This window comes from Verrucomicrobiia bacterium, from assembly GCA_019634625.1.
GTDB lineage: Bacteria > Verrucomicrobiota > Verrucomicrobiia > Limisphaerales > CAIMTB01 > CAIMTB01.
The window spans coordinates 57,672-110,409 of sequence record JAHCBA010000021.1 but is presented as its reverse complement, the minus strand read 5'-3'; the positions used below and the strand labels follow the sequence as shown (position 1 = coordinate 110,409).

At 67.0% G+C, this 52,738-nt stretch carries 35 protein-coding genes (1 of these 35 running past the window's edge); 14 read left to right on the top strand and 21 right to left on the bottom strand.

Going from position 1 to position 52,738, the window contains the following annotated elements:
- Positions 1–94: 94 nt before the first annotated feature.
- Positions 95–892 carry a bifunctional hydroxymethylpyrimidine kinase/phosphomethylpyrimidine kinase gene (gene thiD, locus KF833_13845; GenBank protein ID MBX3746384.1) on the bottom strand — a complete coding sequence of 266 codons (798 nt, stop codon included), beginning with the start codon at positions 890–892 and terminating at the stop codon, positions 95–97.
- 137 nt (positions 893–1,029) lie between these two features.
- Here thiD and KF833_13840 point away from each other — a divergent pair, with 137 nt between their 5' ends.
- Positions 1,030–2,259: a PQQ-binding-like beta-propeller repeat protein gene (locus KF833_13840; GenBank protein ID MBX3746383.1), complete on the top strand. Its 1,230-nt coding sequence runs from the start codon at positions 1,030–1,032 to the stop codon at positions 2,257–2,259.
- Here the strand turns inward: KF833_13840 and KF833_13835 are convergent.
- Both KF833_13835 and KF833_13830 read right to left on the bottom strand, forming a co-directional pair.
- Positions 2,177–3,655, bottom strand: a complete 1,479-nt coding sequence (locus KF833_13835; protein ID MBX3746382.1) for a sodium:solute symporter — start codon at positions 3,653–3,655, stop codon at positions 2,177–2,179. The genes KF833_13840 and KF833_13835 overlap by 83 nt on opposite strands.
- 16 nt (positions 3,656–3,671) lie before the next feature.
- Positions 3,672–4,601 (bottom strand): sugar phosphate isomerase/epimerase, encoded by a 930-nt coding sequence (locus KF833_13830; GenBank protein MBX3746381.1) that lies wholly within the window; start codon positions 4,599–4,601, stop codon positions 3,672–3,674.
- Positions 4,602–4,732: 131 nt separating this feature from the next.
- On the opposite strand from KF833_13830, the gene KF833_13825 reads away from it, so the two are divergent.
- The 3 genes from KF833_13825 to KF833_13815 all read left to right on the top strand — a co-directional run bounded on the left by KF833_13825 (position 4,733) and on the right by KF833_13815 (position 9,161).
- A complete protein-coding gene (locus KF833_13825; GenBank protein MBX3746380.1) occupies positions 4,733–5,032 on the top strand; it encodes an antibiotic biosynthesis monooxygenase in 300 nt (99 codons plus the stop codon).
- 10 nt (positions 5,033–5,042) lie between these two features.
- A complete protein-coding gene (locus KF833_13820) occupies positions 5,043–6,116 on the top strand; it encodes a Gfo/Idh/MocA family oxidoreductase (protein MBX3746379.1) in 1,074 nt (357 codons plus the stop codon).
- A gap of 117 nt (positions 6,117–6,233) precedes the next feature.
- Positions 6,234–9,161 carry a PAS domain S-box protein gene (locus KF833_13815; GenBank protein ID MBX3746378.1) on the top strand — a complete coding sequence of 976 codons (2,928 nt, stop codon included), beginning with the start codon at positions 6,234–6,236 and terminating at the stop codon, positions 9,159–9,161.
- Between the two features lie 225 nt (positions 9,162–9,386).
- Here KF833_13815 and KF833_13810 read toward each other — a convergent pair whose 3' ends face one another.
- From KF833_13810 to KF833_13800, 3 genes are all read right to left on the bottom strand, one after another.
- Positions 9,387–9,677 carry a hypothetical protein gene (locus KF833_13810; protein ID MBX3746377.1) on the bottom strand — a complete coding sequence of 97 codons (291 nt, stop codon included), beginning with the start codon at positions 9,675–9,677 and terminating at the stop codon, positions 9,387–9,389.
- Positions 9,678–9,776: 99 nt separating this feature from the next.
- Positions 9,777–10,631 (bottom strand): hypothetical protein, encoded by an 855-nt coding sequence (locus tag KF833_13805; GenBank protein ID MBX3746376.1) that lies wholly within the window; start codon positions 10,629–10,631, stop codon positions 9,777–9,779.
- Positions 10,628–11,551: a DUF4338 domain-containing protein gene (locus KF833_13800; protein ID MBX3746375.1), complete on the bottom strand. Its 924-nt coding sequence runs from the start codon at positions 11,549–11,551 to the stop codon at positions 10,628–10,630. Before KF833_13800 ends, KF833_13805 begins: the two co-directional genes overlap by 4 nt.
- A gap of 334 nt (positions 11,552–11,885) precedes the next feature.
- On the opposite strand from KF833_13800, the gene KF833_13795 reads away from it, so the two are divergent.
- The gene (locus KF833_13795) at positions 11,886–12,296 is read left to right on the top strand and encodes a hypothetical protein (GenBank protein MBX3746374.1); all 411 of its coding nucleotides are present in this window, start codon (positions 11,886–11,888) and stop codon (positions 12,294–12,296) included.
- Entirely contained in the window at positions 12,293–14,890 is a 2,598-nt protein-coding gene (locus KF833_13790; protein MBX3746373.1) for an AAA family ATPase, read from the top strand. The genes KF833_13795 and KF833_13790 overlap by 4 nt, the downstream gene beginning before the upstream one ends.
- Positions 14,891–15,021: 131 nt before the next feature.
- Here KF833_13790 and KF833_13785 read toward each other — a convergent pair whose 3' ends face one another.
- From KF833_13785 to KF833_13775, 3 genes are read right to left on the bottom strand one after another with little or no spacing between them, the layout of a single operon-like run.
- Positions 15,022–15,849, bottom strand: coding sequence for a hypothetical protein (locus tag KF833_13785; protein ID MBX3746372.1), 828 nt, complete (start codon positions 15,847–15,849; stop codon positions 15,022–15,024).
- A 2-nt stretch (positions 15,850–15,851) separates the two neighbouring features.
- Positions 15,852–27,815 (bottom strand): hypothetical protein, encoded by an 11,964-nt coding sequence (locus tag KF833_13780; protein MBX3746371.1) that lies wholly within the window; start codon positions 27,813–27,815, stop codon positions 15,852–15,854.
- A 6-nt stretch (positions 27,816–27,821) separates the two neighbouring features.
- A complete protein-coding gene (locus KF833_13775) occupies positions 27,822–29,555 on the bottom strand; it encodes a hypothetical protein (protein MBX3746370.1) in 1,734 nt (577 codons plus the stop codon).
- A gap of 648 nt (positions 29,556–30,203) precedes the next feature.
- Between KF833_13775 and KF833_13770 the strand changes: the two genes are divergently transcribed.
- The 5 genes from KF833_13770 to KF833_13750 all read left to right on the top strand — a co-directional run bounded on the left by KF833_13770 (position 30,204) and on the right by KF833_13750 (position 34,197).
- Complete coding sequence (locus KF833_13770; GenBank protein MBX3746369.1) at positions 30,204–30,425, top strand: hypothetical protein; 222 nt, start codon at positions 30,204–30,206, stop codon at positions 30,423–30,425.
- A 621-nt stretch (positions 30,426–31,046) separates the two neighbouring features.
- Complete coding sequence (locus tag KF833_13765) at positions 31,047–32,774, top strand: AAA family ATPase (GenBank protein MBX3746368.1); 1,728 nt, start codon at positions 31,047–31,049, stop codon at positions 32,772–32,774.
- A gap of 318 nt (positions 32,775–33,092) precedes the next feature.
- Positions 33,093–33,596: a tetratricopeptide repeat protein gene (locus KF833_13760; protein ID MBX3746367.1), complete on the top strand. Its 504-nt coding sequence runs from the start codon at positions 33,093–33,095 to the stop codon at positions 33,594–33,596.
- Positions 33,593–33,916 (top strand): Rieske (2Fe-2S) protein, encoded by a 324-nt coding sequence (locus KF833_13755; protein MBX3746366.1) that lies wholly within the window; start codon positions 33,593–33,595, stop codon positions 33,914–33,916. Before KF833_13760 ends, KF833_13755 begins: the two co-directional genes overlap by 4 nt.
- Positions 33,913–34,197 carry a hypothetical protein gene (locus KF833_13750; protein MBX3746365.1) on the top strand — a complete coding sequence of 95 codons (285 nt, stop codon included), beginning with the start codon at positions 33,913–33,915 and terminating at the stop codon, positions 34,195–34,197. The genes KF833_13755 and KF833_13750 overlap by 4 nt, the downstream gene beginning before the upstream one ends.
- 43 nt (positions 34,198–34,240) lie before the next feature.
- Here the strand turns inward: KF833_13750 and KF833_13745 are convergent, their stop codons facing one another.
- The 4 genes from KF833_13745 to KF833_13730 form a co-directional block, all read right to left on the bottom strand.
- Complete coding sequence (locus KF833_13745) at positions 34,241–34,795, bottom strand: NUDIX hydrolase (protein ID MBX3746364.1); 555 nt, start codon at positions 34,793–34,795, stop codon at positions 34,241–34,243.
- A gap of 8 nt (positions 34,796–34,803) precedes the next feature.
- Positions 34,804–35,523 (bottom strand): DUF554 family protein, encoded by a 720-nt coding sequence (locus KF833_13740; protein MBX3746363.1) that lies wholly within the window; start codon positions 35,521–35,523, stop codon positions 34,804–34,806.
- A gap of 136 nt (positions 35,524–35,659) precedes the next feature.
- Entirely contained in the window at positions 35,660–36,895 is a 1,236-nt protein-coding gene (locus KF833_13735; protein ID MBX3746362.1) for a PQQ-like beta-propeller repeat protein, read from the bottom strand.
- Between the two features lie 46 nt (positions 36,896–36,941).
- Complete coding sequence (locus KF833_13730; protein MBX3746361.1) at positions 36,942–38,165, bottom strand: DUF1015 domain-containing protein; 1,224 nt, start codon at positions 38,163–38,165, stop codon at positions 36,942–36,944.
- A gap of 367 nt (positions 38,166–38,532) precedes the next feature.
- Here KF833_13730 and KF833_13725 point away from each other — a divergent pair, with 367 nt between their 5' ends.
- Complete coding sequence (locus tag KF833_13725; GenBank protein ID MBX3746360.1) at positions 38,533–41,451, top strand: TonB-dependent receptor plug domain-containing protein; 2,919 nt, start codon at positions 38,533–38,535, stop codon at positions 41,449–41,451.
- Between the two features lie 145 nt (positions 41,452–41,596).
- Here the strand turns inward: KF833_13725 and KF833_13720 are convergent, their stop codons facing one another.
- Complete coding sequence (locus tag KF833_13720; protein ID MBX3746359.1) at positions 41,597–42,577, bottom strand: transposase; 981 nt, start codon at positions 42,575–42,577, stop codon at positions 41,597–41,599.
- A 354-nt stretch (positions 42,578–42,931) separates the two neighbouring features.
- On the opposite strand from KF833_13720, the gene KF833_13715 reads away from it, so the two are divergent.
- Both KF833_13715 and KF833_13710 read left to right on the top strand, forming a co-directional pair.
- Entirely contained in the window at positions 42,932–43,174 is a 243-nt protein-coding gene (locus tag KF833_13715; protein ID MBX3746358.1) for a hypothetical protein, read from the top strand.
- Between the two features lie 37 nt (positions 43,175–43,211).
- The gene (locus KF833_13710) at positions 43,212–44,543 is read left to right on the top strand and encodes an asparagine synthetase B family protein (GenBank protein ID MBX3746357.1); all 1,332 of its coding nucleotides are present in this window, start codon (positions 43,212–43,214) and stop codon (positions 44,541–44,543) included.
- Between the two features lie 84 nt (positions 44,544–44,627).
- Here KF833_13710 and KF833_13705 read toward each other — a convergent pair whose 3' ends face one another.
- From KF833_13705 to KF833_13675, 7 genes are all read right to left on the bottom strand, one after another.
- Positions 44,628–46,082, bottom strand: a complete 1,455-nt coding sequence (locus KF833_13705; protein MBX3746356.1) for a DUF1501 domain-containing protein — start codon at positions 46,080–46,082, stop codon at positions 44,628–44,630.
- 490 nt (positions 46,083–46,572) lie between these two features.
- Positions 46,573–47,724, bottom strand: coding sequence for a DUF1080 domain-containing protein (locus KF833_13700; protein MBX3746355.1), 1,152 nt, complete (start codon positions 47,722–47,724; stop codon positions 46,573–46,575).
- 375 nt (positions 47,725–48,099) lie between these two features.
- Positions 48,100–49,206, bottom strand: coding sequence for an efflux RND transporter periplasmic adaptor subunit (locus KF833_13695; GenBank protein MBX3746354.1), 1,107 nt, complete (start codon positions 49,204–49,206; stop codon positions 48,100–48,102).
- The gene (locus tag KF833_13690) at positions 49,203–50,366 is read right to left on the bottom strand and encodes an ABC transporter permease (protein MBX3746353.1); all 1,164 of its coding nucleotides are present in this window, start codon (positions 50,364–50,366) and stop codon (positions 49,203–49,205) included. The genes KF833_13695 and KF833_13690 overlap by 4 nt, the downstream gene beginning before the upstream one ends.
- A gap of 32 nt (positions 50,367–50,398) precedes the next feature.
- Positions 50,399–51,544 carry an ABC transporter permease gene (locus KF833_13685; protein MBX3746352.1) on the bottom strand — a complete coding sequence of 382 codons (1,146 nt, stop codon included), beginning with the start codon at positions 51,542–51,544 and terminating at the stop codon, positions 50,399–50,401.
- Positions 51,545–51,581: 37 nt separating this feature from the next.
- On the bottom strand, positions 51,582–52,310 hold the full coding sequence (locus KF833_13680; protein MBX3746351.1) for an ABC transporter ATP-binding protein: 729 nt from the start codon (positions 52,308–52,310) through the stop codon (positions 51,582–51,584).
- Between the two features lie 90 nt (positions 52,311–52,400).
- Positions 52,401–52,738 carry the 3' end of a sodium:solute symporter gene (locus KF833_13675; protein MBX3746350.1) on the bottom strand. The gene runs 1,495 nt beyond the window's last position, so only the last 338 of its 1,833 coding nucleotides appear in the window; its start codon lies beyond the right edge, outside the window; the stop codon is at positions 52,401–52,403.

Sequence of the window (52,738 nt, the reverse complement as noted above, 5' to 3'; positions counted from 1 at the left end):
CTCAAATGTGCCTCATGAAGGCCTGAATTGGAGGTGGTTAGGTGGGAGCGGAAGGCCACGGTACCCGGGTCGCAGGCGGGGACGCGGGTTCGGATCAGAGGGTCCAGAAATGCTGGAGGAGAGGGTGGGCGGCAGTGCGAACAGACTGATGCAGGGCCTGGGTGACGTACTCCTTGGCCATGGCGACGGCGTGGTCGAGGGAGCAGCCGAGAGCGAGGTATCCGGTGATGGCGGCAGAGTAGGTGCAGCCGGTTCCGTGACTGGACACATGCTGAACCCGGGGCGCTGAGAGGAGCCATTCCTCGCGGCCATCCCAGAGAACATCCACGGCCTCGGGACCGGGGAGGTGACCGCCCTTGATGAGGGCCGCACAGCCGTAACGTTCATGGATGATCCGGGCGGCGCGCCGCAAGTCTTCAGGCTCATGGACGGTGAGGCCGGCGAGGATCGGGACTTCGTCGAGATTGGGGGTGACGACCGTGGCGAGGGGGAGCAGGCGCTTGCGGAGGGCGGCGATGGCGGCCGGTCGGAGGAGGCGGGCACCGCTGGTGGCAACCATGACGGGATCAACGACGAGGGAGGGGGGGGTGCGGCCGGTGAAGAACCCGGCGACCGCCTCGACGAGCGCCCGGGAGTAGAGCATGCCGGTCTTGATGGCGGCGGGGGGCAGTTCCTCGAAGACAGCCTCGAGCTGGCGGCGGAGCAGTTCGGGGGTGGCGGCCTGAATGGCCAGGACGCGGCGGGGGTTCTGGGCGGTGAGGCAGGTGATGGCCGAGGTGCCGTGAACACCGAGGGAGGCGAAGGTCTTGAGGTCGGCCTGGATGCCGGCTCCGCCGCCACTGTCGGAGCCGGCGATCGTGAGGGCGCAGGGAACGGCGGAGGAACGTCGCACGCGGCCGAGGCTGCCATCTCGGCCTGGCGCAGGAAATGGCCTTTGTCCGGGGGGCAGCCTGTCCTAGCGTGCGGATCGTGTGTCTGTGGTGTCACCCTTGGCGAAGCCGGGCTGTCGCGGCGGCGGTCTGGATGGGGATGATCGGTGCGGGATGGGGCGACTGGCCGGCGTGGCGGGGACCTTCGGGGGACGGGCGGAGTCTGGAGACGGAGGCGCCGCTGCGCTGGAGCCGGACCGAGAACGTGCGCTGGCGCGTGGCGCTGCCGGGTCCGGGAAACTCCACGCCGGCGGTTTGGGGGGACACAGTCTTTCTGACGCAGGGCGCCGGGACGACGCGGGTGGTGACGGCGCTGGACCGGCGCAACGGGCGGGTTCGATGGAATCTGGGGGTGCCCGGGGTGGCCCGGGAGCGGACGCAGCGGAGCAATCCGGCGGGGTCGTCGTCGCCGGTCACCGACGGGGAACGGGTGGTGGCGTGGTTTGGGAGTGCGGGATTGGTGGCGGTGGACATGGAGGGGCGGGGTCTGTGGCGCCTGGACCTGGGGCGGCAGGAGCATCGTTTCGGGTACGGATCGTCGCCGGTGATGGACGATCGGCGGGTGTATTTGAATTTCGGGCCGGGGAGCCGGGAGTTCGTGGTGGCGGTGGACAAGCGGACGGGGCGGGAGGTGTGGCGCGTGGAGGGGCCGGTGCCCGGGGCGGACGACACGTACGGGACATGGAGCACGCCGTTGCTGGCGGAGGTGGAGGGGCGCTGGCAGTTGCTGGTGGCGCTGCGGGACCATGTGGCCGGGCTGAATCCGGACAGCGGGCACACGATCTGGCAGGCGCGGGGCCTGGGGCTGCAGGCGAAGGCCTCGCCGGTCGCGGGCGGAGGTGTCGTGGTGGTGGCGGGGGATTTGCGCGGGGCGGAACTGGCGATCCGGCTGGGGGGGCGTGGGGACGTGACGGATACGCACCGGGTGTGGCGGGAATCGCCGGCCCGCAGCCGGATCGGCACCGGGGTGATCCATGAGGGGCATCTGTACGGGGCCCGGGCGAACGGGATCCTCGACTGTCTGGACCTCGAGACAGGCGAGCCGGTGTGGTCGGAGCGGATGCCCGGGGCGGGGGCGAACGGGGCGATCTGGTCGTCGCCGATGCTGGTCGGGGACCGGATCTACGTGGTGAACCAGGGCGGGGACACGGTGGTGATTCGGGCGTCTCCGCGGTTCGAGGTGCTGGCGGTCAACGCCCTGGACGAGGTGGTCAATGCGTCCCCCGCTGTATCACGGGGGGAGTTGTTCATCCGGACGTGGCAGGCGTTGTGGTGTCTTGGGGGGACGGACGGGCCCACCACAGGCCCAGGAACGTCAGGGTCCCGTTGAGGAGGAGAAGTTCGTTGCCGAGGCGGTAGCCGGTCCAGACGGGGAGCTGGGCGTCCAGGAGGGCGCAGAGGGCGGGGGCGGCGATGGCGATGGGGGGGATCCAGGCGGCCCGGACCGGGTGACGGGTGAGGAGGGCGAAGGCGAACAGGCCGAGGAGGGGGCCGTAGGTGTAGCCGGCGAGTTTGAGGACGAGGGCGATGACGGCGGTGCTGGCGCGGGCTTCGAAGGCCATGATGGCGAGCCAGAGAAGGATCGCGAAGACCCAGTGGTACCGATGGCGCCAGCGGGTGCGGGTTTCCTCGGAGAGATCCGGGCGCCGTTCCATGCCGAGGACATCGATGCAGAACGAGGTGGTGAGGGTGGTGAGGACGGAATCGGCGCTGGAGAAGGTGGCGGCGGTGAGGCCGAGGAGGAAGACGATGGCGGCGAAGCCGCCGAGGTGTTCGATGGCGAGGGTGGGGAAGAGGAGGTCGGTGCGACCGGGGATGGCGAGGCCGCGGACTTCGGCAAAGCGGTAGAGGAGGACGCCGAGGGTGAGGAAGAGGACGGTGACGAGGACGACGATGACGGCGAACCAGTGGAGATTGCGCTGGGCCTCGGGGAGGGACCGGCAACTGAGGTTCTTCTGCATCATGTTCTGGTCGAGGCCGGTCATGCAGACGGCGATGAAGGCGCCGCCGACGAACTCCTTCCAGAAGTTGGTGGCCGGGGCCCATTCCCAGAAGAAGACGCGGCTGTGGGGGCTTTCGCGGACGGCGTGAAAGAGGTCGAGGGGGCCGAGGCCGAGTTCGCGGGCGATGGCATAGACCGAACCGACGAGGCCGAGGAGGAGGAAGGCGGACTGGAAGGTATCGGTCCAGACGAGGGTTTTGATGCCGCCGCGGTAGGTGTAGAGGAGGATGAGGGCGATGATGCCGGTGACGGTGAGCCAGAACGGGACGCCCCATCCGCCGAAGACGAAGCGCTGGGCGACGCCGGCGGCGAGGTAGAGGCGGGCGGCGGCGCCGAGGAGGCGGGAGAGGAGAAAGAAGGCCGAGCCGGTGCGCTGGGCGGTGATGCCGAGGCGATGTTCGAGGAAGGTGTAGATCGAGGTGAGCTGGAGCCGGTAGTACACGGGGAGCAGGACATGGGCGATGACCACGTAGCCCAGCGCGTACCCGAGGACCACCTGGAGATAGGAGAAGGCCGTTTCGCCCACGCGGCCGGGGACGGAGATGAAGGTGACGCCGGAGAGGGAATCGCCGAGGAGTCCGAAGGCCACCACGTACCAGGGGGAGGCGCGGTTGCCGAGGAAGTAGGCGGCGTTTCCGGCATGCCGGGAAGTGACCCAGGCGATGGCCAGCAGGGCGAGGAAGTAGGCGCCGATGCAGGCGACGATCAGCGTGGGGGAGAGCATCGGCCGGGGCGGAGCGCTATTCGAGGCGGAGCAGGTGGCGGAGGGTGTCCAAATGGCGGGGCACGGCGACGAAGGGATCTTCGGCGGACTCGTATTCGAGGGCGACCCAGCCCTGGTAGCCGGCGTCGGCGAGAATGCGGGCCACACGGGGGCCATCCACCGGTTCGGGTCGGGCTCCGCGGCGTCGGATCTCGACCTTCCACTGGACGTTCACGGCGTAGGGGGCGCAGCGGGCGAGGTCGGCGTAGGGGTCGGGCGTGTGGAAGTTGCCGGTATCGAGGTTGATGCCGACCCAGGGGCTGCGGACGGCCCGGACAATGTCGAGGAGATCGCCGGCTTCGGCGACGATGCCGCCGTGGTTCTCGATGCCAAGGAAGACACCGGCCCGGGCGGCGGATTCGGCGCAGTCCTCGAGTGCCTCGATGCAGCGGCGTCTGGCTTCGGCCGGTTCGGATCCCCCGGCATTGCCGGCGAAGACGCGGAGGTGGGGGGCGCCGAGGACGCGGGCGTGTTCGATCCACTGTTTCACGTGGGCGATTTCGCGGTCGCGACGGGGTCCAGGCGGCGGGGTGAAGGTGTTGCCGACGGCGGTGCCGCTGAGGCTCACGCCGCGGAGGAAGGCGTGGCGTCGGAGTTCGAGGAGGAAGGATTCGCGGACCTCGCGGGGGAAATAGTACGCGGTCAGCTCCGCGCCGTCGCAGTGGTGGGCGGCGCAGAAATCGAGGAAATCGGTCAGGCTGAGGAGGCGGGTTCCCGGGGCGGGGGCGGGGGCGCCTTCGGGGCGGTCCTGGAAGAAGTCGCGAAACGAGTAGGCTGCCAGGGCGAGGCGGAGGCGGGGCGGGCCGTGGCGGACGAACGGTTGGGCGGCCCGGACGGCCGGGGCGAGGGCGAGCGCCGAGGCGAGGCTCAGGAACGAACGGCGGGAAAAGGTCGTCGTGGAGGCCACGCGCGCATCCTGACGGAGGGGCTCCGGGTTGCCACGCCGAAAGCGGTTGGGAAGCGGTTGGGAAGCGGCTTGCGCGGCGGGGGCGGGGGCGGGCTTACTGGGCGGGTCCGTTTCCATTGCGAACCCGACCCATGAGTTTCGTTCCTGTCACTGTTGTTGCCCGCATCCAGGCCCAGGCCGGGCGGGAATCCGAACTGCGCGAAATCCTGTCCGCGCTGCTGGCTCCGACCCGGGGGGAGGAGGGATGTCTGAACTACGATCTTCACCAGGCGGCGGAGGATCCGACGGTCTTCCTGTTCCATGAGAACTGGCGGAGCCGGGAGGATCTGGACCGGCACCTGGGCAGCGCGCACGTGACGGAGGCGCTGGGACGGGCCGCGCCGCTGGTGGCGGGGGCGCCGGAGATCGGGTTGTACAGCCGGGTTGGTTGAGGGGGTGGCCATGGGCGCCTTGAACGTGGCGGTGGTGGGGTGCGGCGGGATCACGCTGCAGAATCATCTTCCCGGTCTGGCGTTGTGTCCGGAGGTGCGCGTGCGGGCGGTGTGCGATGCGGACCCGGCGACGCGGGAGCGGGCGCGGAGTGCGACGGGGGCGGGGGTGGCGACGGGCGACTACCGGGAGGTGGTGACCCGGGACGACATTCATGCGGTGATCATCGCCACGCCGAACGTGACGCATCATCCGATCGCGATGGCGGCGATCGAACACGGGAAACATGTCCTGTGTGAGAAGCCGCTGGCGATGAACCGGGCGGATGCCGAGGCGCTGGCGGCGGCGGCGGACCGGGCGGGGGTGAGGCATCTGACGGCCTTCACCTACCGGTTTGTGCCGGCGATGCGGTATCTGCATCACCTCGTGCGATCGGGGGATCTGGGGGAGCCGCGGCACTATCGTTCATGCCGGTTGCAGGATTGGGGCACGCGCGACCTGGGGTGGCGGCAGCGGAAGGCGCTGGCGGGGACGGGGGAGCTGGGGGACATGTTGAGCCACCGCATTGATTTTGCGCATCACCTGGTGGGACCGATGCGGCGTCTGGTGGCGGATCTGCGGAACCTGACCCCGGTACGGGACGGGCAGCCCAACGACACGGACGACTGGGTGGCGATTCTCGCGGCGTTTGCGGGCGGGGCGACCGGGGTGCTGGAGAGTTCGAAGCTGGCGAGCGGACGCAACGAGAGCTGGCGGAGTCTGGACTACGTCGAGATCAACGGCAGCGAGGCGACCTTCGAATTCACCACGGGTCGATGGAACGAGCTTCTGCATGGGCGTCGGGGCGGCCCCGGGCTGGAACCGCTGGCGGTCCCGAGGGAGTTCTGGACCTGGCCTGGTTCGCCACGGGATCCGGGTGTGGGCGATCCGCTGGTGACCTTCCGGTACGACCAGGCGGTCGAGTTCATCCAGGCGATCCGCGAGGAGCGGTCGTGCGCGGTGACCTTTCACGACGGGGCCCGGGCGCAGGCGGTGATGGACGCGGCGCTGGCGTCGGCGCGGGACGGGGCCTGGGTGACGTTGTAGGCGGGTGCGGGGCGGCGTGCGGTGGTGCGCGGGTTTGATCCGGGGCGGGAGGGCTGACAGGCTCGGGGCGTTGGCAGCCCGGAAGCGGTGAGGCATTCCTGGCGTCCTGATCACGAGATGAAACGATCCCTTCGTCGGGAGGCAGGCGCGGGCGACACCGGGCCGGAGGGGACGACTGCGGCGGCGGGTTCGGGCGGGGTGGCGGGGGGGGATGCGGTTTTCCGGGATTTTGTGGCCGGCAGTCCGGAGGCGATTTTCGTGATGGATGCGGGGGCGGGGCGGTTTGTGGAGGCGAACGGCGCGGCGGCGAGGCTGATGGGCTGCGCATCACGGGAGCGGCTGGTGGGGAGTCATCCTGTGGACTGGTCCCCTGAGCGGCAACCGGACGGACGGGACTCGGGGGAGGCGGTGGCGGGCTGGTTGGGGACGGCGGTGGGCGGCGGCGGGTCGCGATTCGAGTGGCTGGCGAGGCGGGCGACGGGGGAGTTGCTGCCTCTGGAGGTGACGGTGACGCCGGTGGGGATGGGGGGGAGGGCGGTGCTGGTGCTGGTGGCGCGGGACATCAGCGAACGGAAGCGGGCTGAGCACGCGTTGCGGGACAGCCAGTCGGTGCTGGCGTCGATCGCCGACAACATTTCGGAGGCGATGTACCGGAGCGACGCGGAGCATCGGTTGATCATCGTCAACCGGGCGTTTCTGGAACTGTTCGGGTACGACGCGATGGATGCGCTGGGGGGGCAGCCCATCGCGGCGTTGCATGCGGAGGAGGCGGTGTGGAGGGAGTTGATCGAGCAACTGGAGCGGGAGGGGGCGTACGGTCAGAAGGAGGTGGAGTTTGTGCGGAAGGGCGGGGGGCATTTCTGGGGGCTGGCGAGTGCGCGGGTGGTGCGGGAACCGCGGACGGGGGCGGTGGCGTACCATGTCGGAGCGATCACGGACATCACCGAGCGGCGACGGGCGGCGGCGGAGATCCGGCGGTTGTATGCGACGCTGGAGCGGCGGATTGCGGAGCGGACGGCGGAGCTGAGTACAAGCGAGGCGAGTTTGCGGGCCCTGGTGGATCATGCGCCGGAGGCGATCGTGGTGTACGACGCCGAGCTGGGACATTTCGTGCATGGGAACGAGAACGCATTGCGACTGTACGGGGTGACGCGGGAGGTATTCGCGACGCTGGGCCCGCTGGATGTGAGCCCGGCGCACCAGCCGGACGGGAGTCTGTCCGAGGAGGCGGCGCGGGAGCGGATGGAAGAGACGCTGGCCGGTGGGGCGCCGGTGTTCGAGTGGACGCACCGGCACACGAGCGGGCGGCTGATTCCGTGCGAGGTGCGTTTGATCCGGCTGCCGGCGGAGGGGCGGCGGTTGTTAAGGGCGAGCATCACCGACAACAGCGAGCGGCATCGGCGGGAGCGGATCCAGCAGGCGACCTACCGGATTTCGGAGGCGGTTCACACGGCGGACGACCTGGAGAGCCTGTACGAGCGGATCCACGAAATTGTCGGGGGCCTGATGCCGGCGCGGAACTTCTATCTGGCGTTGGTGGAGCCGGAGCACGAGCGGATCTGGTTTCCGTATTACCGGGACGAATTCAACCAGGAGACGCCGGCGCCGCGTCCGCTGGACACGGGTCTGACCGGAGCGGTGGTGCGGAGCGGCCGGCCGGTGCGACTGGGGGCGGAGGCGCAGGCGCGGCAGGTGCGGGAGGGGGACCGGTTGGTGCTGGGGGACCCTTCCGGGGTGAGATATGTCGAGTCGGGGCGGAGGGCGGCCATCTGGCTGGGGGTGCCGTTGAAGTTCCAGGGCCGGATCCTGGGGGTGATGGCGGTGCAGGATTATCACCATCCGGAGGCGTACGGGGAGGAGGAGGAGCGGATACTGACGTTTGTGGCGGGGCAGACGGCGCTGGCCATCGAGCGCAAGCGTTCGGAGCGGGAATTGCGGGAGAGCGAGCAGAAGTTCCGGGCGCTGTTTGAAGCCTCGAGCCAGGGGGTGATGTTGCACGACACGGAGAAGTATCTCGAGGTGAACCCGGCGACGCTCCGGATCATGGGGTATCCGGATGCGGCCGACCTGATCGGACGTCACCCGGCCGAAACGTCGCCACCGACCCAGCCGGATGGGCGGGATTCGGCGGTGGTGGCGCGGGAATACATTGCGCGGTGCATGGAGACGGGGCATGCGCGGTTCGACTGGGTGGCCCGGTCGGGGAGGGGGGTGGACGTGCCGCTCGAGGTGATTCTGACGAGGGTGACGATGGGGGGACGGCAGATCATCCAGGCGGTGATCAACGACATCAGCGAACGGAAGCGGGCGGAGGCGGAGTTGCGGCGGGCCTTGCAGCACGAGAAGGAGATGGGGGCGTTGAAGAGCAATTTCGTGTCGATGGTGTCGCACGAATTCCGCACGCCGCTCGGGATCATCATGTCGTCGGCCGGCATTCTGGAGAAGTACTTCGACCGCCTCGACCCCGGGGAGCGCCGGGAGCAACTGGAGTCGATCCAGCGCAGCACCCGGCGGATGGGGGATCTGATGGAGCAGGTGCTGCTGCTGTCACGGCTGGATGCGGCGCGGATGGGATTTGCTCCGACTCCGCTCGATCTGGCGGGGTTTTTCCGGGTGCTGACCGACGAGGTGCATTCGGTCACCTCGCGGCGGTGCCCGATCGAACTGCGGGTGGACGCATTGCCGGCGCGGGCGCGGGCGGACGAGGGGTTGCTGCGGCACATCTTCACGAATCTGCTGACCAACGCGGTGAAGTATTCGGAGGCGGGACAGTCGGTGGAGTTCAGTGTCGTGCGGGAAGGTGCGGAGGCGGTGTGCACCGTGCGGGACCACGGGATCGGAATTCCGGAAGCGGATCGGGAGTGGCTGTTCCGGGCGTTTCACCGCGGGCGGAATGTGGGGCAGCGATCGGGCACCGGGCTGGGCCTGGTCATTGTGCAGCGTTGTCTGGAGATCCATGGCGGCCGCCTGGAGTTGGAAAGCGCGGTGGGGGCCGGGACGGCCATGACGGTGCGGCTTCCGGTGTTTTCGGAGCGGGAGGAGTAGGGGACCAGGGATCCAGGAGGAATTGCGGGATGGGGGTGCGGCACAAGCGCCAGTGATAAGTCAGGCTCTCCAACTCCCGGTCCCTCCGGGACGGCTTGGAGGGCCGGGTTCCCCGGGACGGAAGCACGGCGAACCCGCAAGGATTCGTCCTGCGGGTCCCTTCGAGGTCACTCCCTGGTGAGGCGCAGGGGCCCGATCAGTGCATCCCGGAGTTGTCGGCGAAGATCAGTTCCAGAGGAGGGATTCGTCTCGATTATTGAAGACGACGCAGAGCTTGAGGAGGTGGGTTAAACCGGGACGTCCCCAGGTCTGGCCACAGCCGCGCAGTCGGCCCTGAAGTTGCTTTCCCAGGGATTCGACGGCTCCGCTGCCCCTGGGCGCGCCGGCTTTCTCCATCTCCTGGTAGTGGAGATGATCGCGATGGGTTTGAAAGTAGTTCACTTCCCGAGCGACGATTTCCTGAACCTGCGGTGTACGGGCCGCCGAGGGTTGGAGGAGTTGTTCGAGGCGGCTCACGACCCGGGCTTCACCGCCCTTGCGCAAGGAGCGCGGCAGCGGTTTGACCCAGGTTTGTGCTTCCTTCGTCCTTTCGCCATGAAGCGCCTGGCTCAGCGCTCAGAGGTGATCGCGAGCATGATGGAAGTCGAGGGTCTTGAGGGCTTGGGCAAACCGCTTTTCGGCCAGATCCCAGAGCCAGACCGCCCCGTCCATGACGAGATAGACGGCTCGGGCTCGGCCGAGACCGCGGCGAAGGGCCTCGGTCTGCACGGCGGCTCCGAAGTCCATGGGCGAGGTCTGCGGCGGGGTTGCCACGATATGTTTCTCCACCAGAAGGCCCCGGCCACCGGCGCTTTCTGCACGAGCTTCAAGCCGGTAGATGACGGCAGACTTGATCTCGTGCCAGGCGATCCGCTGAGGATCCTTCCTCCGTGCGTCGGCCCCCCAGTCCCGACCGCGCTCGCGGGCCATCCAGCCGTCGAGCATGATCACCAGGCTGAAGGGCGTTTCGGGCACCGGGACAGCCGGTGCGGGCAGTTCGAGGGTCGCGGCGCTCCGGCCAAGGCGCTGGGCCTGCTCGTGGATGCGCCCGTCGCTGGCGGGACTGCCCCAGGTTACGGCGATCCGGACGGCTCGTTCGTAGGAGCCGACCTCGGTGGCGGTGTAAGCCAGACGAGCCTGGAACTCGGGGCTCAGGCGCTGGTAGGCCTCCATCCCCCAATGCACGCGCGCCGGACATACCCGGCAGTCCAGCGCCGGGGAGTATCCGTGACGGACGCGCAGGGTTACCACGCCGACGACGGTGTCGAGTCGGAGATTGCGCCAGCGGGTATCCAGCAGTCGCTCGCCGGTTTGTGGACAAATCGGGGCCAAGGCCGTGGCTTCCTGCTGAAGGCGTCCTTCCAGACGACGGCGAGTCCACTCGCGTTCCTCGGCCAGCACGGCTTGTTCGAGTCGTCGCAGGGTGTTCATCGCGAACGCCGGCGCAGGCGATAGAGATAGATATCCTTTCGCGGCACTGCGCAGGTATGGTGGCGGTCCTGCCGGCTGCGGCCCTGGGTCCGGCCAACGCACTGCCAGTTGGCCGCGCGGTAACAGGTGCCGGCGAAGCGGTCCTGTTCGACAAAGGTCTCCAGACCGTCCAGGCCATGGCCGTACTTTGCGTGCCAATCCGCACCAATGCGCCGAGCCACCACCCCGAGAACATGGCCGGCCAGATGGGGCACCCGAACCCACGGCAGGATGAGGAAGCGGGTATTGTTGGCCAGGGTGTGAAGTCCGCTTCGGCGTTCAGCGTCGCTCCAGCCCAGAGCGCGCTCACGCGGGGCACAACGCCAGGCCGGGGCGCTAAAAGGCAGGCAGGCGAGGTCCCGGCCCAAGGCGTCACGCACTAGGTAACCGAGGTTTTCGCCGACCTCGCGCAGCCCCAGGTAGTGATAGGTGTGAAGATAGAAGGCCCACCGACGCGCCAAAGCCCCGCCGGGTTCGATCACCTCCACGCTCACCGGTTGCACCTTCCTCAAGGGTGCGCTCCACGGCGCCGGAGCCTGCCACCCCGGCAGGTCAGGGGGCCTCCGCGGGGGGCGGCGCTGGTAAATTCGCAAGGCAGGAAGATCGAGTACGCCCTGCGCCTCCAGCTTCAGCAGGAAGCTGCGGGCCGCAAAATCCTTCAGTCGACCCCGGGCGTCGCGCCACTCCCAATGGGCACATAGCTCGCGGGCCACGCGCTTACGACTCCAGTCCGGATGCTCTCCAATCCAGTTCTGAAGTTCGAGAATCTCCTCCGCCCGTATCCACCTGCCTTGAATCTGTTGTTCGGCGATCACCACCCCCAGATTGTCGCCGTACCTACCCGGTAGTGCAGCCCCATCACCGACAACTTGGGGATGCACCGCCTGGCCGGGGGCGCATCTGCGAGTTGTGGGTGCGGAGGCAGCGAATCGGAGGGACGAGCTCTGCGAGTCCTCAACCCAGTGCTCCACACCGTTGCGGCCTCGTGGAACCCGGCCCTCCGAAGCGACGCTTGGCGGAGTTCGCACCTCGTCGTATCCCTCGACCGATCGAACCTCCGACAACATGGAGATGCGCCCCCCGATAGGGGCAGCGCTGGTTGTTTGGGTGACAGATCGATCCGATCCGCTTAGCCTGTCGTAGGCGGTTCGGTGAAGTCTGCGATCCTGCCCAGACCGAATGCCCAGCACTTACAATCGCTCAGCCTTCCAGGCCGTGGCAACCGGCGCCACGATTCCGGCTCTCGCGAGAGCCTATGCCGGATTGGTCGTAGTCGAATTGGCGCTCAAGGAGGCGCTCAAGCACGGTCATCGCGTCCAGAATCTTCGTCACGATGTACCGGAGATGCTCCAGCGACTGGGCAAACTCCATCCCAACTGTCGCGCCGCGCTCAACCAACATCGTTCGGACCTTGCCAATAAGCTTTCGGCACTGCACGCCCAGGAGGTAACCAATACCCCCGGATTTGTGCGTCACACCGCCTATCCGGACCTGCGCTATCTTCGTCACTCACAGGACTGGAAAACAAGTGCCTCCACCGACAGGGAACTCGATACGTTGCGAGCCTGTGTCGACAGGATCCGCCACTTTCTGCGCAACAACGTTCGATTGCCTGAGCCGATATGATCACACTTTCGTCCATCGTGAAAAGAGCCCACGAGGCTTACGGTTCGCAACTCGAACTTCGCTATCTCCACCCCACGCTGTACCTGATCTGCAAGGATCCCGCCTTCGAAAGTCTCGAGGACGAGGAGAGGAAACGACGTTTCGTGGAAAAGACGGGGCTGTCTGGCAACGGCGCCAACCAATCCTACCTGGCCTCCATTCTCAGTCTCGTCCTGGTGACGCCGGAAGAACGCGAACGCGACTACGACTTTCTCGATGTATCCGCGACCGGCAGGCATTGGCTGCCGCTCCTGGCCGGGCGTCAAGCGACCGGGTTCGCTCCCGTCGAAAGTGCCGTCCCGCGTGCAATTCATTTCTACGGATATAAGGGAGGCCAGGCGCGTTCCACAGTTCTTGCGATGCTCGCTCAACAACTCGCGGAAGATGGGTACCTGGTGCTCGCAGTGGATGCGGACATCGAGGCCCCTTCCCTGGATGCCGTCTTCGACTCAGCGGCAAGCAGCCCATCCCAAACGCTGCTTGGCCTCGCAATGTCAACCCAGCCCATCGAAACCCGTTCCGCCTACACCGCGAGGGGAGGCGTCGGGCGTGTGGACCTGATCGCCTGCCGACCGGTCTCCGCCGAGTACGACATGGACTTCGCGGCGTTCGCGCTTCGGTCCGCTCTCGACGTGGAGGTTCTGGAGGAAGGTCTCAATAGGCTTCGTCGACACATCGAACAAATGCCCAAGGATCGCTACGACTTTGTCCTTTTGGATCACCGATCCGGGTTGGCCACCTCGGTGCTGCCAGTGATCGGGGCGTATCCGGGACCGACGGTCATTTGTCTCCGTATCGATGAACAATCCAGCGGAGCAGGCGCTCTTTTCGACATTCTCCTCGGACAGGTCAAGGATACCCCCGGCGCGTACGTCAGTTTCTCGCTCGATCCCGAGGACACGCGGGAGAAGATGTTGGGTAGGCATGGAGCGCGGATCAGTGAATTTCTGGACAGATTGGGAGAAGCGGTCGAACGCGGTTCCAGCGACTACGCCGGGCCGGACAACGACCTTCCCCCAGAGGACTTCCAGCGATACTGGGTTTCCTGGTTTCACGATCGCGCCTTCGTGACCGATCGCTTTCCCGCCTTGTCGGAAATCTCGGAGGGCAATCGTCAATCGTTGCTTCAACTGCGGGAGGTTCTCGGTCTTTCCGGCAGAAAGGAACCGGTCGTCCGCGAGCGACGTCGCGAACGCCGTTCCACCCGACTCTCCCCCAGCGGGGCGGGTGATGAAGGGGTCTTCATCCAGACCCAGGAGATCGCGCGCCTCTTCCAACCGAACACTCCCATTACCTACATCTTTGGCCGCAAAGGCACAGGTAAGACCCGACTTCTTCGGGAACTCAAGAATCGGGGTTTGGGCGAACCGCTGATCGTCGCAGCGGACGAAAAATCGGGGGGAGTTTCTTCCAGTGACGCTGTGTTCTCGGATCTGGCCAACCATTTTTCGAACGATCCGGTGATGCTCTGGTGGACAATTCTTGCCGCAGCCCTCGAATCCGACAGTACATCTGGGCCGGCGTTCCTTAAGAGTCTGAAGTCGAAGGAACATCAGGCCCGTCGCAAGCCCAAACCCCTTCGTATCTCCGATATCGCCGAACTGGCTGCACGGTTGCCGACTCGCCGGGTCTTTCTCATCGACGGCATCGAAACGGCATTCCGGGCGGCTCAACTCATCGAGTTCGTTGAGGCCCTATTTAAGTTTTTGCTCACAATCCAGTCGGACGCCAAGTTTTCGGAAAGAGTCGTCGTCCGTCTTTTTCTGCGTACGGACCTCGCCCGGCGCGCTTTTCAAAACGTCGAACAGCAAACCGCCGGGCGCAAACTCGATCTCACCTGGAACACCCAGTCGATCTTCAATTTCGTTCTCTCCCGAATCGGCCAACTCGGGTGGTTTCAAGAGAGCTTTCCAGATGCCTGCAAAGCCATCGACAGGGAAGATGTGCGCATTCGTGCAGGCCAGCTTCCGTCCGCGGAGTACGAACCGCTTCTCCTGGAGATTTTTCCGCGCCGCCTCCGCAGAAATAACCTTCAAACCCTGACGTTTCTCAAGACCTACTTTTCGGATGCAGCCGGCGACGATGAAACTCGCGCTGCATTCTACCCGCGACTATTCGATGCGTTTCTGCGGTTCATCGCTCATCCGGAGGAATTGCCTCAAGGCAGTACTCGGGCGAATCCTTTGGAGGACGGGAGAGTCGACCAATCCCTCATCCTGGCCGCCCACGAAAGTGCGTCCGTCAGGTTCCTCGACGAGGTAAAACAGGAACTGAGTGTATTGCTCAGCCTGGCCGAGCGGCCCGCCGAAAACGACCAACGTGTCACCGAGCTCTTGTCTGCATTCGATGGGCTTAAAACACCGTTCGAATTCGAAAGGCGCCTGGAAGAACTGCAAAAACTCGGCGGCGGCAAAGTCGAGGCCGCGGACCTCCGAGACGCGCTCCAGCGCATGAAGGATATCGGAATGTTCGAGGACCGCCCGGGCCATGCCGGATGGTGGCGGGCGGGACGTTTGTTCAAGTCGGCGTTGAGGATGAAATACGTGCGCAAGTAGTACCGAGGCCGGAATCGGCCGTACCGCCGGGCGGAAGACCTTTTCGAAGCGGTGAGCGCTTCGAAAACGACGCTGTCTTCCGTTCCCTGCGGCTCGAAGCGGATTCCAACCAACGCCTTCCGAGTCGCGGGCTATCGGAGCCCGATGCGCAGCCGGAAGAATCGGGGGTTCGACGGACCCTCCGACGTGTGGGTCACGACTTGGCCCGCTCCGACGACTTCGGTGAGGCCCGGGACCGGGGCCCAGGCGGCACCCACAGCATCCACGGTCTCGAGGGTATAGACCCTCGTTCGTCCTTCGTATCCGGGTCCCTCCGCTCGATGGGCCATAAAGGCCAGGATCGCTCCCCCCGCGGTGCCCTCCACACCGAGCAGCGGCCCGGTGTCCGGCTGCGTCGGATCCGTGCCCGCCACGAACTCCTCCCACAGCGTGCGACCGTCGCCGTCGGGATCGGCATTCGGATCCAGTCCTGTCACCCCGAAGTATCGGATCTGCCAGGCCTCGGGCAGGACGGGGGCCGGCGTCTCGCCCAGGACGAAGTCCCTGCGTGCAAACCCGCCTCTCTCGACGACGGTCTCGATGGCCTCGTCGAGGAGCTGCACGGCACTCGTCAGTTGGATGCGCACGGCGGTTCCGATGGAGGCGGCCCACGGATTCAGCGGTGCCTCGGGCGTTTGGGTGGGGATGCGAAGGACATAGCGATTGCCGGCGGCGGGATCGCTGCCCATTCGGTAGGCGGCGATGACGGGTCCGGCCGCGCCGAGGCGGGCCTGAACGACGAGGTCGGTTCGGGCGGCGGTGACCGGCTGGCCATCGATGGCGATCGTTCCCCACAGGATCGTATCCGGTTCCGGCAGTCTGGCCTTCGCGGTGACCACCCCGAGGGTGCCGATCGCAAGCCACAGGGAGACGATGCTGACCGGCCTTCGGGTCCGGCGGATTCCGGGATTGGGTTTCATGACTAGTTCCCCGAGAAGCTGTAGGTCTGGAAATAGATCTTGATGTCGGAGACGGCCCGGATGAAGCGGTCCAGACCCTCGTCGGGGTTGTTGAGAAGCGTCGCCCCCGGGACGATGAGGATCCAATCGGTGTTCCAGACCGACCGCCCGACCAGGCGGTCGCTGGAGAGGACCTGCGCGGGAGAGAACCCGTCGTCGTGGTAGGCGCGGAAGCTGGAGAACCTCTGAATCTCGCCGTAGGTCTCGCCCAGACTCCCGAAGGAATCCTGCATCGGGATCCAGGACGGATTCGAAAGGCTGCCCGCCGCGATGGGGAAGGGTACCGGGAGTTTCTGATCGACGATCCGCCATTCCCGTGTCGCCAGGTTGTCGCTGGCGGGGGTGCGGACGATGTCCTCGCCCGCCGGAACCAGGTACACCCGCGGCGCGGCGGCCAGGTCGGCGGCGAGGTAGTTGGCGAACCACACCCCGACCGAACGCACCTTGGTCGAGAAGAGCGTCGGGTCGTAGGCGGTGTCCCCGGGGCTCAGCGGCCAGCCGAAGAAGTTGAGTCCGGAGGTGATGGTGGTTGGAAAGCGCATGACCAGGGCCGGCTGCGGACCATCGGACTCCGGGGCGAAGATCCGGCAGTACCGTCGGAATTCCGGCAACGCCCAGAGATCCGGCACGAGGTGGCGCCGCAGTTCGGCCCGCCACGTTTCGTTCCCGTCGTCTCGGATCCTCAGCGATTCGCGGCGGAGCGAGAACTGCCCGGTCTCGGTCTGCGGCGCGTTGAAGCCCAGGCGGCCCTTGAGCACGGCGAAGTTCTGGTTGAGCACCGCCAGGGTGTTGGCCAGGCCTTCGCCCGTGACCGGCCGGCCCTGGAGCACCTGCCCGAGGCTCCGCTGGCGCAGGATCTCGGTGAGGAAGGGGTTCCCGGCCGCGCCGGTTCCGCCCAGGGTCTGGGTCTCGAAGTCGTAGGCGGTGGCCGCCAGGAAGACATACCGCTGTGCGAGGTCGAACTGGGCCCGGTACTTCTGGAGCGCGTCGTTGCGGAAGATGCGGAAGCCCATGTCGCGGTAGCGGGAGGTCTGCGTGTCGGCGGCGGCGCTCCGGCGGAAGGCGACCCGTTCCTCGATGAGCCGCAACCCGCGGGCCTGGGTGGCCAGGTATTCGCCGGCGGCCTGGTTGACCGCCTCGCGCAGCTTGTACACCTCGAGTCGGATGACCGCCTCCTCGCGCATCCTCTGTTCAAGCACCTTGATCTCCTGCAACACCTCGTAGCGCTCCTCGGCCGCCTCGAGTTGGCTTTCCGTCATGGTGATGGCCACCGACTTGGCGGCCTCGGCGGCGGCCTGCACACCGACCGCCACGCCCTCGATCACAAGGGCCGGGGCGGCGAGGATTTCGGCGTTCAAAAGGAGCGAGGCCCGCAGCGGGGCTGTCACGTCGTTGGCCAGTCCGACCACCCTCGGCACCCCTTCCACCGCGATCTGCCCCATCCTGCGGGTGGTCTCGACCGTCTTCTTCGCCCAGGCCTGGGTGGCCTTCGCTGCGGCGACAATCATGGTGGCCGTGGCCTCGGCGCCCCGGCGCACATCCCGCAACCGCACCGCCTCGGCCTGCAGATCGTACCGGGCCTGCAGCATGTCGAGGTGATCCTCGATGCGGCCGATCAGGACGTCGTAGGTCTTCAGTGCCTTGCGCAGCGCCGTCTCGCCTTGCAGCAGGGTCGAGAGGGCGAGCTGCATTTCCCCCGGCGCCCGGCGTGCCCCCCACGACGCGGGCGGCACAAAGCCGAAGCCCGCCGCCGACCAGGGATAGCTCACTTGAAGCGTCCCCGGATCGATCCCGCTCTGCAACCCCGGCACATCGTCGGGGAAGTAGTGTCCCAGGGTGGCGTCGCCATAAACCTTGGCGGTGAAATACCCGGTGAACGCTGCCGCCGGGGGCGCGTTGTCGCCGGTGAGATCGACCGCATCGACGTACATGTAGTGATACAGGTCCGGCCCGTCGTAGCCGGACGGGTAGGTCCCACCCGCCCCGATGTCCCCCGCGTAAGGATATCCGAACAGTTCGATCAGCCGGTTCTTGTAGTCGCGCTCCCGCATCCCGACCTGGCGCCCGAACTCGTCCTGCCGATCCTGGTTTCGGCACAGCGACTGGCTGAGCTGGCTGGCATGGTCGAACACCGTGAGCGCCCCGGTCAGCGCCTCCACAGCGCGTTCGTAGATCTGCTCGAAATGGGTGAGCCCCTGATCGATCCGCGCCGGACTGATGTCGAAGGGCACCACTCCCTTGGCCAGCCCCATCGGATTCAGTCCGAGGTCGGCCTTGTCCATCTGGGACTGCACCTCCTCGTAGGCGGCCACGATCTCGTCGAGCTCGCTCACCGTGGTCCGGTCGATCTTCCGGATCCCGGTGCGGGTCGGATCGGGATCGACAGCCGGCAGGACGGTGCTGGCGGTGACCCAGTCGAAGTAGGCGGCCTGCCCTGCCCGCCTCGCCCATTCGGTCACACCCCAGGCCCGGTCCGTGTCGCTGTCCCTGTACCCCTGCCACTGGCCGGCCGGATCATCCACGTAACTCAGCCGGTAGGTCAGGTCCACGATCTCCGCGCCGGTGCGGGACTTGAGCGCCGCGGCGCGGGCGAACTTCCTCTCGTCGAGGTAGTCCACCTCGACCGGCACATTGGCGATGAGGACCGATTCGCTGCGCGGCACCCAGTCGAAGTGCGGGTTGGCGAGCAGATCGTAATAGACCTTGGTGGCGGTCAGGTAATGACCCCACGCGTCGCCGTGGCCCTGCGGGAACAGGGAACGCGCGTCGATCTCGTCGATCCGCCCGTCCGGCTCCCCTCCCGGTCCGTCGAGGTCCGTGATGTTGTAGGTCTGGACATAGGCGACCTCCCCGTCGCTCTGGGTGAAGTTCCAGAACAGGCGGTTGTACACCGGCGGGGCCGTGACCGGTGCGGAGCGGTTGTCCCGTCCGCGGAGCAGCACGAGTTCCTCCTCCAGCAGTGAATCGAGCTGGTTCTGAAAGGCGAAGATGCTCGAGGCCAGGCTGCCGTATTCCGAACTGCCGGTGGGGAACCCGATGGTCGGATCCGCCGCGTCGGCAAACGCCTCGTTGCCCAGCAGCAGGTAGAGATCCGCGATCCGACCCGCCGCCAGCAGGAGGGCGTCGTTGGCGGGTCCGAAGTTCACCGGCGGCACGGCGTCGATGCTCAGCCGTCGCCCGCGCCGCAACACCGTCTCGTACGCCTCGATCAATCCCACGCTGTTGATGCTGTCCGCCGCCGGGTTGAACGGGATGTCGCCTTCGTAACGCCGTCCCGCCTGCCGGATCATGCTCGCGTAGGTCGCCGTCTCCGCTCCGTGAAAGTCGCGGGTCCGGGCCTCGAAGGGATTCAATCCGCCCACCACGCGTTTCACCCAGCCCTCGGCCAGTTGACCTCGGTCGCCGCCGGGCGCCCCGGCCCACGCGCTCCAGGGAGTGGCGCCGTCCACCGCGTACCCCCGGTAGCGCACGATGTACCCGTGATCGGCCAGGGTCAGAAGACCCGTGTTGCCGCCGTCCCCCACCGTCACCTCGTTGACTCCCGCGCCGTTGCCGGGCGTGACCGTCAGCCGGGTCCACCCGTTCAGCTCATTGCGGGTCGCCGTCAGCACCGGCAGGCGCGTCGGGTCCGAACCGTCGTCCGGCCGGTGGTACCATTCGAACTCGATCCCGTCCGGGTCGCCGCCGAAGTCTGCGCTGTGTCGCAGGGTGAGGCGTTCGTCGAACACGTTGTCCGGCTCGATGACTTTCAACTCCCCACTGAAGGGCCCGCCCGCAACGCGCACCAGATGCAGACGCACCGGCAGCCCGGCGAGGTCGGGATGATCGTTCTCGACGAGCGTCACGTATCCTGAGCCCGTCCCCAGTCCGGCACTCAGCACCTTGGGCACATCCCCCTGGGCCTCGTGACGCACCGGCCCGCCCTGCACGCCGGTCGCGGCATTCGTGATGGAACCCGTCAACCCCGCCAGCAGCGCATCGTCCGCGACGCCGTCCCCGTCGAGATCGATCCGGTTCGGATTTCGCGTGAGTCGGTACAGCGCGTCGATGGCGTCGCGGAACGCCGGATCGGGCGACAGTTCGCGAATGCGGTCGCGTTCCCGTGCGGTCATGATGTTGAGCAACAGCAGCGGTTCCCCGGCTCCCGAGGTGTCCACCCATCCCCTGAAGCTCAACCGCCGGTTCAACGGGTCATACGCCAGCCTCGAACGCAGGGCGTACGGCAGCCCGGGGAACACCAGCCGTCCGCGATCGTTCGCCGTCGCCACCCCGCCCGGGACCTGAAACCCCGCGGCGAGCTGGAACACCCGTTCGCTCAGGGGATCGAACAGCCGTGCCACCGACGCCATGGGATCGCCTCCGGAAGGATCGCCCTCGTCGAACACGATCTCCGCCCTGGCCCAACCCCGGATCGCCGGCAGCCCCCGCTTCGCATCGAACAGGCTCTCCCCGATCTCCAGCGTCGGAACCGTCTCCGGCCAGCGCACCTCGTACGTCAGTGGCGCCGGGGTCCCGGGGCTCCCCCCCGGCAACCGGTCCAGCCACGGCACACATCCGCCCACGGCGACATCGGGTTGTCCGTCCCGGTTCAGGTCGTAGTCGAAGTCCTCGCGCAACGGGTAGAAGTACCCGATCCGCACCTCCGTGGTCCCGCCTCCCGCCCCGGCGGCGCGCGCATGAAACCGGCCGGTGTGATCCTCGAAGTACGGACCCGACATCCCCTGGCTCGCCGCGCAGATCCCGAGGCTGGAAAACGGACCGGGAAGGGCGAGTTCCAGGCCGGCCTCGCCCGGCAGACGTCGGACGCCGGGCGCCACCCGCCACAGCCGGAAGGCCCAACCGTCCTCCATGCGGAACTTCAACAGCACATAAGGCTCCGAAACCCCGAGCACGGCGTTCAGATCGTCGCGCAGGGCATGCAGGGTGTCGCCCACCAGAAACGCGTGTTCCTCATTGGGATTGTGGCCGGCCAGCGACGGGTCAGGCTGACGATAAACATGCTTCCCGGGGTAGTCGGACGGGCTCAGCGGACCCGAACCCTCCGCCGAACCGATCACCAAAGACGGAACCTCGTCCGGCCACTCGATGCGGTATCGCGCGGTCAGGCCCGGCCACGGAATCCCCGTCTCCGCGCTGCGCCGGTACCAGGCGACTACCAGGTCATCGTTGGAGGCCGCCGAGTGCGTGTTCACCGGGACGATCGGACCCAGGCGTTCGACGCGGCGATGCGCCGGGTTCGCCGTGGCCATGTCCACCGGAGCCCGCGTCAACATCACGTAGCCGCCCCCCCCGGTCGGATCGTCGTGTCCGGCATGCGTCACCGGCTGCCCGACGACGGCCGGGATCCCGTCCTCGAACAGTCCGGGATCGTGCCAGGGCACCGACCGGACCACTTCGAATTGCGCGGGCTGCGTCGCGAGGTCGATCGGCTGTCCTTCGGTGACCAGGAACCGGAGGACCGAATGCCCTGGCTGTGCGGCATGGAAGACCGGTCGCGGCTGGCCGTCGGACGTCACGAGGTTGGAAATCACCGCCGAGGCCTCGGTAAAGATCAGTTCCTGGAATCGCAGCGGAAAACCCTCGATCGCCGGTTCCAGATCCGCCGGGGCGCCCATGACATGGCGGGGCGGATCGAGCGGCCAGATGCTGCGGCCGAGGCAGCCGAGCACCTCCGTCTCCGAGGCTGCACTCAAGGGCCACGAGATCTCCGCCAGTTCCACCGGCCGCAAGGCGTAGAGCCGATGCTCCGCCTGGCTCCAGTGGAAGTAGTCGCCCCACGACGCCCCCGCCGGCGCCAGGATGCTCACCTGCGGCAACCGCAGTGCCCCGCCGTCACTCCGTCGCGCCGCCTCGGGAACCGGCACGGCCTGTCCAACCGTCCACGTGTTGTACTCGAAGCCGCCCCCGGCGTTGATCCGGCCGAGAAAAACCCGCTCCGAGGCGGTCACCAGGTTCACCCGCCCCACCGCCATCGGGCCTCCGAACGATCCTGAGAAGGTGAACACGCCGTCCGGACCGCGCACCAGATCGCCCGCCCGTTCCACGCCGTTGCCCCCGACCTGTTCGACCCAACTCCAGGCTCCGGTCGCCGCGCCGATCCGGGCCAGCATCAGATCGCGGGAACCCCCGCGCGGCACCAGGCTGGTGGTACCGAGAATCAGGTTGTTGGCGAAGTCCGCCAGGAGGTAACCGTCTCCCCCCGCATCCAGCGCCAGCCGGGCCGGACCGGTGGTCCCGGTCTGGGTGAACCAAAGCAGCGACCCGCCGGCATCGAGGCGCGCCACAAACAGGTTGTCCTGTCCCGTCGGCCCCGCGTTGCGCGATGTCCCCGCCAGGTTGATCGCCCCCCGCGCATGCCCGGCCAGCCATACATGGCCCGCGCCATCCGCCGCCACGTCGAGGGCCCGGTCCTCCCCCGCTCCTCCACCGCGCCACGCCTGAACCCACTCGCCCTCCGTGTCGATCCGCGCCAGAAAGAAATCCGATCCTCCCGCCGACACCAGGCTCGCGGTCCCGAAGGTCGCCGTGTTCCGGAACTCTCCCGCCACCCAGATCGTGTCCGACCCGGCCAACGCCAGTGCCTGCGCCCGGTCGTCGCCGGCTCCCCCCGCGGATCGCAGCCACTCCCATTCCCCGTTGGGGGACACCCGCCCGATGAAGACATCCGTGCCGCCCGCGGAGACGACGGGCACACCCGCCGGGTTCACGGTGCCGCCGAACGCGCCGACCACGAACGTCGCTCCGTCCGGCCCCATGGCGAGGTCGTGAATCCGGCTCGCCCCGCTCCCCGCCAACCGCAGCGCCCATGCCCATTCCCCCGCCGCGTTCAATCGGGCCACGAAGGCCGACGTGGGACCGTCGCTGGTCAACCGCCCGGCACCCGCCGACAACACGCCCCCGAACGAACCCGCCACCCTCCATCCGCCTTCGGAGTCCGGGGCCACCCCGTCCACCGTCAACGTCCCCGACGCCTCGAAGTGCCGTGCCCATTGCCATTCGCCCGCCGGATCCAGTGCCGCCACGAACGCCGGGGAAACACCGGGCGAGGCGGTGAACGCATGGGAACCGAACGTCGCCGATCCGTTGTAACGGCCCGCGACCAGCACGTCCCCCGTCGCCCCAACCGCGTGCCGGGCCTCCCGGCTCTCTCCGGACGTGCCCTGCACCGCCACCGGCCACCCGCAATCCAACAACAGCGTGCGGAAGGACCCGGCCCCGCTCTCGCCGTTCCCGATCCCGCTGCTCGCCTGCAGCCGGAATCCGTACTCGGTGTCGGCGGCCAACCCCGTCACCGCCTCGGTCAATCGCACATTGAACGGCCCGCGGCCCACCGCCCGGTTCGGACCCCGGCGCACGTCGGACGGGTTGTCGGCCGGCCACCAGGTGAACCACGCCACGGTCTCCGACTCGAACCCGTTCACCCAGCCCGTCAGCGTCGCCGACGTCGCCAGCGCCGGCTGTGCGCCGGTGGTTTCCGCCTCGGGCGCCAACCGCTTCTCGACGCCGGACGTCACCCAATCGGCCCCATTCGTCAACGTCCCGATCAGCCCACCCGCCCGGCTTCGGGCCTCGAGGCCGACCCCCTCGTCGAAACGCAGATACAGTTGCAGCCCCGGCTCCGATCCGCTCAGCCACCGATGCATCCGGTCCCGCAGGTCCGCCTGCGTCACCGCCACGTTCCACACCCGCACGTCGTCGATCAGGCCATCGAAGGGGTTGCTCAGTCCCTGGCGACCGCCGATCCGGAAGTCGTTCATGTCCGGATGCGCGTCGCCAATGTTCCCGCTGCCGTTCGAGGTCTGGACCAATTCCCCGTTGGCATAGATCCGCACGACACCGGACTGGTACACCAGGGCGACGTGGGTCCATTGGTGAAGCGGCGCGAAGTGCCCGGTGCGTTGCACCGCCCAGCGCCCGCCGTTGGACACCGCCCACCACAGTTCGCCCGAGGCGAGCCGGGCGATCTCGTACTCGCCCTCCCGATTGACGATCATCCCGTTGCCGGTCGCCCCGGGGCCCATCGGAAAAATCCAGGCCTCAACCGTCAACGCCGAGGTGGCCCTTGTCGCCGGGTCCGGCCCCACCTGCACGTAGTCGTTCACCCCGTCGAACCGGATCGCTGCGCCGCCCAATGCCGGCCGCGTCACCGTGAAGCTCCGGTTGCCGCCGTGTTCGGTCCCGTTCGGATGCTCCACCACCAGGCGGTACTGGTACACACCCGGTTCCAGTTCGGGCAGCGCCGCCGAGATCGACTGCGGCGCCAGGAGCCCGCTGATGGGGGTTCGCGCGGTCGTGAACCCGTACTCCGGCGGACGGGTCGTGAAGGCGTCGGCGGGAACCGTCTGCCGCGGAATCCCCGGCCCCTCGTATGCCAGCACCAGTCCCGCCGCACCCGCGTTCTCGAAGTACCGGACCTCGAACGGATGCGCCCCGGCGGCCAGTTGCACCACCCCGGACGCCTCAGTCATGCCGTGAAGTCCGTCGTGCGACACCACCAGGTCCCCCCCGATCCGCAGATCAGACCCGTCGTCGCTGGTGAGATGGAATCGATACAGCCCGTCGGTGGGAACGTGCAGGGATCCGGTGAACCGGGCCCCGAACCGATCGGCCGGCACCCCGGGCCAGAACGCCCCCGACGTCGCGGGAATGTCGATCGTGTAATAGCGGTCCTCGAGGTGGGGCGGACTGTCCCACGGAACGTCCCCAAGGGTTGCCAGGTCCGTGCCGGCAACGTGAAACGCCACCCGGTTTTCCGCCGCCACCGGCAGCCGTGTCGTCCCCGGCCCCCACTCGAAATAAGCCGTCGCTGCCTGCCCGTCCGTCTTCACCAGGCCCTCCAGGATCGGACTCCCGAAGGCCAGATCCCGGACCGGCCCCGTGATGGCGAGGGCCCGGCCCACGCCAGCCCCCGAGGGCACATGATCCACACCCCCCACCAGGACGCCGTGCAAGCCGCGCGCGGTCGCGTCCCACACCCGCTCGCCGCCCCCCTCGTCAAACCGGTAATGCGCCACCAACCCATCCTCTTCGCCCGTCAACGGCACATTGTAATCCCTCGCCATCCGCTCCTCCGGCAACGCCCGGTCCCAGATCCGCACCTCGTCCAGCTCCCCCGTGAAGTGCTGACCCGACGCCAATGGCGTCGCCCCGAGATCGAGGGTGTTCACCGACGGGACCACATCGACGATGGGACCGCTGGCGGCGTGGGCGCCGGCGAAGGCACCGTGGGTGAAGACCCGCACCTGGGCGCCATCGTAGGTGACCGCGACATGCGTCCATTCGCCCCACGGGATTCGCGCCTCCGTGGGCACCCAGCCCCATCCGGGCGAGGCCGTGGCCAGCACCACCAACAACGTGCCGTCCGCAGCGCGGCCCAGGCCATACTCGCCCTCGCGGATCAGCAGGACCTCGACGTTCTTCGACACCCCCAGAGGCCGTACCCACGCCTCAAGGGTCAGCCCGTTGGTGAGCCGCAGTTCCTCGTAGGGTCCGATCCGCACCGAGCTCGCACCGCCATCGAATCGCACCGCCGTCCCGCCCCCGGCCCGATGCGTCGTCACCAGGCGCGGCGCACCCACCGCGGGTCCGTACGCGTTGGTCGCCACCTGCCGATACTGCGCGGTTGTTCCGGACGTCAGGCCGGTCGCCGCCGCCTCCACCCCTCCAAACCGGGTCCAACGCGTCCCGTTCGCGACCGGGAACAAGGTCCCGCGATTGCGATGGGGACTTCCATCGACCGCGATGGATCCCGAGGTGGCCGTCAGTGGCCACCAGGCCATCAACTCGCCCAGGTTCGGATGATCCTCGCTCAGGGTCCGGTCCATCCAGTCCCCGATCGTCCCGCGCCTCAATGCCCCGCCCCAGATCCGGACATCCCGGAGCTGCCCGACGAACCCCCAGTCGTTGGCCGGCAGAAACTGGCGCAACCCCAGCCACACCGGACCGCCCCCCTGGTAGGCCGACGCCGAAACGTCCTCCGCCACCAGCACGCCGTCCCGGTAGATCCTTCGCGCCCCGCTGACCCGGTCGTACGTGCACGCCCAATGATGCCAATCCGTGTCGTTCCACGCCTGCGTCGTGTTCAGGTCGTTGCCGAAGAAGGCGAAGGTGAACACGTCGTTCCCCCGCCAGCCGATGTGCAGGGCACGATTGCGGAAGGCCGCGACGTCCTGCCGCACTCCCTCGGTCTGCGCCAGCGCCACCGAGGGGATCCCCATGCGCTCGCGCCGCGCCCAGAACTCGACCGAGAACGATCGGTCGGCCAGGTCCACCGCCGACTGGCTCGTCACCCGCTCCTCCACCCCGTCGAACCGCAGCGCCCTACGGGTAGCGTTCTCCTCGCCGAACGCCATCCCCTCCGACCGGTGCGCATACTCCCGCAGTGGAAAGTCCGTCGCCACCCATCCCGGCGCCCCATGGAGACTTCCGTGATTTCCGTTGCCACTGACGTCACGGATCACCGATCCCGATCCCTCGTCGAGGGGCCAGCGCCCGACCTGAAAGGATTCGTAATACCGGGTGCCGCGCCGAATGTCATTGATCGCGCCCACCGGCAGGCTGGTGCGCCACAACCCCACGTCACGCACCGCCCCTTCCAGCCACCGATCGTCCACCACCGGTTCGCCCGCGTAACTCCCGATTCGCAGGGCCTGCGTGGTGGTCGGCCGGCCCGACGCGCCCGTCCATCCGGTCCGCGCCCACAGCGATCCGTCCACATAAAGGTTCCCCCCGGTGGCATCCACCTGGAACGCCACATGACGCCACTGCCCGTCATCGACGCGTCCCCCGTTCAGTCCCCGCCGATCTGTCCAGACGGTCGGCCCCCAGATGTGGCGGGTCCCGGAAACGAAGTACCACGCTCGGATCTCCCCCTGGAACACGTAGATCTGCCAGCCGTTCGAGGACCCCGACACGTACTTGTTCACCACCCCGCCGCTCCCGCCCGGGGGGACCTTCACCCATGCCGCCACGGTCAGGTACGGACCGCTCACGGGATCGCCGTTCATCTCGTCCCGATGCGCGATCACCGCCTCGTCGTCCCGCCCGTCGAGACCAAGCGCCATCGGCGCCACGTCCCACTCCAACGCCGATTCCGCCGGAAGGTTCTCCTGGCCCAGCTCCCCCCGAAACCGTGCGCTCCCCCCGGTCACCTCCTCCGCCCCGACCGTGGTCGCTCGTGGCACCCCCACCGGTGCGGTGGACACCCGCCATCCTCCGGCCCCGCGTGTGCCGTGATGTCCGTTCCCTGTCAGGTCCGACACCGTGTCCCCCATGCCCTCGTCGAAACGCCAGTACCCCGCCAACCCCGGCTCGTTGCCGTCCAGCAGTCGGTGCAGGCCCTCCCGGATCTGCGGTGTCGTTCGCGCCACCCGCCACACCCGGACCTCGTCGATGAACCCGCTGAACCGCTGGTCAATGGCGCCCCGACTCCCGATCTGGAAGTCGTTCAGCGTCGGATTCGCGTCCCCGATCGGGCCCGTCCGTGCGACCCTGTGAACGCGTCGCCCGTTGGCGTAGGTCCGGACCTCGGAGCCGTCGTACACCACCGCCACATGCGTCCACTCGCCCTCGGGCGCGACGTATCCGGTCGAAACCCAACTGAACCCCGACGGCACCGCCGCCAGCGCCCAGCGGATCGTGCCGTCTTCGAAGCGGGCCAGCAGATACTCCCCTTCCTTCCCCAGGATCACGCCGTCCGCACTCGAAGCGGGCGCCCGCTCGGTCGGCTGGATCCACGCCTCCATGGTGATCGCCGAGGTCATCCGCAGTCCCTCGGGCGCCCCCATGTTGGGACCGTTGAACAGCCCGTTGAACACCAGCATGTGCGGCGCCGCCGAAGCGGGGCCGGCGGTGGATCCGAGCCAGATCGCCCATCCCAGTACGGAAAGCGCGCGCCTCAGAATACGGTCTCGAGTGGAATCGGTCATGGCGGTCTAGCGTTGCCGCGGGGTGGGATTGAGGACCGGCGTGTCCGCAATGCGCTGGAGCCGGAAGTCCCCCAGCAACCGCACGTCGCGGTGATGCAACCCGCTCAGGGTCTCGCGAAAGATCCCCCCAAGGGTGTCGTGCCCGTAGTCCCGAATCGCCGCACCTCCCGGATCGCCCGGGGTGAATTCGAACTCCAGTCGCCGCCGCACCTCGCGAGCCTCCGGGCGAAACGCCGCGAAACGCTCGTCAAGGTTGTCATGGTCGGGATGGAACCGATGTCGAAACGGATGGGTCGGGAAGTTCGGCGGCAGGACGATCGTCCCGGAAACGGTCCCACCCACCTCGAACGCGCCGGCGAGGCTCAGGCTGTTCTCCGCACCCCCGTCGAAATCGATTCCCACCGTGCTCAACCGGCGTCCCGTCAGCACCCCATCCCGCAACGCCACCCCCCTGAAACTCGGAACCAGTTCCGGCCGCGTCAACCACACGAAACGCCCCGGTTCATCCGTCACCCGCACCCCGCCCTCCACCGTCCGGTAGGTTCCGTCCTCCCACATCTGGATCGCCTCCTTCAACAGGCGCGCCTGCCCGTTCGTCCCCACATGGAACAGCACCCGCATGGCGAACGGCGAAGGCACCGGGGTCGGCAGGGTCGGGTCCGCCCCGTGCGCCTCGCTCACCGCCGACACCCGCAGGCTGCCGATCCACAGCCCCACATGCGGATGCGTCGGACCGCCCGCCTCCGTCGTTCGCCGACGCGCCGACACCGGGATCAGGTGACGCGTCCCCACTCCGTCGCTCGCGACCAGCACGTCCCCGTAGGCATTCCCCGCGAAGGCGCTCCGCCTGGGAGCCAGTCGCAACGACGCCCGCGCTCCGGGGGCGATCTCGATCGTTCGCCGCGCTCCGAAAGGACGCCATGCGACCGAACCGTCCGCCGTATCGAGTTCCCACGACACAAGGACATCCGCGCCCTGCATCCCCTGCATCGCCGCCACCACTGTTCGCGCGGACGCCTCGCGATTCCGCAGTCGCACCGGCAGTTCCTCGATCAGGGCGTCGTAATCCAGTCCGTCCCCCCGATCCACTTCGATCTCCAGCGGCGCCACAAACCGCGACGCCCCGCGGCTGTACACCCAGTACGCCTCCCCCGCGCCCATCGTGTCGTTCGCCCCCGCCAATCGCCATTGCCCGTCCGCGCCCAGGCGATACACCTCCTCCATCGGTCCCGTGCCCGACCGGTGATGTGCCGCCGAACTGCGCAGGAACTCCCCGAAGCGCGGCAACCGCGCCGGGTCCACCGGGAAGCCCCGCAGATTGTACGCGTCCGGAACCCAGGCCGGATGGCGCAACGACGGTCGCCCCGTCACCCGCCACGTCACGGCCTGCGAACCGCCGATCCGGATCAGGTACGGACGGTTGGCCTGCACCGTGTGCAACGTGGTCACGAAGGCCTCCGGATACGGCTCCGGCCGGTACACCATCCATCCCGGGTCGTTCCACCGCGCCTCGTTCTGATCCCGCACGAAGTCCACCGACGACAACCGCTCCGCCCGGGTCCATACCGACTCCACCGGAATCGCCGCGAAGACCGCCACGGACCGTGCGTCCGTCGGCGCCACCTCGAGGAACACCGCGTTCCAGCCCGGACGCAGGGTCCAGGTCTGCGTGAACTCCTGACCGTGAACCGGCGCGGCGCCCATCCCCCATCCGAATCCCACCAACGCCAGAGCCGCCACGCGACCGAGCCGCCCGGGCCCACTCCCGCACCCGGGCGTCCATGGATCGCTCCGATGGGGATTCGCACGGATCCGCACGAAGGACGCACACGGGCGCGATGGAGGACAATGGGCAGTATTCATGTTCCCGGAAGCCTTCGTCGCGGACCGCCAAACACCTCGAATACCCCTCGCAATCCGGTGGGCCCGGCGCGACGACCCCAACGAAATTCGAACTCCCGACGACAAACGAAAAGGGCTCTGGCTCTGCACCCTGTTGATTCGCCCGCCATGGGTCAAGCCTCAGCCCGAACGAGTCAGCAAGGCTCATTCTGGCGGTCTTCGAAGGCCGAGAGGCTGAGAGGCCCGGGGGCGGGGGGCGGTCGATCCTCGGACCACCGCCAAGTCGATGCCATTGCCAGTGAGCTGCGCCCACGAAGGGGTCTCCCCTAAAGGTGGAGGTGATGTCAACAAATACTGTCAGTCCCAATACCACAATACCAATCCGGGGGCGGGGGGGGCGGTCCTCGGACCACCGCCAGGTCGATGCCAGTGCCAGTGAACTGCGCCCACCAAGGGGTCGCCCTAAAGGTGGAGATGAGGTCAATAAATACTGTCAGTCCCAATACCACGAGCTGGATCAACCTCCACGGCTATTATCCGCCGAGCATGATCGACCAGGAAGTTGTGGTGCACCTCGTCTCCGAGGGCATTTACCTCGGCATCAAGTTTCTTTCCTGGACCCAAGGCCCGTTCGATGGTCCCGGCGGCGGCGGTTTCTCCTATGAGCGGACGACCATGCCCGAGCCGGGCGCCGTGGGCGTCGTGGCGGGAACCCTCCTCCTGGTCGGCGGAGCGGGTGCGCGGAGTTTCCTTCGGAGCAAACGGTAGGCAGGGTCTGCCTGCTGCGGCCCTCGTCCGGGGTCAGCGGCCGTTCTCCTCCGCATCCCGACGCATCCGCCATCGTTCAGGCATCGTCGGGTCCGCTTTGGAGGAGTCGTATGCCAATTCGCAGCGGATTTCCCTGATCCCCTGTTCGAAGTCCGTACTGAGCGGGACGTTGAGTCTCCACAAAGGAAGGGCGAACGCGAGCCCGTCTTGCCCAAGGCCCGAAGGCCGGAAGGCGATAGCCCAGCCGGCTGCCCTCCCAGGCGGCGGTGACCGTCCCGAGCACCGGCTCGATCTTCGAGACCGGCGCGGTCAGGTGGCCGCACCCTTCGCGGAGAAAAGGATGGGGATTTGTCTTTGGGCACGCTGGGGGAGTGGCGGTTCGGGAGGGGAATTCAAGCGGTGCATCCGGGAGTTGGGGGTGAGGAGGCAGCGAATCGGAGGGACGAGCTCCGCGAGTCCTCAACCCAACGCGCCACACCCTTGCGGCCTCGTGGAACTCGGCCCTCCGGAGCGACGCTTGGCGAAGTCTGCACCGCTCCCCACAACTCCGGGATGCACGGGAATTCAAGGCGGAAGGCGGACCGGGATGGACGCTGACGCCCCAATCCGGATGATCGGTGCGTGATCACCCGGTTTGCGATCTCCAACTTCAAGCGCCTGCGGGAGGTCGAGTTGGACCTCGGCGCCTCGGTCGTGTTCGTCGGACCCAACAACTCGGGCAAGACCTCGGCCTTGCAGGCGCTGGCGCTTTGGGACGTGGGCTGGCGGCGCTGGGCGGAGAAGCGCGACAACAGCAAGGCCAGCGAACGCACCGGCGTCGTCATCAACCGGAAGGACCTCGCCGCCGTCCCGGTGCCCAGCGCCAAACTCCTTTGGCGCGATCTCCGCACCATGAACACCCAGCCTGCCGGCGGCAAACGGAGCACCGAGAAGGTGCTCGTCTCGCTGACCGCGGAAGGCATTTATCGGGACAAGGCATGGACGTGCGGAATGGAGTTCTACTACGCGAACGAGGAGTCCTTGTATTGCCGCCTCAGGGAACCCGCCGACGGACGTGTCCCCGACGGGGCACGTCACCACAACGTCGTCTTCCTGCCACCCATGTCCGGACTCGCCGAACGCGAGTACCGCAAGGAGGCTGGTGAGATCGGCGTGCTCATCGGGGAGGGCCGCACCGCCGAGGTGCTCCGGAATCTGTGCTGGGCGCTCTATGATCGGGACGACAAGCGGCCTTGGAAGCGCCTTGTGGACCACATCGCCGAGATGTTCGCGATTCAACTTGCCGATCCCGTATATCTGAAGGAGCGGAGCGAGATCACCCTCGCTTATCGAGAGCCATCCGGGGTGGATCTCGACATTTCCTCCTCCGGACGCGGCTGCCAGCAGGTTCTCCTGCTACTCGCCTACCTGCTCGCCAACCCGGGGTCGGTGCTCCTCCTCGATGAACCGGATGCCCATCTCGAGATCCTCCGACAGCGCGACATCTACAACCTTCTCACCACGATCGCCTCGGAGACCCATTCCCAGATCGTCGCCGCCAGCCACTCGGAAGTCGTGCTCCAGGAGGCCGCCGAACGCGATGTGGTGATCGCCTTCCTCGGCCGCCCGCATCGCATCGACACCCGGTCCCGTCATCAAGTTAAGAAGGCGATCGAGAGCATCCGCATGTCCGACTACACCCTGGCCGAACAGCGGGGCTGGATGCTCTACCTGGAAGGCTCCACCGACCTGGCCATCCTGCGAAGTCTCGCCGCGAGGCTCGATCATCCGGCGAAGGCCACCCTCGACGCCAGAGTCCCGGTCGTGTACCTCGGCAACAACAAGCCCCAGGAGGCGCGGGACCACTTCCAGGGTCTGCGCGAGGCCAAACCCGATCTGGTGGGTTTCGCGCTCTTCGACCGCCTCGACAAGGAACTCCACACCGGCTCCCGACTCGCCGAGCGGATGTGGTCGCGTCGGGAGATCGAGAACTACCTGGTCACTCCCGAAAGCCTGAGGGCCTTCGCGGTGAGGGGCCTGAGGACGGACGATCTCCTCGAGATGGCCGAGGCCAGGAACCGCCTGATCGTCCTCGAGTCCTGCCTCAAGGAATTGACGGATGCGCTGCGCCTGACCCGGAAGGACCCCTGGGGACCGGACATCAAGGTGACAGACGAGTTTCTCGACCTGCTCTTCCCGCTGTTCCACGAGCGCCTGGGAATCCCGCAACGGACCTTCAAGCGCGACTACCACGAGCTGGCCGAGTCCATCCCCGTCGATCAGGTGCCCCCGGAGGTCTCGCAGGTCCTGGACCTGATCGCCGAGGTCGCTTCCCGGGCGACGCCCGAGGGGCCAGCGCCGTGGCCGTAGCCATGCAGTAGGGTCGGGGGCGCTGGCTTGGTCTTTTTGGGCAAGAGCTTCGTCGTTCCCTCGTTACGTATCACGGTTCCGTGTCAATAAATACTGTCAGTCCCAATACATGGGCCTCGTCAATAAACATTGTCAGGCTCAATATAAGAAGCCGGGAGACAGCCAGGGGCTCCGCCGAACCGCCGCCTGGTGAACGGGAACGTGGAAAGTGGCGCTGTGGTGTCGCAGGTCAGTGGGTGAATGGGTTGGGTATTGGATGGGCGTTGGGAGCTTGCGCGGGGTCCTCGGGCATGCCATACGGCGGGGGTGGATTCGCCCATGGCCCAGTCCCTGCAGGAGCGTTACGACGACGCGATGTTCGAGTTCACGCAGGAGAACTACGATGGGGCGATCGAGCGGTTGGAGGCGATCCTTCGGGAGGAGCCGGAGCACTTCGATGCGCGGCTGTCGCTGGGGATGGCATGGTGTCGGAAGGGGGATTTTGCCAAGGCGATCGAGGAGGGGCACCGGGCGGAGACGTTGCGACCGCACGAGCAGTTGGTGCACACGAATCTGTCGTTGTTCTACATGAGGGCCGGGGACAAGAAGACGGCGGAGCATCACGGGTTGCAGGCGCGGATTGCGTCGTGGCGGGGCAACATGGACAAGCCGGCGTCGGACGCGCCGGAGGAGGAGCCGGAGTTGCGGATGGCGGGGGCTCCGAAGCCTCCGGTGCGGAAGGTTCCGGCTCCGAGCGAGTTTCCCGACATGCCATGGAAGCGGAAGGCCCCGGCCCCGTCGGCCACCGAGTCGGGCAAGGGGCAGGAAGGAGGTGCGGCATGAGTGAGTTCGTGGCGGTCGCGCAGGCAGACAGTGTGGCGGAGGGCGAGGGGCGGACGGTGGAGGTGCGGGGCCGCCGGTTTGCGTTGTGGCGTGTGGAGGGGGCGTTTCATGCGATCGATGACGCATGTCCGCACCGGGGTGGGCCGCTGGGGGCGGGGGTATTGCAGGATGGGCGGGTGCATTGCCCGTTGCACGGCTGGGCCTTCGATCCCCGGACGGGGGCGTGTCTGAGCAATCCGGAGCGGCCGGTGGCCTGTTATCCAACCAAGGTTGAGGACGGGGTGGTCTGGATCGATCTCCAATCTTCTCAAAACGTATGAAGTCCGCTTACGAACTCGCGATGGAAAGGCTGGCGAAGGCGTCCCCGACGGTAAAGTTGACCGACGAGCAGAAGGGTCAGCTGGCCGAATTGGATTCCGTGTACCGGGCGCGGATTGCGGAGCGGGAGATTTTCCTGACCGGGCAGCTTCAGGAGGCGGCGATGAAGGGGGATTTCGAGGCGGTCGCGCAGTTGGAGCGGCAGCTGGCGTCGGAGCGGAAATCGCTGGAGGCCGAGTGTGGGGAGAAGAAGGAGAAGGTGCGTTCCGGCGTGGGCGGGTGACGGCGTGAGGCGGGGGGGGCGCCTGGTTGGGGGAAGGGTGCGATCAGGCCTGCTTGAGTCCGCGGCGCCAGAGGTCGAAGTGGTAGATCGCCACGACGACAAGGGAATGGCGGATGGTGCCATTGGCGACGAGGTGTGGCAGATCGTCGGCAGGGACGAGACGGGTGGCGATGTCCTCGCCGGGATCGAAATGATGGAGGCCGGTGGGGCGGCAGTCTTCGATAAGGACGGTGTGGCAGGTATTGGATTGGATGGCGGGGTTGGGGGCGATGTTGCCGAGGAGGCGTGCGCGGGATCCCTCGTAGCCGGTTTCCTCACGGAGTTCGCGGATGGCGGTGGCCACGGGGGAGGCGTCGCCGGGGTCCATGACGCCGCCGGGGACTTCGAGATCGATCGAGGCGGTACCGTGCCGGAACTGCTCGACCAGGATCGCCTGTCCGTCCGGGGTGAGAGCGAGGATGTTGACCCAGTCCCGGGAATCGAGGACGAAGAAATCGTGTTCGCAGCCGGTGCGGGGCGAGCGGCGCCAGTCCTGGCGGAGCCGGAAGATGCGGAAGTCGCCGAGGGTTTCGGAGCGGAGGAGGGGCCAGGGCTGGATGGGAGGGTTCACGGGAGCCAGAGACGGAGGACGGGGCCGAGGAGGAGGGCGGGGAGGTAATCGGCCAGGGGCACTTTGCGGACATCGAGGACCACGAGGACGGTCATGGTGACGAGGAGGCCGGCGACGGCGAGGAGGCCGGGCATGAGGCCGGGGTGGTGCATCCAGGGTTTGAGCGAGGCGGCACCGAGGGTGATCGAGCCTTGAAAGGCGATGAGTGGGAGGGCGGCGACCAGGGTGCCGACGCCAAGGATCCGGGCCAGCGCAAGGGCGGCGAGACCGTCGATGGCGGCCTTGATGACAAGGGCGCGGGGGTCACCGGGGAGGCCGTCGAGGAGGGCGCCGACGAGGGCGAGCGGGGTGGCGCAGCAAAGGATTGTGGTGACGACCAGACCTTCGGAGAAATCGGGGCGTCGGGAGCTGCGGACTTTGGCAAAGCGTTCGCGGGCGTAGCGACCGAGGGCGTTCAGTTGCCGTTGGAATCCGAGGGCCCTGCCGAGGGCGCCGGCCAGGACCAGGGCGAGCAGGGCAAGGGCGAGTTGGGCAAGGACGCGGCCGGGCGAACCGCCGATCCCGCTCCAGACGAGGTGGAGACCGGTCCAGAGGGCGGCTGCGGCGATGAGGGCTTTGAGCAGCCATTGAGCGCGTGGCGACGGGTCGCGGCGCACGGTCAACCCCACGCATCCGCCGAGGAGGATGGCGCCCGCATTGATCCATGTGCCGACCACGGACGGAGGGAATCAGTCCGGACTGACCGCCGCCAAGGCGAAAGGGGTTGGAACGGTGGAATCGGCGTGGGGAAGGGGAGGGGTGGGCTCGCCGAACAGGCCCCTCCTGGCGTCGGTGAGGGCGGGTGGAGGAGCGCTACGGCTGGCGGGCGCCGAGGTCGAGGCACCAGAGGCTGCCGGCGGCGTTGCGGAGGTAGAGTCGCCCGTGGGAGAGGACCGGGGTGGTCCAGAAGCGGCCTCCGCCGATCTGGGCTCGGGAGACGGGCTGGAAACCTTCGGGACTGGCGGGACCGATGAGGAGTTCGCCGCGTTCGCCGATGACGATGAGGTATCCGTTGGCGATGGAGAGGGCGCCGTGATTGGGGTCGTCGAAGGTCCACTTTACCTGACCGGAGTCCAGTTCGACGCAGCGCAGGCGGGCCTTGCCGTGATCGCCGTCGATGGCATAGAGGTGGCCGTCGAGGAGGACTGGGGCGTTCATCTGGCTGCGGATGTTCTTGTTTTCCCAGACCACGGCGGGGCGGGAGCCGCGGATTTCGAGGAGGGCGGCGCCCCGGTTGTAACCGGAGGCGAGGAAGACGCGATTGGGGCCGGCCACGATGGGGTCGGCGGCATTGACATCGTGGCTCGTTCTCCAGGCATGACTCCAGACTTTGCGACCGTTATCGGCGCGGACGGCGGCAAGTTCCCGGGCGCCGAAGAGGAGGTAAAGGGACTGTCCGGCGTGTTGGAAGGGGACGGGGGTGGCATAGCCGGACTCGGCGGTGCCGGACTTCCAAAGGAGGCGGCCGGAGTGTTTGTCCACGGCGGCGCCGTGGGCCCCGACGTTCAGGACGGCGCGATCGCCATCGATGAGGACGGAACCGGCGAATCCCCAGGTTGGAATCCTGGCACCAACTTCGCGGGCGATGTCCTTCTGCCAGGCGACGGCGCCGGTGGCGGCGTCGAGGGCGAACAGGTCGCCGCGGCGGCTAAGGAGGTACACGCGATGGCCGTCCACGGTCGGGGAGGCGCTGGTTCCGCCCTCGTAGTATTTGGGATCGAGGGGTTGTTGGTAACGATGCTGCCAGAGGACCTGGCCGGTGGCGGCATCGAAGGCGTGGAGGGTATCGTGGTCCTCGCGGTTGCCGGTGGTGAAGGCTCGTCCGTCAGCGACGCTGACCGCGGCGAATCCGATGCCAACCTGGGCACGCCAGAGGACCGGGGGGCCGTCGGGCGGGAACAGGGGGTTCCAGTCGGATTCGAGCGAGATTCCGGTACGTTCCGGACCACGCCAATGCGGCCAGTCGTTGGCGGCAACGGTTGCGGGGAGGAGGGCGAGGAGGGCGAGGAGGGAAGGGGTACGGGAGGCCAGGGGGGCGAGGGATTTCATGGGAAGGCGGCAGGTGGCGCGGAACCTAGCGGGCGCGACGGGGGCGTCAACCGGGTCCGAGCATCAGGCAGAACATGGCGTCGCGGAGTTTCGGTTCGAACCAGGTGCTCTTGGGGGGCATGATGCCGCCGGCATCGGCGATGGCCATGAGGTCCTCGATGCCGGTGGGGTGCATGGAGAAGGCGCAGGCGAACTCGCCGTTCTGGACGCGATGTTCGAGTTCGTCCGTGCCGCGGATGCCGCCGATGAACTGGATCCGGTGGCTGGTGCGGGGATCGTCGATGGCGAAGAGGGGTTGGAGGATGCGGTCCTGGAGGAGGGTGACGTCGAGGGCCTCGATGCCGGAGCGGCCTTCCAGGAGGTCTGGACGGAAGGAGAGCCCGTGCCAGCGGCCGTCGAGGAAGAGACTGAGCGAATGTTTGGCGGAGGGGGAGGCGGGGGCGCCGGGGTGAAGTTCACAGGTCCCGGCCAGGAGGGCGAGGAGACGGCTTGGGGAGTGGCCGTTAAGGTCCTTGAGCCCGCGGTTGTAGGGAAGGATCCGCATCTGGTTGTGGGGGAAGATCACGGTCAGGAACCCCGCGGCATTGGCGGCGCCCTGGCGGGCTTGAAAGACGCGGGCGGCGGCGGCACTGCGGTGGTGCCCGTCGGCGATGTACAGACGGGGGATGCGGTCGAAGAGGTCGCTGAGGCGACGGACGGTCCCGGGATCGGCCACACGCCAGGAGGTGTGGCGGACGTTGTCGGCCGCGGTGAAATCGACGAGTGGGGGGCGGTCCGTCTGGTCGGACACGAGGGTGTCGATTTCGGGTTGGGCGCGGTAGGTGAGGAAGACGGGTCCGGTCTGGGCGTTGAGGGTGTCGATATGGCGGACGCGATCGTCCTCCTTGTCCACGCGGGTCAGTTCATGTTTGCGGATGATGCCATCGAGGTATTCCTGGCAACTGGCGGCGGCGACGAGGCCGGTTTGGGAGTGGGAACCGACGCACTGGCGGTAGAGGTAAAAGGACGGTTGGGCATCGCGGACGAGGGCCCCCTGATCGATGAGGCGCCGGAGATTGTCACGACCGCGGGCGTACACTTCGGGGGCGTAGGGGTCCGTGCCGGGAGGGAGTTCGATCTCGGGTTTGCTGACGCGGAGGAAGCTCAGGGGATTGCCATCGGCGATGGCCCGGGCTTCGTCCGTGGACATGACATCATAGGGCAGTTCGCAGAGGCGCGGGGCGATGGAGGGTTGGGGGAGGAGGGCGGCGAATGGGTGAATGGTGGCCATGGCAGAAGCGCGGAGGAGGGTAGCGGCGGGGCGGCGGGCGGGACCAGAGGAGATTTCCCGGCCTCAATCTTGACGGCCCGGCGAGAGTTCCCTTAGAACGCGCGGCGAGCCTCGTTGGAGCAAGGGGCAGTCGAATTGGAACGATGGGGGGCGCAAGGGACTCATGGGGTGTAGGAACGACTGCGGGCTCGGCCGCGCGGGTTGGGGATGGCCTCGACGTGCGGTGTCATGACGCCTCTGGCATCCCGCCGGGCCTGGCGGGGAAGTACGGCCGGGGCTGGACTGCAAGCAACCGCCTTGGAAGATGAGCCCACCGAACAGATCAAGAGGGGATCCAAACACGGGAGCCGCCTGGCGTCTGGTTTGGATGGCGGGTGCCGTTGGATCGCTGATGGGGTTGCCCTTGGCGACATGGGGACAGGGGGAGACGGGGATCATCGAACTGGAGCCGATGGTGGTGGTGGGTTCGTGGATTCCCCGGATGGAGGGGGTGACTTCCAGCCCGGTGGAGGTCATCGAGGCAGACGTGTTGCGCCGGGTGGCGGCGACGGATGTGATGGATGCGTTGAGGAAGACGCAGGTTGGTTTTTTGGGGAGCGACAACATCGGGCGGGAGGTGAACAACGGCGGGTCGGGGGAGTCGCGGGTGGCGTTGCGCAATCTGCCGACGCTGGTGCTGTTGAACGGGAGGCGACTGGCGAATTCCGCCTTGAGCAACGGATCGGCGGTCGATCTCAACACCGTTCCCGTCTCGATGATCGAGCGGATCGAAGTGCTCAAGGACGGGGCTTCGGCGATCTACGGGGCGGACGCGATCGGGGGTGTGGTAAACGTGGTGTTGAAGAAGGGATACCACGGGGCGGAGGTTGGGGGGCAGTACGGATTCACGACGCGGGGCGATGGTTACCAGGAGTACTCGGCGTGGGTGACGGGCGGATTCTCGAACGATCGCAGTTCAATCACCGCGGGGGCCCGGTATCACTTCAACGATCCCCTGTGGACCCGGGACCGTGCGGTGGCCTCGTACGGGATCTCCGAATTGACGGCGCGCGGATTGTACCCGGCCAGTTACATCAGCCCGACCTATCCCGGCCGGGTGGATGGCTTTGTCCTGGCCGGTTCGCCCTACGCGCAGGGGCATCCGCGGTATGATCCGGGGATGGTGACGGTTCCGGAGCGATTTCTTGGGGGGGTATGGACGATTGAAGATCTGGTGGAGGCGGGGGTGTACATCCCGTTGGCGGAGACGCCGCAGGGATCCGAGTTGGCGGATGCGGGGTGGACGCTTTTTCCGCTGAACAACACGGCGGAGGACACCTATTCGATCCTGCGCCAGGACCGCCGGCAGGTGGCGATGCAGGGCGAGCATGCGCTGTTCGACGACCGGTTGGTGTTGTACGGGGACTTCCTGTTTGCCGATCACCGATCGACGGGTGCGCTGGCGGCGGCGCCGGCGTTCTCCCTGGGCGGCAACCAGGTGAGCATTCCTGCTGACAATCCGTACAATCCGTTTGGGGTGACCCTGGGGGCGGGCGGGTTGGGGAGTCCGCGGGTAACCACCCGGTTCACGAATCTCGGTCCGCGCTATTCGGAGTCGGACACCTCCTATTACCGGGTGTTGGCCGGCCTGCGGGGGCGCTTGGACGAGCCGGGGGGCGGCATCGAGGACATCGCGTGGTCGACGGGCTTCAACTACAACCGGAGCGACCAGCGGCAGATCACGCGCAATGCGCCGTCCGTGCCGGCATTGAACCTGGCTCTGACTCCGGATTTCGCGGCCGATCCCTCGGGCCGGTTGAGTCTGTTGCGGACGGCGGCGGGTGTGGCGTTGCCGACGTACGATTACTTCGGGCTACCGGGCAATCCCCGCAATGATCCCCGGACATTGGAGGCGATCCGGGCCGGCACGTTTCGTGACGGGGCATCGGAGCTGCTGGATGCGGATCTTTTGGTCTCGGCGCGGGCGATTGAATTGCCGGCCGGCAAGGTGGCGTTTGCAGTCGGTGGGCTGTTCCGGTGGGAAAGCCTGAGCACCACCTACGATTTTCTGACGCGCAACGGGCTCGCGCTGGGGGTGCCGGCATCGGGGGATTTCCCTGGGGGTGGGCGCCGCACCTGGGCCGGGTTTGTCGAGACCGGTATTCCGGTGGTGTCGCCTGACATGGCGGTGCCGGGCGTGGCCTCGTTGGAGATCGCGGCGGCCGGGCGATTCGAGTGGCTGGACCCGGGCGGAAGCACGCAAGTGCCGAAGGTGGGGATCAAGTGGGAGCCGGTGGGCGACCAGGTGGCCTTGCGCGGGACGTACTCCCGGGGTTTCATCGCGCCAAGTCTGTTCGAGTTGTACGGCTCGCCCCAGGAATCCTACCCGCTGTTGTCATTGCCGGATGGTTTTGGGCAGGTGCAGTACACCCAGTTCGCCGATCCGAACCTCCGGCCCGCCACGGCGGCCATCTGGACCGGCGGCGTGGTCTGGACGCCGGAGCGCTTGCGGGGTCTGACGCTGTCGCTGGACTACTACCGCATCGACAATCCCGGCATCAGCACCTTCGACTTCCAGTCGTACGCCAATAGCCTGAATGCGCTGGGTTCGGCCTCGCCGTTTGCTTCAGGGTTTATGTTCGGGGACGGGACCCGGCTCAGTTCCACCGCCCCCAACCAGGTGACGGTGGCGAACTGGGGGAATGCGGACATTGTGCCGACGCCGGGGCTGGCGCAGCGGACCGACGGCCTGGATCTCGGCGCGGCGTATGAATGGCGGACGGATACGGCCGGCACCTTTCAGGTCGGCGCCTCGGCCAACATCCTGTTGAACTACGAATTCCGCACGACTCCAGGCGGGCCGTTCCATGGGTACGGCGGGCAGTACACCGACATCTTTACGATACCCGGGGGACAGGGGACGCTGCCGGACTGGAACCTGGCGTTGCGTTTCGCGTGGGAGTACCGGGACCTGACCTTCAGCGTCTTTTCGCGGTACATCCCTGGTGTCGAGGACTTGGGAGTGTTGCATCCCGCAATCGGCGAAGACTACCACGGCTATACCCTGGATGATCGGAAGTGGGACGTGGCGCCATGGTTCACTGTGGACTTACAGCTTGCGTATGAGTTCGGCCGGAGCCGCCCGGGACAGCGATGGGCGGACGGCCTGCGGGTGGCGGTCGGGTGTCAGAATGTGTCCGACGAGGAAGTCTCCCTGGTGCCTTCCTCCAGCGAGGACAATACGGACAAGTCGACCTACAACATCCTCGGGCGGCTGGTGTATTTTCAGGTCTCAAAGCGGTTTTGAGGTCGTCGCAGGGAAATGCTGGATCATGGGTGCGCGTGGGGGTGGCAGGACGTTGCATCCCCGAGCCACAGGCCAGATCTGGTGTATTTCCCCCGAGGCAGGGCGCGTATCGCGACCTCGGCGGTGCTGTCCCAGATGCGGTTCATCAGCCCACCGCATTGACACGGAGATCCCGCAACACGGTGAGCCCCGGGATCGGGGCGCCTCGAATGATCCGAGCGCCGCTCTTGCGTCGCTTCCCGAACTTATCCCGGTGCTGCTCCCACATCTGGTCCACAAACTCCTTCGATCCCAGGAACACCCCGTCGGTCATGTGCCGGATCCGTAGCCGCAGGATCTGGCCCAGCGGTAACTCTCCGCCCCGCGCCAGTTCCGCCCGGATCGCCTCCGGATCGAACACCCGCTTGTCGCTCCGCCCCGACGTCCCGCCAATCACATAGAGGGCCAGGCGATATTCCGCTGACGCAGCGCTCCAATCGGTTGCGCCCAGGAAACCCATGATTCCGCGGCGGATGACCTTGTCGCCGGTGAGGGCGGCGGCGTAGCCGCAGAAGCGGTAGTCTTTGGGATCGTTGACCAGCCCGGCGCGGACGGGGTTGAGGTCGATGTAGGCGGCGATGGCGCGCAGGGTGCTGGGGCAGTCTTCCACCAGGACACTGCGGAAGCGTTCGCCCCAAAGGTAGCCGGTGCGGTCGTGACGGCGGTTGTACCAGCGGGAGAAGCGTTGCTTGAACTCCTGAAGGAAGATGGAGAGGTCGGCGATGCGGGAGAGGACGGCCTGGCGGATGTCGTCGGGGATGGGTTGGCCCTTGTTGACTGCGGCGCGGGCGAGGGAGGGGAGGGTGGCCTTGGGCCCGTAGAAGTCCTCGAGTTTGGCGAGGATGACGTCGTCCGGGATGGAGTCGGGAAGGGGCTTGGGGGGGACGCGGATGAGGAGATGGAAGTGGTTGGACATCATGCAGAAGGTGATGATGTCGATGTCGCAGAACCGGGCGAGGTGGTGGAGGAGATTGAGGAGTTTGTTCTTCCCGGAGTCATCGAGGAGGTGTAGGCCGCCGGCGACGCGGGACATGCAATGATAGGTGGCGGGGAGCATGGGGTCGGCGGTGATGCGCGGGGTTCTCATGAGGTTGAGTTGGGTGAGGGAGACGCGGGTGGGGTGTGCGGAATGATGGGGTGAAGGATGATCGATGAGTAAGAGGGCGTCAATTGCAAAAGGACTGACTAATTAACAAATGGTCTAACAGTCTGTATCCCTGTCCGGGAAAACTTAAACAGCCTGGCTTATTAAATTAAATGTAGACGATCCTCCTGGGTTAACTGCAAAAAGTCTGGCCAGTTATCAGGATTCATGGGTCAATAGTAAATTGGCTGTCTATTTATTGGAATTCTCGGGCCGTTGATTGGGATTCCATGAGGATTTGGTTCGAGGCTGGGAATCGCCCTTCCGCGAGAGGTCTGATCCGGGCAGGATTGAGGCATGGCGACAAGGTCCGACGCAGAGATTCCGGGACGGGCCCCGGCGTTGGGGCGCGTTTTGGCCGGGGCTGTGCTGGCGCTGTTCCTGATGGTGGGTATGGGATTGTACTGGGTTTGGAGCCGGGCCCAGCGGGAGCGCGAGTGGCGGAATGCGGTGACCCTCGAATCCGGTGGGGTCGCCGGGCAGGCGGGGTCGGGTCCGGTTCCTTCGTCGGTATCGGAGCCGGCAGGGAGTCCGGACTAGACAAGGAGGGTGTCGTCCGGGTTGGGTGACGGATGTCATGAATGTCCCGGTCGAACGTGTGGTGGACTTGCTGGATCCGGCATTGAACCGCCTTCCATCGGGGTTCCTTGAGGAGGCCAGAGAGCGGGTGCGAAGCGGGGATCCGGCGGCGGTTCGGACGATTCCCGGGTCGTTCGCGTTGTGGGCGCGGGAGGGGAAAAAGGTGCGGATGGCGCGGTCGCTGGACCGGCCGATGCGATATTTCCTGGCGAAGCGGCACGAGGGTCCGGCGTTGATCGTGGCGGACCGGATTGACGCGCTCTATGCGTGGTTGAAGTCGGAGGGATTGGAGGGGCAGTTCCATCCGAGTTACACGCGGATGGTGCCGGCGCATTACGTGGTCGAGATCGAATTAGTTGGGTGTCCGGATCCGGACCCGGTGTACCGGCGGTTTCTGGATCCGGAGCGGAACTCACTTTCGGGGCAGCCGGACGAGATTGGGGCAATGTATGTTTCGGCGTTGTCGGGAGAGATTCTCAAGTGGCTGCCAACCATTCCGGAGGACGAGCCGGTCGGGGTGTGTTTCAGCGGGGGAATCGACAGCGGGGCGGTATTCATCTTGGCGTACCAGGCGATGCGGCAACTGGCGATGAACCCGTCGCGGCTGAAGGCGTTCACGCTGGATCTGGGTGGCGGGGCGGACCTGGCGCAGGCGCGGCGTTTTCTCGAGTCGCTGGGACTGGCGTTGTTCCATGAACCGGTCGAGGCGGATCCGGCGACACTCGATCCGGGGGAAGCGGTCCGGATCGTGGAGGACTACAAGCCGCTCGATATCGAGGCGGCGACGATGTTGATCGCGCTGCTGAAGGGGATTCGGGCGAGGTATCCGAAATGGCGCCATCTGGCGGACGGGGATGGCGGGGACGAGAACCTGAAGGACTATCCGATCGAGGAGAATCCCGAGCTGACGATCCGCTCGGTGGTGAACAACCTGATGCTGTACCAGGAGGGGTGGGGGGTGGGAAAGATCAAGCATTCGCTGACCTACAGCGGCGGGCTCAGCCGCAGCTATACGCGGACCTATGCGCCGATGCGGCATTTTGGATTCGCGGGGTTCAGTCCCTTCACCCAGCCGCACGTGGTCGAGATTGCGGAGGGGATTCCCTTTGCGGTGTTGACCGGGTACGACCACCAGCGGCTGTACGAGCTGAAGGGCGACATTGTGCGCCGGGGAATGAAGCAGGTGCTGGGGATCGATTTTCCGGTCTTCCCGAAGCGCCGGTTTCAACACGGGGTGCTGCCGTTGGAGGAATTGCGCCGGCGTGTGCCGGACCGTGAGCGTTTCTACCGACGGCAATTCGCGGAGCAGTATGGCGAGGCGGACCGTTGAGCAACGGGCTGGGGACTCGCGGAGCCTGCTCCTCCCTGCTGCATGGATACGGCAAAGGAGGGTGCGAATCGGATTCAACCCGGTTCAACCCACGAGTCCGCGGATGACGTTGCCGTGGACGTCGGTGAGGCGGAAGTCGCGTCCCTGGTAGCGGAAGGTGAGGCGCTGGTGATCGATGCCGCAGAGGTGGAGCATGGTGGCGTGGAGGTCGTGGACATGAACGACGTCCTGCACGGCGCGGTAACCCAGTTCGTCGGTTTCACCCCAGGCGATGCCGGGGCGCACGCCGCCACCGGCCATCCAGACGGAGAAGGCGAGGATGTGATGGTCCCGGCCGCTGCCCTGTCCCATGGGGGTGCGTCCGAACTCACCGCCCCACAGCACCAGGGTGTCGTCGAGGAGTCCGCGCTGCCTGAGGTCGGTGACCAGGGCGGCTGAGGCACGATCGACATCGGCGGCGGCGCTGCGCATGCCGGCCTCGATTTCGCCGTGATGGTCCCAGGCGCGGTGGTAGAGCTGGATGAAGCGCACGCCGCGTTCGGCGAGGCGGCGGGCCATGAGGCAGTTGGAGGCGAAGGTGCCGTCGCCGGGTTCGCGAATGCCGTAGAGTTCGAGGGTCTTGGCGGATTCGCCGCTGAAGTCGGTCAGTTCGGGCACAGACGTCTGCATGCGGAAGGCCATTTCGTACTGGGCGATCCGGGTGCGGATTTCGGGGTCGTAGCGTTGGTCGGCAAGGAGGCCATTGAGGCGTTGGACCTCTTCGACGATCTGGCGCTGGGCGCTCTGGCAGACGCCCTCGGGGTTTCCGATGTAGTGGACGGCGTCGCCGCGGGACTGGAACTGGATGCCCTGGAAGCGGCTGGGCAGGAATCCGCTGGACCACTGGCGGGCGGACACGGGTTGTTGTCCGTAGCGGCCGGCGGACGTGAAGACGACGAAGCCCGGCAGGTCCTCGGTCTCGGCTCCGAGACCGTAGAGGAGCCAGGAACCCATGCTGGGCCGGCCCTTGATGATCGAACCGGTGTTCATGAAGAAGTGGGCGGGGTCGTGATTGATCTGTTCCGTCTGCATCGAGCGGACGATGCAGAGGTCGTCGGCGATGGCCTGCTGGTGGGGGAACAGGTCGGCGATTTCGAGGCCCGATTCACCGCACTTCCGGAATCCGCAGAAGGGGCCGCGCGCTTTCAGTTCGGTGTTCTGCAACTGGGCGAGTTGTTGTCCGCGTGTGAACGACTCGGGGAACGGTTGTCCGTCGAGGGCTTGCAGGGCGGGTTTGTAGTCGAAGGTTTCGAGGTGGGACGGTCCGCCCGCCATGCAGAGGTGAATGATGCGCTTTGCCCGCACCGGAGCGTGGGGGGTGGTCACCACACCCGGCCAGCGTCCTTCGGAACCCGCGGGTTCGGCGGCCCTGGCATCGAGGCCCCGGCCCAGGAGGGTTGCCAGGGCCATCCCGCCCAAGCCGTAGGCCGAGCGTCCGAGGAAGGTGCGGCGGCACAGGTCCACCTGCGAACGTTCGGATAGGGGCGGCGATGCGTGCATGGGGGACACGGTAGCACGCCGGTCGCGCGCCTCGCAGCCGGAAAAGGGAGGGCGGAGGGCGGATGGGTCAGGTCGGCGACATCGGTCATCGCGGATGGGGTCACCAGGGTGAAGTCGTCGGTGAATCGATGGGTGACATGGATTCCGCGGGGGAGGCGGGCGGGCGGGCACAGCACGCCGAGGTCCAGATCGCCTGCAAGCAGGGCGTCAGGGATTTCCCGCCCCGAACGGTACGCGACGCGGCAGGAATGGACACAAATAGACCGGCATCTAAATGGTGACGGCGCCGATTAAGAGGCCCGGCAAACTCAGGTTGACGGTCAACAATAAAACAACCCAGCGCGCCGCGAATGGATGGATTACAAAAGAATTGTCGTTTGAATGTTGACCTTTCAAATAGTCGGGCTGGCACATAGAAGTTGACTCAAATAAATAAATAGGCTGGCGCATAAACGGAGAGCATTGGCAGCGACGGGGGGTGAGGGCCGGGTCAGTCGAGGCGGCGCCAGAAGAGGTTGGCCCACTGGGCGGGGCGGGGCGGGGGGATGAGGACGAGGGGGGCCTGAGGGGGGATGCCTGGGAGTTCGAACCCGGTTCCGAGGGGGCGACCGTTGATCTCGATGGCGAGGTGGTTGCCGCGGAGGCGGAGGAGGGCGCGGTTCCATTGTCCGGGCGGGTTTTCCCCGGAGCGATCCCGGGCGGTCCATGGGGCGAGGACGGTGGCCAGATTGTAGCCGCGGGGGCGGACCAGGCGGGTCCAGTCGCCGGGTTGTTCGCGGTCGGGCCAGCGCCAGTCGAGGATGAGTTCGCCGTCGCCGAAGGAGTGTTCGGAAACCAGCGGGGTGGCGTCGTCGCCGCCGAGACTGGCGAGGGTCCAGTCCTCGACGCGCCAGGATCGGGCGACGGCTTCGGTCCAGTGCCAGCCTGAACCGTCCACGCCGGAGTAGAGGGGATGGAAGCCGAGGGCGGGTTCGGCGATGTGTTCGGGGGGGAGGGCTTCGCGGGCGGGGAGTTCGCGGAGGCGGAGGTTGCGGAACTCGACGGGGGAACCTTCGGATTCGAGGCAGATGTAGCCCTTGCGGGGGGAGGCGCTGTGGCCGCGGGTGACGATTTTGCCGTTGACGGCGAGGGAGATGGCGCCGTCCACGCACTCGATGCGGTAGTGATTCCACTCGGGGGAGGGGCGGGAACGCTTCTCGATGGGGAAGGCGCGATCGCCGCCGCGTCCGTTGATGGGGACCATGCGGGCGCCGTGGATGGGGAAGATATCGCCGTCGGAGGTGAACCAGGTGCCTTCGCGGCCATCGAGGACCTGGACTTCGATACCGCGGATGAAGGGTTGACCGGGGGCGGTGAGGGCATCGGCCCAGACGAACACGCCGGCGTTGCCCTGGGGCCGGAGGTGACGCCATTCGAGTTCGAGGATGAAGTTCTGGTACATCCGGTCGGTGCGCAGTTCGCCGATGGGGAAGCCGGTGCAGTGGATGAGGCCGTTGGTGGCGCGCCAGGTGCCGGGGGCGCAGTTGACGTTGACCCAGCCATCGAGGTTGTGGCCGTTGAAGAGGGGGCGGAATCCATCTTCGCCACGGCCCGACATGGCGAGCAGCAGGAGGGCGGCGGGAACTCCGAGGGGAATCTTCATGGGGAAGATCCTGAACGGAAGCGGGGCGCGCGACAGCGACAAAAAGCGGGGGACAAGAAAGAAGCCGGCGGTCTGCACAGGCAGACCGCCGGGACCACATTCGTGTGTCAGCAAAGGCGCCGACGTCCGGAGACACCGACGACTGGCGGATGGGAGGCAGGGCAGGTGTCCCCGCTAGGGCGGCGGAGACGGCGGGGGGCGACCTCGACCGTGGTTACGGTTTGAAGTGCCATCCTCATGGCATGGGTGAAAGCATCGCCTGTGCCAGCGACGGACGGCGTGGGGGGCGGGCGGAAGCGGGGGGTAGTTGGGCGGTATTTTGGCCGAGTCTGGCTGGCGTGGGGCGGGACCCGGGTTGCGAAGTGAACAGGCTGGCTAATTTGCGACGCCCCGGGCGGGGGCGGGGTCGATGGCGAGGAAGTCCACTTTGGCGCTGAGTTCGGGGATGAGGAAGGCGTCGGGGTCGCGGATCTGGACCTTGATCTGGAGGGTTCCTTTCTGGCGGCTGGCTTCGGGGGCGATTTCGACGACTTCGCCGTCGTAGACGCGGTCGAGCCAGGCTTCGGGGCTGACCCGGCAGAATTGGCCGAGCCGGACCTTGGAAAGATCTGCCTCGTTGAGGTCGATTTCGACCTGGAGATCCGTGGGATCGCCGACGGAGATGAGGGCGGTGCTGGGGCCGCGGGTACCGCCGAAGCTCTGGGGGGTCACCAGTTCATTGGGATCGACCATTTTTTCCAGGACGACGCCGTTGATGGGGGAACGGATGACCGTCCAGTCGATCCAGGTGTCGATGCGGGCGAGCTGGCCTTCGAGGGATTTGAGGTCGGCGCGGGCGGCGGCGACATCGAGCCGTGCGAAGTCGAGGGCCTGCTGGGTTTCGATATTGGCGGCGGCGAGACGTTCGATGCGGCGCAGTTCGAGTTGGGCGCGTTCGATGCGGACGTGGGCTCCATCGAGTCGTCCGAGGACTTCGAGGCGCTGGGCCTGGTATTCGGTGTCGTCGAGCTGGACGACGACCTGGCCGTTGGTGACGGCGTCGCCCTTGGTGACGCCGATCCAGCGGACCTGACCCATGAAGCGGGGGCTGAGTTCGATGCGTTCGCGATTGATGATGTAGCCGCTGACGGTGAGGACCACGGTGTCGGAGGTCCCGCCCGGGGAGCGCGCGGGGTCCGGGGAAACCGGAGGCGGGGTGGACGACCGGTCGGAGCGGGTGCCGGCGGATCTTGCGGAGGGAGATGTTGGGGATGATGCCGGGGCGGCGGGATCGCGGGAGGACGCGGAGGTGCGGGACTGGGTGGATCCGCGGCCGGTCACGACGCGGTCCGACTCGGTTGTCCAGGGTTGCCAGGTGAGGACAGCGGCGACGGCGAGGAAGGCGACCGTGCCGAAGAGGAGCCAGAAGCTTCCCTGGGACCGGCGCTTGGCGGCCGGGTCGATACGAAGGCGGGCGACCTTGGACGTGGAGGGCGGATTCATACGGACTTGAGGGAGGCGATGACCGGGAGCCGGGCGGCGCGGACGGCGGGGAGGAGGGTGCCGAGGACGCCGACGATCCAGGCAAAGACCAGGCCTTTGAGCATCACGGCGGGGGTGACCTGGAACTCGAAGACGGATTCGCTGAAGGTTTCGAAGTTCAGGGTCCCGACGGCATAGCCGTTGAGGAAGAGGGAAAGCAGGCAACCGACGGCGCCGCCGAGGGTGGCGAGGAAGACGCCCTCGATGAGGAAGCTGAGGACGACGGTGCGGCGGCGGAAGCCGAGGACGCGAAGGGTCCCGATCTCGCGGGTGCGGGCACCGACGGCGGCGTACATGGTGTTCATGGCAGCGAAGACGGCGCCGACGGACATGGCGAGGGCGAGGAAGTTGCCGAGCCATTTGATGGGCGTGGCGGTGCCGGTCTGGGAGGCGTAGTACTCGCTTTCGATGTGGGCAATGAGCTGGAGGCGCCTGTCGTTTTCGATGCGGTTCATGAGGGCCTCGCGCGCCGCGTCATCGCGGGGGCGGAGGAGGAGGCTGGAGTATTGTTCACGGTCGAAGAGGGCCCGGGCCTCGTCGGCGTCCATCCAGATCTCGGAGTCGAACGCGCTGCGGTTGCCGTCCATGTGTCCCACGACGGTGAAGGTGGCGGGACCGCTGCGGAACTGGTCGCCGATGCCGAATGATTCGAAGCGCTGGGCGAGGCGTTGGGAGACGACCACCTCGCGGCGGCCGGGTTGGAACCAGCGTCCGGCGACGAGGCGCACCTGGGGGCGGAGGGCGGGGCCGCGTGGGGAGGTGCCGCGGAGGAGGACATTGGCTTCGCCTCGGCCTTCGGAGCGGGGGAGGTTGAGGAGGACGAGGACATCGGCGGAGACGAGGGGTTCGTCGGCGTCGGTGCGGGCGATTTCAGGGCTGTAGAGGAGGGTGCGCCACTGTTCGCGGGAGACGATGCTGCTGGACTCGGCGGTTGAGCCACGGCGGACCACGAGGAGCTGGTCGGGGCTGCCGGTATTGGCGCTGCTGCGTTCGATGCCGGCCGCCATGGCCTGGAGGAGGATGTACACGCCGACGACGAGGGCGATGCCGAGGAGGGTGGCGACCGTGGAGCGCCAGCGGACGAGGACGTTGCGGACGTTGTACTTGAGGGGAAGGGCCATGGGGTGGCGGCGGTGGCGGGGGGGATGGGGTGTCAGTCGAGGGTTCTGAGGCCTTCGACGACGCTGGTACGGGCGACGGCCAGGGCGGGGGGGATGGAGGCGAGGATGCCGAGGGCGGCGGCGACGGTGAAGGCCATGGCGAGGATGCGGGGGGTGACCTCGAAGTAGAGCATCATGCCGCCGCTGAGCTTCTGGATGTCGATGGACTGGAAGAGGAGGAAGGCGCCGCCGGCCCCGAGGAGGGCGCCGAGCATCGAGAGTCCGAAGCTTTCGGCGAGGATGAAGCCGAACAGTTCGCGGCGGCGGTAGCCGAGGGCCTTGAGGATCGCCAGCTCGCGGAACCGTTCGCGGATGGCCATGCTCATGGTGCTGACGGCGACGAGGAGGAGGGTGAAGACGACCACCCCGCTGATCGAGCCGATGAGGAGTTTGATATTGCCCCACATGGACACGAAGCCCATCTGGAACGCGCTTTCCGTCTCGGCCCGGACCTCGGCCGAGGTGTTGGCGAAGGTGGCGTTCAGGGTCGAGATCACTTCCGGCGCCACCTCGGCGGAGGCGGCGCGCACCCACCAGGTTCCGACCGTTTCGGAGCCGCCCAGCATTTCGTCGAGGTGGCGGTGGTGGAAGAACACCGAGCGGTCATCGAGGGTGCCGGAGTACGAGCCGGCGATGCGGAGATCGAGGTCCACGGGGTAGAAGGTGCCGGTCAGGCGCAGGCGTTCGCCGACGGAGAGGCCGTAGCGTTCGAGGGTGTCGCGGCCGACGATGCAGGAGCGGTGGTCGGCGAGCCAGTCGGCCAGTTGTCCGGCTTCGACGCGGGCATCGACGAAGACGTTGGTGAAGGCGACGGGATCGACGGCGAACTGGGCGAAGGGCGTGAAGGCCTCGTCGCGGAAACGGCCGCCGAAGAAGGTGAACGGGGTCACCGCTGCGATGCCGGGGATCCGTTCGATGATGGGGCGCTGGCGGGCGGGGAGGGGCATGCCGAGGGAGACCTTGTTGCGGACGGCGATGCGGAGGGAGGCACCGACGTCTTCGGGCGGCAGGGTGAACTCGCGTTGCAGCGTCTGGAGCAGCACGAGGAGGAAGAGGCTGGCTGCCACGCTGAGGGTGGACAACAGGGCCCGGCGCTTGTTGCGGAGGGCATTGCGGAGGACGAATCCGGGCAGCGTCATGGGGGCGGGGGACGGCGGGGAGGAGGGGGCAGCGGGATCAGGCGGAGAGTTCGCCCTTTTCGAGGTGGACCTGGCGGGAGCCGAAGGCGGCGGCCTTGGGATCGTGGGTCACCATGATCACCGTCTTGCCGTGATCGCGGCTGAGGGAAGCGAGGATTTCGAGCACCTCATTGGCGGAATGGGCGTCGAGATTGCCGGTCGGCTCGTCGGCGACCACGAGGCTGGGGTCGGTGACCAGGGCGCGGGCGATGGCGACGCGCTGTTCCTGTCCGCCGGACATCTGCCTTGGGAGGTGTCGGCTGCGGTCGGAGAGGCCGACCAGGTCGAGGGCGGTTTCGACCAGGTGACGACGTTCGCGGCGACCGAGGCGGGTGAGGAGGAGGGGCAGTTCGACATTCTCGAAGGCGGTGAGGACGGGCACGAGGTTGAAGCTTTGGAACACGAACCCGACGTTGCGGTTCCGCCAGTCGGCCAATTGCGATTCGTTGAGGAGGGTGATGTCGATGCCCTGGACGTGGAGTTCGCCGCGAGTGGGCCGGTCGATGCCGGCGATCAGGTGGAGGAGGGTGGACTTGCCGGAGCCCGAGGGTCCCATCAGGACCAGGAACTCCCCGGCCATGATTGCGAGCGAGACGCCGTTGAGCGCGGCCACTTCGACATCGCCCTGGCGGTAGATTTTGAAGACCTCGCGCACATCCACGACGGCGTCTTCGGGGCCGGGCCGGCCGCCTCCGGGGGGGGGGCCCGGCGCGATTGAAAGCTCCATGGTGGAGGGAGATTACGGACCGGGGGGGCCTTGGCAATGTCGGGGACGGCGGACGCCCGGACACCGAACGTGGCCTGACGACGGGCGGGATCAGCCGCGGAAGTAGAGGTAGGCCATGAGGATGAGGACCAGGACGAGGGCGGAGGCGATGACTTCGCCGCGGCCCCAGCTGGAGCGGCTTTCGGAGCGTTGTTCGGGGGTGACGGTGGCGAAGGTGAGGCCCCGGATGCGTTCGTCGGAGGGCGGGGCGGTGAGGTAGCTGACGCCGAGCATGGTGGCGGCGCTGACGAGGAGGATGAGGATGCTGAAGTACTGGAAATAGATCTGGTTGACGATCCAGAGGAACGAACCGGGCGGGTAGCCCTGGGCGTAGCCGTCCATGCCCAGGGCGATGGGGGTGTCCACCGCGAGGCGGAAGAGTCCCATGG

Bases quoted from the DNA above. Each gene is read 5' to 3' on its own strand.
- KF833_13700 (MBX3746355.1), bottom strand. From the start codon at position 47,724: ATGAAGATTCCCCTCGGAGTTCCCGCCGCCCTCCTGCTGCTCGCCATG.
- KF833_13840 (MBX3746383.1), top strand. From the start codon at position 1,030: ATGATCGGTGCGGGATGGGGCGACTGGCCGGCGTGGCGGGGACCTTCG.
- KF833_13780 (MBX3746371.1), bottom strand. From the start codon at position 27,815: ATGACCGATTCCACTCGAGACCGTATTCTGAGGCGCGCGCTTTCCGTA.
- KF833_13820 (MBX3746379.1), top strand. From the start codon at position 5,043: ATGGGCGCCTTGAACGTGGCGGTGGTGGGGTGCGGCGGGATCACGCTG.
- KF833_13760 (MBX3746367.1), top strand. From the start codon at position 33,093: ATGGCCCAGTCCCTGCAGGAGCGTTACGACGACGCGATGTTCGAGTTC.
- KF833_13725 (MBX3746360.1), top strand. From the start codon at position 38,533: ATGGCGGGTGCCGTTGGATCGCTGATGGGGTTGCCCTTGGCGACATGG.
- KF833_13770 (MBX3746369.1), top strand. From the start codon at position 30,204: ATGATCGACCAGGAAGTTGTGGTGCACCTCGTCTCCGAGGGCATTTAC.
- KF833_13835 (MBX3746382.1), bottom strand. From the start codon at position 3,655: ATGCTCTCCCCCACGCTGATCGTCGCCTGCATCGGCGCCTACTTCCTC.
- KF833_13755 (MBX3746366.1), top strand. From the start codon at position 33,593: ATGAGTGAGTTCGTGGCGGTCGCGCAGGCAGACAGTGTGGCGGAGGGC.
- KF833_13680 (MBX3746351.1), bottom strand. From the start codon at position 52,310: ATGGAGCTTTCAATCGCGCCGGGCCCCCCCCCCGGAGGCGGCCGGCCC.
- KF833_13715 (MBX3746358.1), top strand. From the start codon at position 42,932: ATGGCGACAAGGTCCGACGCAGAGATTCCGGGACGGGCCCCGGCGTTG.
- KF833_13750 (MBX3746365.1), top strand. From the start codon at position 33,913: ATGAAGTCCGCTTACGAACTCGCGATGGAAAGGCTGGCGAAGGCGTCC.
- KF833_13705 (MBX3746356.1), bottom strand. From the start codon at position 46,082: ATGCACGCATCGCCGCCCCTATCCGAACGTTCGCAGGTGGACCTGTGC.
- KF833_13785 (MBX3746372.1), bottom strand. From the start codon at position 15,849: ATGAAACCCAATCCCGGAATCCGCCGGACCCGAAGGCCGGTCAGCATC.
- KF833_13735 (MBX3746362.1), bottom strand. From the start codon at position 36,895: ATGAAATCCCTCGCCCCCCTGGCCTCCCGTACCCCTTCCCTCCTCGCC.
- KF833_13695 (MBX3746354.1), bottom strand. From the start codon at position 49,206: ATGAATCCGCCCTCCACGTCCAAGGTCGCCCGCCTTCGTATCGACCCG.
- KF833_13790 (MBX3746373.1), top strand. From the start codon at position 12,293: ATGATCACACTTTCGTCCATCGTGAAAAGAGCCCACGAGGCTTACGGT.
- KF833_13685 (MBX3746352.1), bottom strand. From the start codon at position 51,544: ATGACGCTGCCCGGATTCGTCCTCCGCAATGCCCTCCGCAACAAGCGC.
- KF833_13825 (MBX3746380.1), top strand. From the start codon at position 4,733: ATGAGTTTCGTTCCTGTCACTGTTGTTGCCCGCATCCAGGCCCAGGCC.
- KF833_13805 (MBX3746376.1), bottom strand. From the start codon at position 10,631: ATGAACACCCTGCGACGACTCGAACAAGCCGTGCTGGCCGAGGAACGC.
- KF833_13690 (MBX3746353.1), bottom strand. From the start codon at position 50,366: ATGGCCCTTCCCCTCAAGTACAACGTCCGCAACGTCCTCGTCCGCTGG.
- KF833_13730 (MBX3746361.1), bottom strand. From the start codon at position 38,165: ATGGCCACCATTCACCCATTCGCCGCCCTCCTCCCCCAACCCTCCATC.
- KF833_13720 (MBX3746359.1), bottom strand. From the start codon at position 42,577: ATGAGAACCCCGCGCATCACCGCCGACCCCATGCTCCCCGCCACCTAT.
- KF833_13815 (MBX3746378.1), top strand. From the start codon at position 6,234: ATGAAACGATCCCTTCGTCGGGAGGCAGGCGCGGGCGACACCGGGCCG.
- KF833_13710 (MBX3746357.1), top strand. From the start codon at position 43,212: ATGAATGTCCCGGTCGAACGTGTGGTGGACTTGCTGGATCCGGCATTG.